We start from the raw sequence: 56,099 nt of genomic DNA, 5'->3' as shown, positions 1-56,099 counted from the left end.
TCTGCCGGCTTACATTTCGGCTTTCGGAGACGAAGAACTGGCGTTCAAAAAAGCGTTTCAGGCCCTTCTGAACAATTCGGATCATGACTCGCTGGATTTGGGTGGTCGCAAGATTTGCGTCACCGCGCCGATCGACATGGCCGCAGCGGTTCCCAACAAGCAGAGTGGTTTTTCAACCCGCCGCGTGATCCGGAATGGTCAGTTTGACGTCAAAAGCAGTTCGGCTTGGGATACGGAAACGTTCACCTCGACTGCGACCTATGATCCGTCGGACAAAACGCGTCTGACCAATGTCGCGAATGTCGCCAACATTCCCGTCGGGTCCTACGTTGCCGGCAGCGGAGTCGGGCGTGAAATCTATGTACGGTCAAAGAACGTCGGTGCGGGTGAGATCACACTGAGCGCGCCTCTTGTGGGGGCGTCGGGGACCCAGTCCTTTTCGTTCTATTCATTCAAGTACCTGCTGGATTTCAGCGGCTTCAGCACGCTTCGAAAATTCGGCATGGAGCAGATCGAATTTCAATGCAACAGCCGATGCAGCGGAATTCGTTTGGCGGCCGCCGGCAGTACATTTTCGTTGAACGACTGTTTTGTCAGCCGCCCGAAAGACCGGGGGATCACGTCGACCGGAACGGGGTGCAAGGGCATGCTGATCGACAATTGCCAGTTCCTGTCAGCAGAAGAAGCCCTTGTCGTTACGGACCGGTATTCCATTGCGTTGAATACCAATTCAAACGATGTGAAGCTGCGCCACAACCGAGCCGTGCGTTTCAGACATTTCGCTGTTCTGGGCGGTGACAACAACATGATTCTGGGCAACCATGTCTTTCAGGGCGATAGCATCCCGCAAGGTGTGCGTACGGCCGGTTTGATCATGATTGGCACCTACAACAGTTCCACTATCGCCGAGAATTATGTCGACAACTGTTTCATCGAATGGACGAATGAACGCGACCCGTCGCCGACATACACGAGTGGTTTTTCGTTCAGTGCGATGAGCATCACGGACAACATCTTTTATTCTAGTCAGGCCCCGTCCTGGTTTAGTTTCATCGTCATTCGCCCCTATGGGCCCGGGCATTTTCTCAATGGCCTGGTCGTGACCGGCAACAAGTTTCGTGCCACGAGCGGTGGGATCTTTCGAGCGGAACGTGTAGATACAACCTTCGCCGACTTGAACAAAGACAGGCACACGAACGTGACTTTCCAGAACAATACGTATCATGGCGTAACCAGGAAATCCGCAAACCCGTTGAGGGTTCGCTATACGCAGCACTCGGTGTCCAATCTTTGGCCTGTTTCGGCAAACGGGCAGTTGCCTTTCGACGGCAAGGCACGAGGCTGCGATGGGGTTGCGACGATCGGTGTGCTTTCAGGGGTGTTCAACAACCATGTCTTCAGTGCGCCTCATGTTGAGGTCGAACAGGGGGCGACAGGCGACATTTTTCTGTTGCGTTGGCCAGAGCATGTGAAAGGTACGGCCTCGGTTCTGATGCGCATGGAACGTTAAAAGGCTGTCTGGCCACCCCGAAAAGGGTGGCCATTTCACTCTGATCTGACCGTAAATGACTGACCCGGTTTGCAAGGTCGGCAGGAAATAGGCTACGTTTCATTTTCATGTGTTAGGCTTGGGACAGAAAGTGGAGAATCCCGATGCTGAAAATCGCCAAAAACGCCAGTGTTCAAACAGTTATCACGACCTTTGAAATGACGCCTGGCACCTGCCAGGACCTTCTGGAAGCTCTGACGGATGCCTATGCCGAGTTCATTTCGAAGCAGCCAGGTTTCGTTTCCGCCGGGCTGCACGTCAATGACGCACAAACCCGAATAGCAAACTATTCGCAATGGGAACGCCGCGAAGATTTCCTTGCCATGCTGCGCACGCCGGAGATGCGCGATCGCAACCGCAAGATCAACGAACTCTGCAAAAGCTTTGAGCCGGTCATGTATGACGTCGCTGAGACATTCGGCAGTTCCTGACCTGAATCAAAGCCTGCAATTCATATCTGTTTCAAAGTTAGCCTGCAAAAATGGAGGCTCACATCATGTATCACAACATTCTGGTCCCCATCTCGTTCGATGCTGAAAGAGATACATCTGGGCCTTTGAAGCTGGCCCAGATTCTGGCCACGCCAGACGCGCAGGTGACATTGTTGCATGTGGTCGAGCATATTCCCAACTATGCAATCTCGTATATGCCGTCCGAATATCTGACAGAGGCGCGTAAGGCGATTCAGACAGAACTGGATGAACTGGCATCGCAGCTGCGGAATGCCAAGGGTTTGGTGATCGAGGGACATTCCGGCCGGACCATTCTGGATTGGGCCGAGGCGAACAAGCCCGATCTGATCATAATTGCGTCCCACCGGCCGGGGATGCAGGACCTGCTTCTGGGCTCTACCGCGTCTCATGTCGTTCGTCATGCGGGATGTGCCGTGCATGTGGTCCGCTGATGGCTAGAAATCCTGTGCGGTAAGGCGATAAGCCTTACCAAATCCGGCGTTCAAAAGGCCGTCCTGAATGGCGAACCGGACCAGTCCGAAATCGGCGAAATCGATATAGAGTTTCGCTTTGGGCCGTCGCGCCAAGTACCGGTCGCGCAAGTCACCATAGCCTGCCAAGTCCCGGTGAACTGGCTGAGCGATCACGTGCAATGTCAAGCGCGGATGAGTCAGCGGGTCGCCCTTGTCTGCGGGCTCTCCGATCAGAAGGGCGCAGTTGGGGCAAGTGCTCAGGGCGCGCGTATGTTCCGCAAGGGTTGAAATCAGCGAGACAGGGCAACCTGCTTCATCCGTGGCCAACGCGATCCGTGAGACAGACGGCAACCCGGTGTCAGGGCGCAGAAAGGCCAGTGCGGCAAATTTGGCCTGAAAGAGAAAGTCCTGTGCTTGCAAGCGCGCCGCTGCGTCAGGCGTGTGATAAGGATCGGATTGGGTCACGATATCGGTTCGGCAGCAAAAAATCGGGCAGATGACAGGTTCCCTGCCACCTTAAGTGTCTGAAGTGGATTGTGCCATTTGTTTTACCTCAGCGATATCGGATTGCCTCGGCTTTGCCACAAATCGACGTTACAGATCAGACGATGCTGTTCAAGAAACCCTCGCAGGATACGCCTGATCCGAAGCCGCGGCCGTCCAGACGACACCGGCGCGCAGAGGCGACGCGCAGGCATGCGCTGTCTCCGCTACGCATACTGGTCATGGTTCTGTTGTTGCCGCTGACCACCGTGCTGATCGCCACGGGTGTTTTTCTGCGCCTGTCCGAATTTGAGCGGGAAGAGGCGGTGATCCACCTGATCGCATTGGCAGGTTGTGATGCAACGCAGTCGCTGGGGGTGGGGCCGTTTTACGAGGGGCAGGCGGGTTATCACAAGCGCAATGACCCGGATGGCGACGGGGTCGCCTGTGGCGCTGCCAGCCCGCCCCGGGCAACTGCGCCGCCAGTTCACAACAGTCCAGAACCGCAACAGCGGTCTCTTGGAACGGCAAAGTTCGTGCGCCCCTGACGGTTGTAATCGCGAAGTCCAGAAAATCTGCTCGGGCCGGGGCCGGTTGCTTGTGTCATCCAGCTTGACCCAAGCGAACGGGCGTCATGTCACAGAGGGATGGCAATGCAGCGGATCAACCCCATCTCATATAGATTAGATGGCAAAACAGGAGATCGTATGATGCAATGCCCGATTGACGGAACTCAACTGGTCATCACGGACAGAAACGGGGTTGAAATCGACTATTGTCCGCAATGCCGAGGTGTCTGGTTGGATCGGGGCGAACTGGACAAGATCATTGAGCGGTCGACAGCTTATGCTCCACCGCCTCCGCCACAATCCGGCTATGATGACCGGGCGGATCACGGCTATCGCAAGAAAAAGAAACGAGGCGGTTTTCTGGAAGATCTGTTCGATTTCTGACCCGGTCAGGACAGCTGGGCCCCGGCGCATTCGCGAAAAATGCGAACCTGGGGCGCAGCACCGTTCAAGGGAAATTCAGTCACCCTGTCCTGCGTGAATGCATAGGCGGTCAGGTTGTATTCCAGCCCGTCCAGCACGTTTCCAAATCCTGTATCAGTGACCGTCAACGATGATGCACCGTCAGACAGGACATGATGCGGAGTGGCGATTTCGATGGGGTTTGGCCCCTCGAACCGCATCGCGAACCATGGGGTGTTTGTCCAGCCTTCGGTCTTGCGGGTAACGGACAGGGTATAGAGCGGCTTTGCCGGGTCATAGGTCAGGAATATCTCTGCCGTATCCGTCACGTGTGACAGGGTGCAGATCTGGCCCACCGTTGCTTCCCACGCGGCGGCGGGTGTGCCGAGGATCAGTGATAACAAGACAACGCGCATGTCCCGGAGTCTAGCGGCCGAAAGGTCCGGGGCAAGGGCTGCGTCAGCCTTTCATCGCATTCAGCAGGTCCAGCAACCCCTTGCGGTCATCATCATCGGCATAATCGCCGGCGGCCAACCGTTCAGCGATGCGCAGGCGCAGACGCTCGTGCTGGGTGCGCACCTCTTCGCCTGCGGTTTCCGCCAACGTCTTCATGATCACGGCCACGGCCTGCTGGCGCTTGGTGGTGGGGTTGGCGATATAATCGACAAGGCTTTGCTGCCCGGAATCGAGGATGTTTTCGGCCAGCGCCCGCAACTGATCGCCATTGGGCAGCAGCGGGGCAGGGGTGCCTTCGGGCGGCAGGATCTCGGGCGCGCTGCGCGGGGTCTCAGTCAGGGCGTTGGCGCCGTCGACGAAGGCCTCGGTGATCATCCGGGTGATCTTGATCGCGCGCGGGTCCTTGAACAGGGTCGAGGCGATGGCCACGCCGTAATCGGTATAGACCCACGGATTGACCCGCCGCCCACCGCGGCCCTTGGGTTTTGAGATCACATTCTGTGATATCAAATCGGCCACCTCGTCGTCGGTCAGCTGAAAGCGGTAGCCCTCGAACAGATCCTTGTTGCGCGCCACCGCCTGATTGAAGGCGCTGACGGATTTTCCGTAGAACCGCGCCAGATCCTCGGCCAGCACCACGCGGGTGCCCCGCACCCGGTGAATGGCGCTTTGGACCTCATGCGTGGAGGGCAGGGTGTTCGTCATGGCAACCGTTTGGAATCACAATTTGTGATTTCAAACGTGGAGGAGGGGGAGGTGGGTGGCAAGGGTGGAGTGTGGGGCGATGCGAAAGAGATGAGCTAGAAAAGTCATTCTATGATCGCTCTGAAACAGCAGTCTGGACAAATTCTGACAAAGAATACAGCGCCTCCACCAACTCAAACTGAAAGTTATCTTTTTCTTCTTCTTTAATTAGGGCAGCGCATTTGTCATGTTTCCCGTGGGCTATTAGGCCTCTCAACTCCCAGCACTTCTTAATTGTGTAGTGCGTTTTTGGATCGCTAGCCAACAGAGATATACCAGTGATATCCTTGAGGACTTCGCTGAAATACCTATGAATTTTCTTGGTGTCATTGTTTGCGGACTTTTGGTCCTTTGCTTCGCAACGATGAGAAGCGTAGAGGGTGTCCCAAAGGTGATACTTTAATACTTCGATCGCGATAGCGGCTCTTAACACAAAATCACTAAAGTTACCCATATACATGGAAAAATGAGCATCTTGGACGAAGTCAAAAGGCACAGGCGCATATGAGGTTTCGGCGTTTTTCCAAGCTTCTTCCCAATGTTGAAAACTTGCACGGTATATCCCGCTGAAGCCGAACTTTACCTCGATACTTCTAACCGGTGACTCAGCGTTTCTTTCAACATCAAGCCCATAGCGGATCGTGTCTGGCAACTCCAAAACGTTCCCGATGCGGTTTAACCAAACTTGGCGAGTAGCGCGCCGAAAATTTCGCACGAAACCAGCAAACACATTGGTCTCATCTGTATGTGACCGAGTTTCAAAAACTATAGTGTTAGCTGGGAATATACTCGCAGTTCCGTCAAAGATTTCTGATGAAAAAAATGTAGCTGTTGGCTGCTCCCCTTCTGCGTCTAAATTCGGAAGAAATCTTAGCCCACTTATATTCGTTGTGTTCCCATTGGAGTTCGTGATGCTAAAAATCGTTTGCAGATCGATTGTAGGGTTTGTGGACCTATTTACCGGGCCACTGATTATTGGTTGATAAACTCGAACTAACTGTTTCGCATTGATTTCTAGTGTGGGCCAGTTCGCTGCATCCGCTTCTAGAATAATCGGTGCAGCTAAGTTCTTTATTGTGACGTAAGAGTGGTGTTTCATAAATGTAGTCTCTAAACATAATCCGGAGGTGCGCTCACCGCTTCCGCCGCTTCACATTCCCACCTCGTTGCCCCGGCCTCCCAGCCGTTGACCGGCCGCGCGATTTCACCGCGTCTTCCGAGGCTTTCTCGACCGCCCATTGGCGCGCCATGGGGTCGTCGGCGACGGCCAGATCGACCGCTTCCAAACGTTTGATCTCATCCCGGATATTGGCGGCCTCTTCGAATTCCAGGTTCTCGGCAGCTTTGCGCATCTTGTCGCGCAGACCATCCAGATGCGCCTCGAGGTTCGCGCCGTGCATCGGTTTGTCGATGGTGGCGGTGACGCGGTTCATGTCCACGTCGCCCTGATAGAGACCGGCCAGAACGTCATCGACATTCTTCTTCACCGTCTCGGGCGTGATGCCGTGTTCTTCGTTATAGGCGATCTGCTTGGCGCGGCGGCGGTTGGTTTCCTCCAGCGCGCGTTCCATGCTGCCGGTGATGCGGTCGGCATACATGATCACGCGGCCTTCGGCGTTCCGCGCGGCGCGGCCGATGGTCTGGATCAGCGAGGTTTCCGAGCGCAGGAAGCCCTCTTTATCCGCATCCAGAATGGCGACCAGCCCGCATTCGGGGATGTCCAACCCTTCGCGCAGCAGGTTGATGCCGACCAGCACGTCGAATGCGCCCAGCCGCAGGTCGCGCAGGATCTCGATTCGTTCCAGCGTGTCGATGTCCGAGTGCATGTAGCGGACTTTTATGCCCTGTTCGTGCAGATATTCGGTCAGGTCCTCGGCCATGCGTTTGGTCAGCGTGGTGACCAGCGTGCGGAAGCCATTGGCCGCGACCTTGCGCACCTCGTCCAGCAGGTCGTCGACCTGCATCTCGACGGGGCGGATTTCGACCTCGGGGTCCAAAAGGCCCGTGGGGCGGATCACCTGTTCGGTGAAGACGCCGCCGGTCTGTTCGATCTCCCACTTTGCCGGGGTGGCGCTGACGAAGACGGATTGCGGGCGCATGGCGTCCCATTCCTCGAACTTGAGGGGGCGGTTGTCCATGCAGGACGGCAGGCGGAAGCCGTGTTCAGCCAGCGTGAATTTCCGCCGATAATCGCCCCGATACATGCCGCCGATCTGCGGCACGCTGACGTGGGATTCATCGGCGAAAACGATGGCGTTGTCGGGGATGAATTCGAAGAGCGTCGGGGGCGGCTCACCCGGCGCGCGGCCGGTGAGGTAGCGCGAGTAGTTCTCGATCCCGTTGCAGACGCCGGTGGCCTCGAGCATCTCCAGATCGAAATTGGTGCGCTGTTCCAGCCGCTGCGCCTCGAGCAGCTTGCCCTCGCCCACCAGTTGATCCAGCCGCTGGCGCAGTTCCTTTTTGATGCCGATGATGGCCTGCTGCATCGTCGGTTTCGGCGTGACATAGTGCGAGTTCGCATAGACGCGCACCTGTTCCATTGTCGCGGCGCGCTCGCCGGTCAGCGGATCGAATTCGGTGATGCTTTCCAGTTCCTCACCGAAGAACGAGAATTTCCAGGCGCGATCCTCAAGGTGGGCGGGCCAGATTTCAAGGCTGTCGCCCCGCACCCGGAAGCTGCCGCGCTGGAAGGCTTGATCGTTGCGGCGGTATTGCTGGGCCACCAGATCGGCCATCACCTGCCGCTGGTCGTATCCGTGCCCGACCTTCAGATCCTGTGTCATCGCCCCGTAGGTCTCGACCGAGCCGATGCCATAGATGCACGAGACCGAAGCCACGATGATCACGTCGTCACGCTCCAGCAGCGCGCGGGTGGCCGAGTGGCGCATCCGGTCGATCTGTTCGTTGATCTGCGATTCCTTCTCGATATAGGTGTCCGATCGCGCGACATAGGCCTCGGGCTGGTAGTAGTCGTAGTAGGAGACGAAGTATTCGACCGCGTTTTCCGGGAAGAAGCCTTTGAACTCGCCATATAGCTGCGCCGCCAATGTCTTGTTGGGGGCCAGGATGATGGCGGGGCGTTGGGTTTCCTCGATCACCTTGGCCATGGTGAAGGTTTTGCCCGTACCGGTCGCCCCCAACAGAACCTGATCGCGCTCTCCATCCAGAATGCCGCCCGCAAGTTCCTTGATCGCGGTTGGCTGGTCTCCTGCGGGGGCGAACTCCGTATGCATGACAAACCGTTTGCCGCCTTCCAGTTTCAGGCGGGCCCGAACATCTTCGGTTGTCATTTGGGTCTTGTCGGAATGGGCGTATGGCATGGGCAGGCTCCGGATCAGGCCCTTACATTTGTTCTTATTTTGTCCAACTGCAAGGGCTGATCCGGTACAAATCTCCCAGTTTCGACACTGGGCAGATACGCATCCGGATCGTGATCCGAACCAACCTTGCCGGCCAACGCGGCAAGTTCGCCGTCGAGAGCTTTCGTCACCATCGGTTTGACGGCGATTACGGTATGGGCTTCGGTCGAGGGCATCGCCCGGTTGTTCCCGGGGTTCGCGTCGACGCCCAGAATGCATTCACTATGAATCATCTGCTTATCCTTCGGCTGATTTGTCGAAGATCATAGTTGGCCCTGATGACAGTTTCTGTCATTGGCTTGCTTCGACAATCCGCGACAATTGTTGTCTTGTCCCGGGCTGCGCTCTGACGCATAAACAGGTCCAGCCAAGTGAGTACGGAGAGGCGACATGCGCGCACGGATTTACCAGCCTGCAAGGAATGCGATGACTTCAGGGATGGCCAAGACCCGCAAGTGGGTTCTGGAATATGCCCCCGCTTCGGCACGTGAGGTTGATCCGCTGATGGGCTGGACATCATCCAATGACACGCAAACCCAGATACGCCTGAAATTCGACACCAAGAAAGAGGCGATGGATTATGCCAGGGACAATGGTATCGATGCGCAGGTCAGCGAGCCGCACAAGCGCAAACCCAACCTGCGCGCGCGTGGTTACGGAGAAAACTTCGCCACTGACCGCCGTGGCCCCTGGACACACTGAATGATCGAAATTCGCGAGGCCGACCCCACCTCGGACGTGTTGCGTCCGATTGTGGAAGCTCATTTCGCCCACAGCGAATCGGCCGGTCCTGCGGAAAGCAACCATACGATGAGCGCAGAATCACTGGCCGGACCGGGCATTCGATTCTGTGCGATTTACGACGATCAGCAGGCGTTGGGCTGCGGCGCCTTGAAGCTGTTGCCCGATGGCACGGCCGAGGTGAAGTCGGTGCATATCCTCGCACAGGCACGGGGGCGCGGACTTGCGCGTGTCATGATGACTCATCTGGCCGATCTGGCGCGCGCAGAAGGCGTAAAAGCTTTGGTTTTGGAAACCGGGGCAGAGCATCTTCCAGAGTATGATGCCGCCCGCAAGCTTTACGAAGCGTTGGGTTATTCCTATTGCGGACCGATCTTTGGGTACAATGACGATCCGAACAGCGCATTCATGCGCTTGGCTCTTGAACCCCGCTCGTAAAAACCGCAAGAAGGGTGCAGCGGTCCCTTAGCTCAACTGGATAGAGCAGCTGACTTCTAATCAGCAGGTTGAGGGTTCGAGTCCTTCAGGGATCGCCATTCTCGAATTTCGATTTCGATGAACACGTCAGGCCGCAATGCGGGCTGTTTCTTCGCGGTTGTTGGGTGAGGTATGAAGGGCTGGACGAGGGGGTCATGCCAGCCCTTCTAAGGGGTCACAGAGTGGTAGTGTGTGTTCCTTAACCAAACATTAACCTGATTCACCATGTTCCGAAATTGGGGGATTCCCGTAGGACGGCCAATGCGCGGATTTCAGCGTGTGAGTTGCAGCTGGCAGATCGGGATCCGGGGTCATAACGCGAATTCTTCAGGATGATTTGGGGCCTGAGCCGTAAAAGCGCCAAGGTTGTGAAAAAAATATTGCAACCGGTTGCAAATAGAATCATTGTTGCGCGCAACAACAAGATTCGGGAGATCTGTATGTTGAACGTCGGATTGTTGGGTGCCGGGCGCATCGGGCGTGTTCATGCGCAGGCGATTGCATCGCATCCGGGCAGCAAACTCATTGCTGTTTCCGATGCCTTGCCCGAGGCCGCGGCCAGCCTTGCCAGCGATCATGCGGCCGAGGCGCGCAGTTCCGAAGAGATCATTGCGGATCCGGAAATCGGCGCGGTTCTGATTGCAACTCCAACAGATACGCATTCTGACCTGATTGAAGCAACCACAGGTGCAGGAAAAGCCGTTCTGTGTGAAAAGCCCGTTGATTTGGACCTGAAGCGCGCCACGGAATGTCTCAATTCGGTCTCGGAACGCGGCAAGCCGGTCATGATAGGGTTCAATCGGCGATTTGATCCCAATTTTGCGACCTTGAAGGCGGGGTTGGATGCGGGTGAGATTGGCAAGGCAGAGCTCCTGTCGATCACATCTTTTGACCCGGCGCCACCACCGGTCAGCTACGTAAAGGTGTCTGGCGGCTTGTTTCGGGACATGATGATCCATGATTTTGACATGGCGAACTTCCTGATGGGGGGCGTTCCCGAAACAATCTCGGCGGTTGGGTCTTCGCTTGTGGATGCTGAAATCGGCGCCGCGGGGGATGTGGATACAGCGGCAGTTACAATGACTTACGCGGATGGCCGCATCGCGGTCATCAAGAATTCGCGGCGCGCGGCCTATGGCTATGACCAGCGGGTCGAACTGCTGGGGTCCGAGGGGTTGCTACAGGCTCAGAACATGCTGGAAAACACTGTCATAAAGTCAACGGCGGACGGTGTCGTGGGTGCCAAGCCGACCTATTTTTTCCTGGAACGCTACATGCCTGCATACCGCGTGGAATGGGCCGCATTTGTCGACGCTGTTGAAAGTGGATCCGAAGTTCCGGTCACGCTGAAGGACGGTGTTGCAGCGCTGGCGATGGCCGAGGCCGCAACCCTGTCGGCGCGGGCAGGAAAACCGGTTCGGATGGAAGAAATTTTGAAACCGGTTGCAAAATGATCGAAATTCTTCAAACTAACATCAGCTCGGCCCAGCGCCGCAGCCACTGAGATTCGGCACAGCCGGATGATCGGGGCTGGTACCCCGACAGAAGATCAGACTGAACCATTGGGAGGAAACTGAAATGAAGAAATTCGTTAAAGGCGCGCTTGCTGCGGGGGCACTGGCCTTGGCCACACCTGCATTTGCGCAGGAAATCGTGGTCGTGTCGCATGGCCAGGCCAATGACGCATTCTGGAACGTCGTGAAAAACGGCGTTGAGCAGGCCGGAAAAGATGTCGGTGTGAACGTGGAATATCGTGCACCTGAAACCTTTGACATGGTTGCCATGTCGCAGCTGATCGACGCCGCCGTGAACCAGGAGCCCGACGGGCTGATCGTCTCGATCCCGGATGCGGATGCGCTTGGCCCCTCGATCGAACGTGCGGTTGCCGCCGGTATCCCGGTGATCTCGATCAACTCGGGCGCGGAAGTGGCCAAGGAACTGGGCGCTCTGCTGCATGTGGGTCAGGACGAATATGATGCGGGCAAGGCGGCTGGTGAAAAGCTGGCCTCGATGGGTGGAACCAATGCGATCTGTGTCAACCACGAGGTCGGCAACGTGTCACTTGACCTGCGCTGTGAAGGCTTCACCGAAGGGTTTGGCGGTAAAGTAACCGTTCTGCCGACCTCGAACGATCCGTCCGAGATCGAGTCCAAGGTTGCTGCCGCTCTGGCCTCTGACGAAAGCGTCGATACCGTTATGGCGCTGGGCGCAAGCTCGGCTGGCGAGCCTTCGGTCGCCGCGGCCAAAGCCTCGGGGCGGGATTTGAATGTTGCCTCGTTCGACCTGTCGGCCAACTTCCTCCAGTCAATCGTGGATGGTGACGCGGCCTTTGCCATTGACCAGCAGCAGTATCTTCAGGGCTACCTGTCGGTGAACTTCATGGGTCTGCACGCCAAATACGGCCTGATGCCGGGCGGCGACGTGCCTTCGGGTCCGAACCTGATCACTCAGGACAAGGCCGCACAGGTCATCGAACTGTCCGCGCAAGGTATCCGCTGATTTCGGCGTGGCTCGACAAACAACAGGATCGGCGCCAACGCGCCGGTCTCACCGAATTGGGAGGAAACCATGAGTGAATCAGCGCCCGTCCTGTCGGACGAAAGGGTCAAGAAAGAACCATTCCTGACCAAACTGATGAAAAGACCCGAGCTGGGCGCCATTGCAGGTGCGGTTCTGGTATTCGTGTTCTTTGCGATCACCGCAGATGAATCGATGTTCACTCTGGCCGGTGTCATGAACTTCATGACTCCTGCGGCACAGTTGGGTATCCTGGCGATCGGTGCGGCACTGCTGATGATCGGTGGAGAGTTCGACCTGTCGATCGGATCGATGGTCGCGTTCTCGGGGCTGTTTTTCGGCGTCTGCGTCGTGACCTGGCAATTGCCGCTGATCTTTGCCATCCCGATGACATTCGTATTTGCGGCCTGTGTCGGTGCGGTCAACGGCAATATCGTGATCCGTTCGGGCCTGCCTTCGTTCATTGTAACGCTGGCATTTCTGTTCATCCTTCGTGGCCTGTCACTGGTAGGTCTGAAAATGGCGACAGGCGGTTCGACCCAGTTGCGCGGAGTACGCGACGCGGTCGAAAACGACTGGCTGGCCCCCTTCTTTTCGGGCGAAGCATTCGGCAGCCTGTTCGCATGGCTGGCCGCCAACGGCATGATCGATACATTCAAAAGCGGCGCGCCCAAGGTCCCGGGAATTCCCGTCGAAATCCTGTGGTTCATTGTCATTACACTGGCGGCAACCTACGTACTGCTGCGCACCCCGGTGGGGAACTGGATTTTCGCCTCGGGTGGGGACAGCACGGCTGCATCCAATTCAGGTGTTCCGGTGAATCGCGTCAAGGTTTCACTGTTCATGCTGACGGCGTGCTGTGCCGCCCTTGTGGCGATCATTACCGTCATGGACGCGGGCTCGACCGATGCGCGGCGGGGGTTCCAGAAGGAATTCGAGGCGATCATCGCCGCGGTGATCGGCGGTTGCCTGCTGACCGGCGGATACGGCTCGGCCATCGGGGCTTTCTTCGGCTCGATCATCTTTGGCATGGTCGTCATCGGCCTGACCTATACCGACTTTGATCAGGATTGGTTCCAGGTCTTCCTGGGTGCCATGCTGTTGATTGCCGTTCTGTTCAACAACGCGATCCGCAAGCGCGTAACCGGGGAGCGCTGATATGACCGAAGACACCAAGTTCCACCATGGCGATGCCGTCGGCGATCAGGCGCCCATCGTTCAGATGAAAGACATCGAAAAGCACTTTGGCAATATCATCGCGCTTGCTGGCGTCAGCTTTGACGTCAAGCCGGGGGAATGCCATTGCCTGCTGGGCGACAACGGCGCGGGTAAGTCCACCTTCATCAAGACCATGTCCGGGGTGCACAAACCGACCAAGGGCGAGATCATGTTCGAAGGTCAGCCGCTGCATTTCGACACGCCGCGCGATGCAATGGAAGCAGGTATCGCCACGGTGTTTCAGGATCTGGCGATGATCCCGCTGATGAGCGTGACGCGCAATTTCTTCATGGGGCGCGAACCCACCAAGGGCAAAGGTCTGCTCAAGCGGTTCGATGTGGATCATGCAAACGAAGTCTGCATGGAAGAGATGCGCAAGATGGGCATCAATCTGCGCGCGCCGGATCAGGCGGTTGGTACATTGTCAGGCGGCGAACGTCAGACGGTGGCCATCGCGCGGGCGGTGTATTTCGGTGCCAAGATCCTGATCCTGGACGAACCGACCTCGGCACTTGGGGTGCGTCAGACGTCGAATGTTCTGGCCACGATCGACCGGGTGCGCAGCCAGGGTGTCGGCGTGGTTTTCATCAGCCACAACGTGCGCCATGCGCTGGCGGTGGGTGATCGTTTTACCGTATTGAACCGCGGCAAAACTCTGGGCACTGCCAAACGCGGTGAAATCACACCCGAAGAGTTGCAGGACCTGATGGCCGGTGGTCAGGAAATGGCCGAGCTTGAGGGATCGCTGGGCGGTACTGTCTAAAGCAAAACACTCGGATGCCCTCACGGGGGCATCCATCGGGCGGTGGCACCTGACGCCACTCTGATTTCAGGCTCTGGCAAAAGGCCTGACACCTTCGAAAATGAGAAAACCAGCGGACCGCCGATGGGGGCTCCGAGTGGAAAGGGACCATGATGAGCAAAACAGTCCGATTGACCGCGGCGCAGGCTCTGGTGCGCTATCTCGGGGCGCAGATGAACGAGGCCGGAGAGCCGTTCATCGCAGGTGTTTGGGCGATCTTCGGCCATGGCAACGTGGCAGGTCTGGGCGAGGCGCTGCATGGGGTGAAAGACAGTCTTCCCACCTATCGCGGTCACAACGAACAGACCATGGCACACAGCGCGATTGCTTATGCCAAGCAGTTGGGTCGGCGGCGCGCCATGGCGGTGACATCGTCGATCGGACCGGGGGCCACCAACATGGTCACGGCCGCTGCTCTGGCCCACGTGAACCGTCTGCCTGTTTTGTTGCTGCCTGGCGATGTATTTGCGACGCGCGGCCCTGATCCGGTTTTGCAGCAACCCGAAGTGTTCTCGGATGGAACCATCAGTGCGAATGATTGTTTCAGACCGGTCAGCCGGTATTTCGACCGCATCACCCGCCCGGAACATCTGCTGACGGCTCTGCCGCGCGCCTTCCGCACGATGACGGACCCGGCGGATTGCGGCCCGGCGACGCTGGCCTTTTGTCAGGATGTGCAGGCCGAAGCATATGACTATCCCGAAAGCTTCTTTGAGGCGCGCGTCTGGTATCAGCGCCGCATTCGCCCGGATGAGGGGGAACTGGCGCGCGCCGTTGCCGCGATCAAGGCCGCCAAGCGTCCCGTTATCGTTGCCGGCGGAGGTGTGCATTATTCGGACGCAACCGCCACGTTGCAGCGTTTTGCCGAGGCACACAATGTCCCCGTGGCCGAGACACAGGCCGGCAAGTCCGCATTGCCCTGGGATCACCCGCTCAACCTTGGTCCCGTTGGTGTGACCGGTGGCGAACCCGCCAATGACATCTGCGCAAAGGCGGATCTTGTGCTGGGCGTCGGCACCCGGTTTCAGGATTTCACTACCGGGTCATGGGGTTTGTTCGCGAACCCCGAGCGAGAGTTGATCAGCCTGAACACCGCCGCCTACGACGCCGAAAAGCACGGAGCGATGCCGTTGCAGGCCGACGCTCGGGTTGGTCTGAGCGAACTCGGCGAAGCGCTGGGCGACCATCGCGCGCCGGATCTGCCTGCGACATTGAAATCTGATTGGTTCGGCAAAGTTGATGCGCTGACGGATGCCCCCACCGACAGCAATGCACTGCCCACGGATATGCAGGTGATCGGTGCCGTGCAGCGGGCCGCCAAGGAAAACACTGTTGCGATGTGCGCCGCCGGCACGATGCCGGGTGAGCTGCACAAGCTGTGGAAGGCGCCGCGCCCCGGTGCCTATCACATGGAATACGGCTTCAGTTGCATGGGGTATGAGATCGCCGGTGCTATGGGCATCAAGATGGCCCAGCCTGACCGCGACGTGATCTGCTTTACCGGTGACGGCACTTATATGATGGCCAACTCGGAAATGGCGACGGCGGCGATGATGGGGATTTCGTTCACTGTTGTCGTCACGGACAACCGCGGGTTTGGGTGCATCAACCGTCTGCAAATGGGGACAGGCGGGGCCGAGTTCAACAACCTTCTCGACCACACTGTGCATGAGACAAAATCAGCCATCGATTTTGCCGCCCATGCGGCAGCGATGGGGGCGACTTCGGTCAAAGTCAGTTCGATTGCCGAACTTGAAGACGCGCTGGCCAAACGCGATGAGGTCAAAGGCCCCTATGTCGTGGTGATCGACACCGATCCCTACCCATCGACCGAATATGGCGGAACCTGGTGGGAAGTGGCGGTGCCCGAGGTCAGCACCCGCCCCGAAGTGAATGAAAAGCGCGCGGCCTATGAAGCAGCCATCAAGGAAAGAAACACGAAATGAGCGTGAAGATCGGCATCTCTCCGATTGCCTGGCAGAATGACGACCTGCCGGACCTGACCGCAGCTTACACGATGGAGCAGGCGCTGAAAGAAGCGCGCGAGATCGGTTATACAGGTGTCGAACGGGGCCAGAGGATGCCCGCCGACACCGAAGGGTTGCGGGCCTATCTGGACGCAAATGACATCGCGCTGTGCGGGGGGTGGTGCTCGGGCAGCACGCTGGTCAACGACCTGCACGCCGAGATCGCCGTGGTGCGTGAACAGGTCGAACAATTCGTTGCGCTGAACAGCCCGTGCATCGTCTATGCCGAATGTTCCAATACCGTCCAGGGACAGATTGGAACGCCTGTCAATGATCGCCCCAAATTGTCGCGGGACGAGGTTCTGGCCTATGCGGGCAGGCTGACCGAACTTGCCAAGTGGATGGCAGATCAGGGCATGCCCATGGCCTATCACCATCACATGGGCACGATCATCGAAAGTGAAGATGAGGTGAACTGGCTGATGGAGGGGTCAGGCCCCGAATTGAGCCTGTGTTTCGATACGGGCCATCTGCTGTTTGGTGGCGGCGATGTGATGGCCACGCTGAACCGTTGGGGCGATCGGGTGCATCACGTGCATTTCAAGGATATCCGCCCTGAAATCGTACAGGACACGCGTGAGAACAATCGCAGTTTTCTGGATGCGGTGATCGCGGGCGCGTTCACCGTGCCGGGTGACGGTTGCATCGACTTTCAGGCCGTGGCCGATGCACTGAAAGCAATGGATTACAACGGCTGGATCGTGGTCGAGGCAGAGCAGGACCCGGCCAAGGCGCCGCCCTATGAGTACTCGAAAATGGGCTATGACCACATCGTCGAGGTCTGCGGCAAGGCCGGGCTGAAGATCACCTCATAGATCACCACCACAACGGGGCAACACCGAAGCCATCAGAGAGGAGCACGTCATGGTACAACAGGACCTTGGATATGTCGGCTATTTCGACCGGGAATCCTGTGATCTGGATGAATTCAAGGTGTTGACCTCTCAGACTCTTTCCGCCGAGACGGTGCCTTTTGCCGCCTCGGTCGAAAAGAACGTGCCCGTCTATGATATGCAGGCACTGAGCCCCGGTTTGGAACGGCCTGATACGCGCAGGGCCTTGCTGGCGGAATGGGGCCGGGTGCTGGGTAAATCCGCCGGTGTGATCGCCCTGAAAGGGGCGTATCCCGACACGTCGATCATTGATCGGGCGACGGATGTGTTTCGTGAAATCATCGAAGAAGAACGCCAGGGTGGCGCCGGTGAGGGCGATCATTTTGCCGCCTCGGGCGCGAATGACCGGGTGTGGAACGCGCTGCAAAAGCAATGCCTGCGCGACCCCGAGGGCTTTGCGCTCTATTTCGGGAACACGGCGATAGCGGCGGCATGTGAAGCGTGGCTTGGCCCGAACTATCAGGTGACTGCTCAGATCAATCAGGTGCGCCCCGGTGGCAAGGCGCAACAGGCGCATCGGGATTATCACCTTGGGTTTCAAAGCGCCGAAAGCGCGGCCAGGTATCCCGCACAGGCTCATCTGGTGACGGCCTCGCTGACCCTGCAAGGGGCGGTTGCGCATTGTGACATGCCGGTGGAAAGCGGGCCGACCAAGTTGTTGCCGTTCTCGCAGCTCTACCCGCCGGGCTATCTGGCGTTCCACGATGAAGCACACCGGGCGCATTTCGAAGACAGCTGTATCCAGTTGCCATTGGAAAAGGGGGACGCGGTGTTCTTCAATCCGGCGCTGTTCCATGCGGCGGGCGCGAACAGCAGCGCCGACATCAATCGCATGGCAAACCTGCTGCAAATCTCATCCGCCTTCGGGCGCGCGATGGAGTCGGTGGATCGGCGGGCGATGTCCGAGGCGGTATTCCCATCTTTGATTGCTCTGAAACAACGGGGCGATCTGACGGTAGCAGAACTGGACGCGGTCATAGCGGCCACGGCAGAGGGCTATCCCTTCCCGACCAATCTGGACACGGACCCCCCGGTCGGGGGCAATGCACCGGAAAGCCAGGCGGATATTCTGCGTCGCGCGGTTGCAGAAGGATGGACCCAGGCGCGGCTGGCCCAGTCCCTATCGGCCCGGAACCAAAGGCAAGCTGCCTGAATTCAACACAGGCGGGCACTCGGGGGCCGCCCAAGAAGGAGAACAAGAATGGCAGACCTGCTGAAGAAACCGATCGGAACCCACGGCAAGGTACATGACATCACTCCGTCAAGCGCTGGATGGAATTATGTGGGCTTTGGGCTTTATCATCTAAAGGCCGGGGATCGCGCAAACGAAGTGACCGCGGATCGCGAAGTCATCCTTGTGATGGTTGAAGGCAAGGCGCGGATCACCGGGGCCGGACAGGATTGGGGCATTTTGGGCGACCGGATGAGTGTATTCGAAAAAACACCGCCGCATTGCCTGTATCTGCCCAACGGAACCGAGTGGGAGGCCGTGGCGGAAACCGACTGCGTTGTGGCCATCTGTTCGGCGCCGGGTAAGGGCGGTCATACGGCGCGTCGGATTGGACCTGATGGCATAACCCTGACCGAACGCGGCAAAGGGGTAAATACGCGATACATCAACAATATCGCCATGGAGAATGAGGACTACGCAGACAGCCTGCTTGTGACCGAGGTGTTCACGCCGAACGGCCACTGGTCCTCCTATCCCAGCCACCGCCACGACGAGGATGACTATCCCCGCATCACCTATCTGGAAGAGACCTACTACCACCGCCTGAACCCGTCGAACGGATTTGGGATCCAGCGGGTTTACACCGATGACGGCCAGTTGGATGAGACGATGGCGGTATCCGATGGCGACGTTGTGATCGTCCCGCGCGGCCATCACCCTTGCGGTGCGCCCTATGGGTTTGAGATGTACTATCTGAACGTCATGGCCGGACCGCTGCGGAAATGGCGGTTCGTTCCGGCCCCCGAGGTCGAATGGATCATGGAGCGTGACGGATGAGCCATACTTTCGCCAATTACCCAAGCCTTGCAGGTAAGACGGTTTTCATCACCGGAGGCGCCGGCGGAATTGGCGCGGAAACCGTTCGGGCCTTTGCCGAACAGGGGGCAAAGGTTGGGTTTTTGGACCTCAACGCCGATGCCGGGCTTGCTTTGCTTTCCGAGCTGGACGGAGAGCATGCATTCGCCCAATGCGATCTGCGCAACATTGACGAGATGAACGCCGCAATAGGGCAATTGGTGGAAGAGCTAGGCGACGCGGATGTGCTGGTGAACAACGCGGCCCGGGATGACCGGCACGACTGGCGCGACGTCACGCCTGACTATTGGGATGAGCGTATGGCGACCAATATCCGCCACATGTTCTTTGCCCTTCAGTCGGTGGCACCCGGAATGATCGCCAAGGGTGCAGGTTCGATCATCAATATCGGGTCGAATTCGTGGTGGGAGGCCGGGGCGGGTTTCCCTGCCTATGCCACCGCCAAATCCGCTGTGCATGGACTGACCCGCACCATGGCGCGCGAGCTGGGCGATCACCGCATCCGCGTCAACACGGTCGTGCCCGGCTGGATCATGACCCAGCGCCAGAAAGATCTGTGGGTCACCCCCGAGGCTCTGGCAAAGCAAGTGGATCGTCAGTGCCTGCCCGACCCGATCGACCCGGTTCATGTGGCGCGGATGGTGCTGTTTCTGGCCTCGGACGACGCGGCCATGTGCAGTGCCGGGAACTTCATGGTCGAAGGCGGGTCGATCTAAGTCTTTCCATACCGAAAGAGAAATCAATGCCTCAACCGTTTCAACTTGCGGTCTGTGCCGAGATGCTGTGGCTGGACAGGCCGATGGATTGGCGTGCCGCCCGGCTGGCCGAGATGGGGTTCGGCGTCGGGCTGTGGAACTGGCCGGAGCTCGATATTCCCAGACTGGTCGCAACCGGCGCCAGTTTCACCATCATGAACGGCTATCTTCAGGGGCGGCTGGCCGACGATGACGGGGCCAAGATGCTGCTGGCCTCGGCCGCCGAAACAATTCAGGTCGGCAAGCGTCTGGGCGTTGCGCGTCTGAATCTGCACGGCACCGGGTTGGGTGATGGTGGCATACCGATCTGGCAGCATGACGAGGTCACAGGGCCGATGTGGCTCAAGGCCAGGGACACCCTGAACCGGATCTGTGATCTGGCCCAGGCCGAAGATGTGGTGTTCACGCTTGAAAACCTGAACCTGCTGGACCATCCTGGCTGTCCGTTCGGGTCAACGGCGGACGTGCTCGCCTTGGTTTCGTCGGTTGATCGTCCGCAGTTGCGGATCAATCTCGACCTCTACCATACCCAGATCGGCGAGGGGGATCTGATCCGCTGGTGTGAAAAATGCCTGCCCTGGATCGGAGAGGTGCAGGTGGCCGACAATCCCGGTCGGTGCGAGCCCGGAACTGGCGAGATCAACTATGCCGCCGTGGCGCGTGCGCTGAACGATCTGGGCTATCATGGCCCGGTCGGGATGGAAGCCTTCGCCGCAGGCGACCCGGAAGACGCGCTAAACGCCTTCCGGTCGGCATTCACGCTCTGAGCGTCACCGCTGCGGTGGCGCACCAAAGGCGCGGATCACGGTGCGGGCGGCAGCCATGACCGGATCATGGGTTTCCTTCAGGATCGTCACCCGGTCGAACCGGTCGGGGTCACGGTTCACGGCCTCACGCAGGGCCGCGCCGAAGGCCATGCGCAACTCGGTCCCGATGTTGAACTTGCAGATCGCGGTTTCACGCGCCAGCCGCGCGCGCTGTTCGACCGGCACACCCGATCCGCCATGGATGACCAGTGGAACCTCGGTCATGGAGTCGATCTGGCGTATGCGGTTTTCGTCCAGACCACCTTCCTTGTTCTGCTGAAGGTGGACGTTTCCGACCGAGATTGCCATCGCGTCCACGCCGCTGTCGCGGGCAAACTTCGCGGCTTCCTCGGGATCCGTGCCGTTTGAGCCTTCACCGCCGGAATACCCGACGAAGCCGATCTCGCCCTCGCACGAGATCCCGGCGGCATGGGCCATTTCGGCAATCGCGGCGGTTTCATCGATGTTCTGCTGCAAGGGCTTGCGCGACCCGTCGAACATCAGCGAGGTGAACCCGCTGTCCAGCGCGATCTTGCACTCCTCGAAGGTATAGCCGTGATCCAGATGCGCCACCACGGGCACCGAGGCGTTTTCGGCCAGATACCGGAACATCTTGCCCAGTATCGGCAGCGGGGTGTGCTCGCGGCAGCTGGGTCCGGCTTGCAGGATCACCGGGGCGTTCTCTGCTTCGGCGGCGGCGACATAGGCGCGCATGTCCTCCCAGCCCAGCGTCACCAGGCCGCCGACGGCATAGCCCTGTTCGTAGGCGGGTTGCAGGACGTCTTTGAGCGTAGCGAGGGTCATTTGAATTTGGCGATCATGTCTTTGATGCCCGGGATCGTTTCGATCTGATAGGCATGGGTGGGTTGGAAATACTGCACCAGCGACCGCTGGGTCAGCCCGCCGAGGATGGTGAAGTAATACATCTCGTATCCCGGCAGCACGCAGCAGGGGTGATAGCCCTTGTCGATGCAGATCGTGGAGCCATCGACGATGTGATAGGCATCGCCCGGTTCGTTGTCCTCGCGCTGCAGCATCTGCAGGCCCGCGCCCCAGTTGGGTTTGAAGCGGAAATTGTAGGTTTCGTCATGCCGGGTCTCGTCCGGCAGGCGGTTGGTGTCGTGCTTGTGGCTGGGAAAGCCCGACCAGCCGCCCTGACCCACGGTGAACAACTCGCTGACCAGCAGGCGGCCGACCTTGTCATGCTGCTTCTGGCCCAGGATATGCTTGATCTTGCGATGGGTCTTGGTGTCGTCGCTGCCATATTGCACCAGGTCATGCTCGCGCACGTCGAACGGATCCAGCACCTTGTCATACTTTGCGCCTGCCACGAACACCTCGGCCGTCTCTGAAACGCAGACCATCTGCGCCCGTGCCCCCGACGGGACATAGGCGCCTTCGGGTTCGCCATCCCAGACATCTTCGCCCCGGTTGCCCAGATGGGCAAAGCGCACGCCCTCGACCTCCACGTCGACGCTGCCGGTGGCGGGCACGATGCAGGTCTCGTATCCCGGGACCTGGTATTCAAAGGCTTCGCCCCGCTTCAACTTGACGATGTTGAAATAGTTCAGCGGAACCGTTGGATCATCGGCGTCAACGATGGGTTTGTTCTGATTGTCATAGGGCGCGATATGCATGGTACTCTCCTATGTGGTCGGGCCGGGATGCGAAGCGAGGAAGGCGTCCAGTTCTGGTGTCGTTGGCATAGCGGGTGCGCAACCGGGATGCGACACCACGATCGACGCGCAGGCCGAACCGCGCATGACCGCGTCTTTCAGATCGTGCCCCGCCGCGATCGAGGCCAGCAGCCCGGCCATGAAACTGTCGCCAGCCCCGTTGGGTTTGACAGCCGTAATCGGGTAAATACCGGTTCGCAGCTCTTGCCCGTCCACAAAGGTGACAGCACCTTTTTCGCCCATCTTGTAGATGACGATCCGACCCGGCTTTTTGGCAAGTTCCTGCGCTTTGGCAAAACCCTTTTCGATGCCGCCGGCCATGAATCCGAACTCTTCGTCGTTGCCGACGATCAGGTTGCTGGCTTCGCCAGCCCGCGACAGAACTTCGGCAGCCACCTCGGCCGAGGGCCAGCTGTATGGGCGGTAATCGATGTCGAAGATGATCGGCAGGCCTGCGCTCCGGGCGTTCTCGAAGGCCCGGAATGTGGCGCTGCGCGACGGTTCGGACGCAAAGACCGTTCCAGCCGAGATGATTGCCGAGAAAGATGAATAATCGACCCTGTCCATATCCTCTTTGGTGACCTGGAAATCAACGGCCCCGTTGCGATAGATCACATTCTGAAAGTCCTCGATCCGGCTTTCGTACACGGCCAGAGACATGCGGTATTCGCCGCCCAGAACGCGGATATAGGATGTGTCCACACCGTAATGCCGCAACCGGTTCAGACAGAACCGCCCAATCGCATCGTCCGAGACGGACGTAATCAGCGACGCCTCGCTGCCCAACTTGACCAGCCCGGCACAAATATTGGCAGAAGAACCACCAAGGTCGGCATGAAACGTGCTGGCATCCTCGCTTTTGACGCCAATTGGGTCAGCGTACAGGTCCATGCCTGCGCGACCCAGAACGGCGAAGCGGTTTCCTTTGATACCATCCATCAAAGCGCTCAAGTTTTGTCCTCCGGCAGAATGGGTCGGCAAAGTTTGGACCTTGCGTTGAATCGATTCACACGATACTGATTTTGCAACCGGTTGCAAATGATATGTTCGGAGCCGTTGCAGATGCCTGAAATCGGAATTGGAATCGTCGGCGGCGGCTATATGGGCAAGGCCCATTCCGTGGCTATGTCAGCGGTCGGCGCGGTGTTCAACACGGCATTGCGACCCCGGCTCGAGGTCATCTGTGCCTCCAGCCCCGAAAGCGCCCAACGTTACAGGACGGCCTACGGTTTTGACAAAGCGACCGATGATTGGCGGGTATTGGTTGAGGATTCCAGGGTTCAGGCAATCGTCATCGCCTCGCCTCAATCGACACATCGCCAGATTGCCGAAGCGGCGTTTGAATTGGGTAAACCGGTCTTGTGTGAAAAACCACTGGGCGCATCCCTTGACGACAGTCTGGCCATGGTTGCTGCTGCCGAAGCGTCTGGCGCGGTCAACATGGTGGGGTTCAACTATGTTCGCACACCTGCGACCCAATACGCCCGCCAGCTTATTGCCAATGGTGAAATCGGGGATATCACCTGGTTCCGGGGGGAGCACACCGAGGATTTCTATGCCGACCCGCACGCCCCTGCCTCCTGGCGTACGACGGGTATGGCCAATGGCACCATCGGAGATCTGGCACCGCATATGGTCAACGGTGCATTGGCGCTGGTTGGTTCGATCGCGCAGGTGATGGCGGATGTTGAAACGGTTCACAAAACCCGACCGGGTGGTGAGGTGACAAATGACGACCATGCCCAGATGATGTGCCGTTTTGAAAACGGGGTTATGGGCAACCTGTATTTCAGCCGCGTCGCGACGGGGCGAAAAATGGGCTATGCTTATGAAATATCGGGAACAAAGGGCGCCATCCGGTTCGATCAGGAGGACCAGAACGCGCTTTGGCTGTATAAGCGGGTAGGGCCCGAAGCGTCCCGTGGGTTCACAAAAATTCTGACCGGCCCGGCGCATCCGGATTACGAGCCCTTCTGCCAGGGTCCGGGCCACGGAACAGGCTATCAGGACCAGATCATTATCGAGGCCAAAGATTTTCTTCAGGCCATTCACACCGGAAGAGCCGCTTGGCCCACCTTTCGCGATGGGCACGAGGTCAACCGGGTGCTTGCCGCCGCCTTGGCATCGTCCGAGCAACGTCAATGGAAAGACATCCGCGATTTCTGATCGCTCAAACAAAAAAGTTCTAATGAGAGACAATGACCATGGCTAAGTTGAGATGGGGCATGATCGGTGGTGGTGAAGGCAGCCAGATTGGCCCCGCGCACCGCTTGGGGGCACAGGCTGACGGGCTGTTTGAATTTGCTGCTGGCGCGCTGGATCACCGGCCCGAAGCGGGCCGGGAATACGCGCAGCGATTGGGCGTTGCCGCCGATCGTGCCTATGGCGACTGGCAAGAAATGCTGGCGGGTGAGAAGGACCGTAAAGACCGGATCGATCTGGTGACAATCGCCACGCCGAATTCGACACATTTCGAGATCGCCAAGGCCTATCTTGAGGCGGGCTTCAATGTCTTGTGTGAAAAACCAATGACCATGACTGTGGAAGAGGGTGAGGAAATTGTCCGCGTCGCCGAAGCATCGGGAAAGATCTGCGCGGTGAACTACTGCTATTCCGCCTATCCGATGGTGCGGCAGGCCCGCGCTATGGTGCGCTCGGGCGAGATCGGACGGGTGCGTCTTGTGGTGACCAATTTCAGCCACGGCCATCATGGGGATGCCACCGATGCGGACAATCCGCGCGTGCGCTGGCGCTATGACCCTGCGATGGCAGGGGTTTCCGGGCAGTTCGCCGATTGCGGTATCCACGCCCTGCATATGGCCAGTTTTATCTGTGATGACGAGGTGAAGACGCTTTCGGCTGATATGGCCTCAACGATCGCAAGCCGGGAACTGGAAGACGATGCAATGATCAACTTCCGTATGGAAGGCGGCACGGTCGGGCGTCTTTGGACATCTTCTGTGGCGATCGGGCGCCAGCATGGCTTTGACATACAGGTCTTTGGTGAAACCGGCGGGTTGCGCTGGGCGTCAGAGCAACCCAACCAGTTGATCTACACCCCGGTAGGAGGGCGCACCCAGATCATCGAAAAGGGCGAGGGGGGGCTGCATGATGAAGTGCAACGCCTGTCTCGGGTCGCCATCGCGCACCCCGAAGGCTTCCCGCTGGCCGTTGCCAATATCTATTGCGATCTGGCGGATGCGATCCGCGGTGAAAGCCGGGATGGCCTGCCCAACGCAGCGGATGGCGTGCGATCGATCGCAGCGGTGCACGCGGCTGTTGCGTCGGGCAAAGCAGATGGTGCCTGGCAGGACGCCCGCCCGCCGATGTTCCGCTGATCAGGGGCGGGGCTGCAACGTGCCCCGCTCGACCACCCGGCAGGGGAATATCCGTGCCTCGGGGTAGCGGTCGGGTGTTTTCAGCATCTCTTCGACCAGATCGACCGACGAGGTGATGATCTGCTTGATCGGCTGATGGATGGTCGTCAGGTTGATATATTCCCAGCGCGACATTTCCATGTCGTTCAGGCCGATGATCCCGATATCGGTGCCCGGTTTCAGCCCGTGATCAGCCAGCGCCGACAGCGCCCCGATCGACAGGATGTCGTCGCCGCAGAAATAGGCCTGCGCCGGGTCACCGGCCAGCAGGCGCAGCATCTCGGCCCGGCCGGCCTCGAAGGAATAAGCCCCGGCGAAGGAGTGGTTGACGGGAATCTGCGGATGGTTGGCCATTTCCTCGAAAAAGCCCCGCTGCCGGTCCAGGGACGAGGTCGCATCCTGCGGCCCGCCCAGATAGCCCACGCTGGCATAACCCCGCGCGACCAGCTCGCGCGCGGCCATGCGCCCGCATTCCACATTGTCGATCCCGACCACATGCACCTCGGGCGAGGTGGCAGACCGGCCGAACGTGTGCACCACCGGTACGCCTGCATCGTGGAACGCCTTGGCAAAGCTGGGCGGCAAGGTCGACGAGGCGACGATCACCGCATCCACCGAATATTGCCGCAGCATGCGTACGGAATTGGCGGGCTCGGTCTCGTCCGTCAGGTTCACGATCAGCGGGCGCAGGCCGCGTTCCTGCAAGGCGCGTGTAAACTGGTCGAAGACTTCCAGAAAGATCGGGTTGTGAAAGTTGTTCGAAATCAACCCGATCAGTTTGGTGCGCCCGGTCGTCAGAGACGAAGCCAGAGCATTGGGGCTGTAGCCCAGCTCACGGGCCGCCTTTTCAACCTTGCTGCGCGTTTTCGCGGAAACCGAGGCACCTTCGGTAAAGGTGCGCGACACGGCAGAGCGTGAAACGCCGGCCAAGGCGGCCACGTCTTTCAGGGTTACACTCACGCTGCGGGACTCCGATAACAGCGAGGCAGGAAAGCAGGTAAGTTTGGCATTGCCCGAGCATTATGCATCATCGACCTGAACTTGCAACCGGTTGCAACGCCGCCACGTCGATTCAACCGTGTTTGAGCGTCGAAATTCAGAAGGTAAAAAGGTGGGTGAAGAGACACTCGAACTCCTGACATCTTCAGCATAACCGAAGCGCATTTTCCAATACGCAGATGCGCCCAAGCGCCGTCTTGCACTGCCGCCAAGCGCACAGGTTCCCAGAGATGCCTGGTGTTTTCAGCGATTTGAAGTTGCACAAACTGCGGATCGGTTCAAGGGCATATCCTTTCCTGCCGCTTTCAAGATCACATCCGATCGAGCCGCAACAGGCATGCGTGACGGCGCAAGCGTTGCCGAAAGGGTCTTCGGGCAATTGCTTTTTCAACCCTTGGTTTTGATCCATGAACGAGGCGCAAATCATGGCCATCCCTTGGTGGACACACATGAGAGAGGCAGTGGAACGCCAACCCGCCCATTCGCAGCGCAGGTGCTATCCAAGGCGGAATTTGGTTGGCGTCACACCGGTCTGGCTTCGAAAAAACCGAGTGAAGTGGGACTTGTCGGAATAGCCAAGCATGAGGCCGATCTCGGCAACTGTCATTTTGCTTTCTCTGAGGTGCTCCTTGGCGACATCGACCCGCAGACGCCTTACCTCTCGGGGAAGTGTTGTCTGATGTTTCTGAAGTGCTTTCAGGAACCGCTCGGGCTCGATACCCAGCAATCCGGCCACAACCTCCGGCCCCAGCTCTGACTCATCCAGTTTTCCACGCAAGACAGACCGCAAAGCGGCCACCACGGTGACGTCTTCATTGTGCCGAATCGTGGCTGGCGGCGCTTCGGACTCCTCTGCCGCATGGTGTAGAAACAACCATTCCACAGGAAAACTGATCTGCATTCCGGGGTTGGTTCCAAGGCCAACTTCGATACCTTTGTAACCGCGAGGCAAGCCAAGGACGTATCTGCTTTTCCATCGCACCCGGGACGGATCCCACGCGTTTCCGACCACGCTTTGCAACAGGCGCACATAGATGGCAGCTCCAAACCCGGTAACCTGAACGGGCGGAACGGTTGGTTCTTGTTGCCGCGCGATCCGATAGATCGCTTTGTCTGCTTCCACGACAAGACTGTGCCGGACGGCGTTGGACTCTTGTGGAACAAGCCTTACGAACCGGGCAAAAAACTCGAACAGAGTGTTCGAGGATTGCAGTGACCGGGCGAATGGCGGCCATCCTTGCAGGTCAAATGTCTCTCCTACATTCAGGCCAAGGTATCGATCCCCTGACAAATCTGAGAAGGCATTCAACAGACCATAGACCAGTTCTGAGTGGACATAGACAGATGGGTCGGACAGCAGGTCGGCCTTCAAGCCGACCTGATCCAAGGCCGGTTGCGGATTGATCTTGCGGTCGGTGAGATATTGCAGAAACGGGGCGGCCAGCGCGAGGCGGATAAAGCCTTCGCTATGCGCTTCAGAAGTGGAGTTGAGTGGCACGCCCGTCACCCTTGTTTGAACCAATGGTTTCGTTCAGTGGCCTTTTTTGCGGTCACATTCGCACATGTTAGTCCAAAAGTGGCAACCCGCCCAAGAGTTTTTGGGCTACACTTGGCAAAACGTGAATATGAAGGGAGACCCTATGACCAATATGCGAATGTCCCTTTGCCCGGCGGTCATTGTCGCGGCAAGTGTTGGTTTTTCGGCGGCTGCGCTGGCTCAGGATCAAGAAGATCCTCAAACGCTGTTTACCAATGTGCACGTCTTTGATGGCGTTAACGAAGCCCGCATCGAGAACGCAAGCGTGCTCGTCGAAGGCAACCTCATCAAAACGGTTTCAACCGAGGCGATCGATGCGCCGAACGCAACGATGATCGACGGCGGTGGACGTACACTTACGCCGGGCTTCATCGAGAACCACGCGCACCTGATGCTGATGGGTCCGAGCCTCGGCGCCATGGAAGCCAATACGACATGGGAAGATTTCGCCATTCACGGTGCCTTGATGGCGGAAATGTATCTCATGCAGGGCTTCACCACGGTCAGGGATGCAGGTGGGGCCAATGGCGGTTTGCGCCGCGCAATCGACGCTGGCCAGATCGTCGGACCGCGCCACTATGCTTCGGGGGCGTTCATCGGTACGCGGGGCGGTCACGCCGATTTCGGAAACTTTACAGCCCCGCCGGGGAGCGATACGAACTTCAGCCGTCTGAACATGGCGCAGGAAGTCAGCGGCGTAGACGACATTTACCTGTATGGCCGCAACAACTTCCGGATGGGTGCCACGCAACTAAAGTTTATGCAGTCGGGCGGTGTGGTGTCGGCCTTTGACCCCTGGCAACTGCTCGCGGGGTCAAAAGATGAGATCGAAGCCGCCGTGCAGGTCGCCAACGAATATGGCTCTTATGTCATGGCGCATTCCTATCGTAAGGAAGCCATCATGAACGCACTCAACGCAGGAGTGATGTCGATCGAGCATGGCTTTTCGTTCGATTGTGAGATCGCTGAAAAAATGAATGAAATGGGGGCGTACATCACCACGAACCTCACCGCTTTCGATCCCGGTTTGCTCGACATTCCTTCTGTCAAGAACCAACCCACGAGCCTTGCAAAGGCAATCTCCGCTTCGGCGACTTTCGCGAACTACATCCCGAACATGAAGGAGTGCCCGGTCAAGCGCGGTTTCCAGACGGACTGCGTCGGCTCGGTAGAGGCCTGCAACATCCAGATCGCCTATGAAAAGCATCTCAACAACGAGTTCTTCGGCCCCTACCAGTCGATGGTCACATTGACCTCGATCGGTGGCGAGATCGCAGCACTTTCCGGCGATTTCATGAACCCGTATACGGCCGGGAAACTGGGTGTGATCGAGGAAGGGGCCTATGCTGACATCCTGCTGATCGACGGAAACCCACTTGAAGACTTTTCCGTCGTTGGAACCGGGGATCAATGGTTTGGCGCCGACCCGAGGCCGGAAAGCCCGGAAACGATCCGACTGATTATGAAAGACGGTGTGATATACAAGAACACACTGGACTGACCCCAAAACCGGTTGGAGAGATTTGATGTTCCCTTGGTTTCGCGCCGCAGTTGTCGCAGGCTTTGTCCTGAGCGGTCATACCGCAATGGCAACGCCCAATGCGACGCTTGACTGGTCTGACCTACCGGACCCGTCGGTGCAGGTGTTCGATGACCCTTATCGTGATCTCAGCCCTGAACAGTTTGACGATGTCCTCTTTGTCGTGCGCTTGCGCGGCAGGTTGCAGCAGGATGTCGGCAGCGTTGAGGAAAGACAGAAATGGCAAGAGCTTCTGACCGAGACTGAAGACGCCTTGTCCGAGGGTGGCGTTGATGTCGACTGGCTGCTCGATCAGCGAGAGGATGTGAAAGAGCGGCGAAGAAAGGCAGGAACAAACGGAAATCCGCAACTCGATGGCCAGAGTGTTACGCTGACAGGCTTTGCCATTCCCGCGCCGAACGATCCGGACGGGCGAGCGGTTGCATATTTGGTGCCAGAACGCGGGATGTGCAGCCACATGCCCCCGCCTCCGCCCAACCAGATGATCCGGGTGCGGTTGAACGACGACTGGGCCCCCAGTTACTTCCATGAACCCGTTCGGCTCACAGGTAGGCTGACGATTGAACCCTCGGTTCAGAACATGATGGTCGTGGATGGGCTTGTGCCGATGAATGCAACCTTCAAATTGGAGACGGACAGCGTTGAAACGCTGGTAACGAAGGCCGACGGTCTGGAATGGCGGCAGCGTGCAGCCGATCGCGCCCGAGCCGCTGGCAATCGTAAAACTGGCGGCGCAAAGGCGTCGGAATGATAAGGCGCCTTGTTGCCGCATTGAGTATTGCCTGCGCGGGTACAGCGTCTGCCCAGGGGTTGTCCGGGCCTTCTTCGGTCGAGGCCGAGCTGAAACCTGGCGATGGCCTGACCGATCCGCAATACCGTTCCGGATTTCCGCGCAACATCGCGCCGGGTTGGTTTCGGTGGAAAGACCGGCTGGCCGAGAGCGGATTTCGGTTCAACGTGGATTACCTGGCGTTGGGTCAATCCACGAACGCCGATTTGGGAACTGGTGAAGCCGCTAGTGGAATCGCTCGCGTCTACGGCAGTTGGCAGGCAACCGAGCGGGGTTCATTGACATTCAAAATCGAAGATCGGCACGGATACACCGATGTTGCCCCGCAATTCCTTGGGCTGGACGGAGGCGCATTGTCGATCACCGGGACTGCCTTCAACGACAATGGTTTGTTGCTGACCAACCTGTTCTGGACCCAAAGGGCCGAGAACGGCGCGTGGACGCTGCAAGTCGGCCAGATTGATGTGACGGACTTTGTGGATATCTATGGATTGGTCAGCCCCTACAGCGGGTTCCAAAACCTGTCGTTCAACACCAACCCGACAATCAACACACCCAACCAGGGAATTGGCATTGCCGTTGGGATAAAGCTGAGCGAAAACTTCTACGCCGTTGCCAGCGTTGCTGACGCAAACGCCGATCCGTCTGATCCAAGTCTTGACGTGTTCAGCGACGGCAATCTCTTCAAATCGTTTGAGATTGGTTACACTTCGGGCTTTGATCGCATCTATTTCGACAATGTCCATTTGACCCTCTGGCATGCAGATGCGGCCGACGATGGCAGCCGTGCAGAAGATTATGGGGCCGTGTTTTCCGCGGCTTGGTTTGTCGACAACAAATGGATGCCATTCGTTCGGGCAGGGGCGTCGAAAGGCACTGCAGCGCTGTATGATCGTTCGGTTTCTGCCGGGCTGGGCTATTACGGTCGAAACACCGATCTGGCCGGTTTGGGTTTGAACTGGGCCGAAGCAAGAAAAATCGATGGCGATCAGTTCACGCTGGAAGCATTCTATCGCTTTTCGATCTCACCCGGTCTGCAAATCACGCCGTCACTGCAGTTCATCTCCAATCCGCTGCTGAACCCCAATCAGGATAGTATCACATTGTTCAGCCTGCGAACCCGGATCGTTTTTTGATGCGGCTCGAAAGCAGCAACTCACCCGAAGCCAATTTGGGAGGCTCAGTCATGAAAACTTTGTTGGCCGCAAGCGCCATTGCAATCGTATCCGGTGCCGCGCTGCACGCGAGCGAGGAAAGCAAGACATGGGATGCGTCGGATGAAGCAAAGCAATTTGTGAAGGACACAATCGTGCTTGGCATGTTGGCCAGCCCCTACGGCACCGGCTGGACTGAAGACGAACAGCTGCACACTTACTTCGCGCGGGCTCGGGACAACGGAATAACAGGTCATGAGATGACGCTGGCCGCAGCGGATATGTCTTTTGAAACCTTTCTTGATCAGCACTACCACTTCCGGTCGGCGATGGCGCAACAGCCAGAGAATTACCTGATCGTGAATGAAACCCGCGATATCGAAGCCGCCCAATTACAAGGCAAGACGGCGGTCATCTGGAACAGCCAGACGGCGACGATTCTGGATGGCGACCTGAGGAAGATGGCGTTGCTCAAGGATATGGGGATCAAGAGTATGATCCTGGCCTACAACGATATCTTCCGCACCGGGTCGGGGCAGTTGGCGGCCTATAACGGGCGCGATATCGGTCTGACCCCTTGGGGCAAGTCGGTGATCGATGAAATGGTGCGTTTCGGCATCCTTCTGGACCTGAGCCACACGGGTTCCAAAACGGCCAACGACGCCATGGACTACATGGACGAAAACTATCCCGGCGTGCCTTATGTTTACACGCATTCGGTTCCTGCCGGCCTTTACGCAAACGAACCCGGTGCGACGCCACGCGGGTGTTATCGGGCCATTCCCGATGACGAGGCCCTGCGTGCGGCCAAATCGGGTGGCTATGTGTCTCCGACATTCACTGAATGGATGATGGACGGCGTTTGGCCTGAAGATATCTCACCCAAGCAAGCCGCCGACATGATCGACTACTATGTCCAACTTGTTGGGGTCGACCACGTTGGGATCGCAACCGACGACATGTTCTCGACTGAATTGGTTGTGCAGTTCGCGACTGCAAACGCAAGCATGTATGATGATGGCGGCTACATGATCGACGCGTTCAACAAAGGGGCGACCGGCAACGGTGAGCTGGCCAAAATCCTTGCGGCAATCACCGATGATCTCTGGGCAAGGGGGTATTCCGATGAAGACCTCGAAAAGATCTATGGCGGCAACAAGATGCGGGTTTACGCGCAAGTCTGGGAGGGCAAGCCCCCCGAACAATTTCTGAAAGAATACCCCGAGCGTCTGCGTCTCAGACAGGAACTGCGAGAAGGGTTTTATTCGCGATAGACGTTCAAGACCGGCATCAATGATGATTGGCCCCGGATGCGGAACAGCGCAGGAATTTTTGGGGAAAGGCTGGTGGGTGATGAGAGACTCGCACTCCCATGCCTACCCAACAAAGAACCTATTTTATAGCGCTTTTTAGCCGCTGCCTTGATTGTGATGTACTCCTCCAATGTACCGAAGGTCAACACTCGTCGGCTGGCCAGCATCAACAATCAAAAGCGCGTAACCTGACTAGATGAGGCGCTTAGGTGCATTGTGTGGAAAGGAATACAGTTCCGAACCTGCCTAAAAGTGACTTAAATGAGGGTATTTCCAAGTGTCTTTGTGGCTCGATATTTGCTACCAAGTGTCCATTGCGACAAGTTGCTACTTGGCTCTACTCATCAACAATTGTTAGTCTCATTTCGAAACCGTTTGAGAGTTTTCGCGTCAGTGCTTACTTTCAGGTTTCAAAAAGCAAAAAACAAAAAATTGGATAGTGGAAAATGTTCAAGCGACTAGTTTTCGCCGGGGCATTTCTCGTGCTTTCAGGCTGCGCTGAGTCAATAATGCAATCATATGTCGGGCGAGATATTACAGACGTAATACTCGACTACGGTCAGCCAGATAACGTGGTCAAGCTCCCAGATGGACGTTTTGCGTTTCAGTGGAGCAACACGACGTCCTATACGGCACCAACGACAACAAATGTCTATGGCTATGGAAACAGCGCTACCGCCTACACGTACGGTGGTGGAACGACTTATTCGGAGTGCCTGTACACCTTATTCGCGAAACCAAATCCACAAGATAGCTTTACAGTGATCGGCTATAAAAAACCGACTTTGATGTGTGCATAGTTTAACCTGTATCGCTAGAGCGGGACTGCCAAAGTTAGAGACGGTCCCTTTTAGCTTTGTGGCACTCCCAAATGAAAAATGTGTAGATATGACGGGTCGCTTGTGTGGCTGACGCTTGAAGCGCGTTGGGCGGACGCAAGCCGGTGCTACGGCCAATCAAGTATCGGAAGTATCGGTGCAAAGGACAGTTTCTAGGCTCCAATCTCAGTGATTTACAGCCAGAATGGGACTGTAGCAGCGAGAGCGATGCCCGAAGATCTCCCTCTCAGCAAGCGCTCTCGCGGCAACCGTTCTGTCTTAGCTGCAAATCGATGAGCCGTGAGCCTAAGAAATTGCGCCTGTGCTTGCGTTCGGCCCAACTTGCGCACCGCCTTCAAACGATTTGCCAACTTTGACCAAAGCCAGACCAAAGGCTGTTTTGGGCAGGCTGTGTTCTTAACGCCAGACTTGGGTCAGGCGTCAGTCACGTACAAGATGGCCGCCATCCACATCCAGAACGGAGCCGGTTAAAAACCTGTTCGTCATCGCCATGATCACGGCTTGCGCGATGTCCTCGGCCTCTCCGACGCGTCCCACAGGCAGGCTGCCACCAACCTGCGCATACATGCCTTCACGTGCCTCTTCCGACATTGCGGCATAGGCTTCGGTTGCGACCATGCCGGGGCTGATGCAATTCACCCGCGCCCGTCCGGACAGCTCCAGCGCCAACCCCTTCGCCAACGCCTCGACCGCGGCATTTACGGCGCCGAGGCCCGTTGCCACGGCGGATGGGCGGCGGCTGAGCACACCGGAAAAGAATGTTATGGAGCCGCCTTTGACCAACACAGGCAACACTTCGCGCGCAGCCAAATAGGGGCCGATAAACTTGGCCTCGAACATGGCACGCAGATCGTCTGTGGGCAGATCGGCGAACGCACCATGCGCAGCGCTTGAGGCTGAGATCACCAGGTGATCCACCGGGCCCAGTACACCAGCCCATGATCTCACGCCGGTCTCATCGGTTGTATCGACCTGTGCGATCTGCAACCCGCCGCCGATCTCGTCTGCCGCCGCATGCAGCTTGGCAGCACTGCGGCTTGCGATTGTGATCTTTGCCCCGAGGGCGGTGGCCATCTTTGCAGTTGCCTTCCCCATACCGCTGCTACCGCCGACAATGACAATGTGCTTGCCTTTCAGGGCGGTTTCGAAAACCGCGCTCATTTCTATGGCTCCTTTTTTGTTGGATTGATCAGTCGATACCCAGCACCAGCTTGCCGGTGGTTTCACCGGCTTCCAGTCGGTGGTGCGCCTCGGCGGCTTGGGCGATGGGCAGGGCGGTGACCTGCGGGCGCAGAATTTCCGTCTCAAGCAGATCAAACACTGTGGCCATATCCGCGCTAAACTGATCGGGGCGATTGACGAAATAGGTGTATATATCGCTGACACGGACCGAGACGGATTTCTAGAAGTGCTTCGCCAAGTCCTTGGCAAAACTGCCTGCGGGCGGACCGGCAAGAAACCCGAACAGAACGGCGGTACCCAGAGGCGCCAGCACATCGAGATCTGATTTCAGAGACTCTCCGGAAATCGGGTTCAGTGTCAGGTCCACGCCGCACCCGCCGGTGATTTCCATCACCCGCTCGGTGACGTTCTCAGTGCGATAATCAATGACGTGATCGGCACCTTGATCTTTGGCATACCCAACCTTGTCGGTGCTGGTCGAGGCGATCACCGTCATGCCCAGATGTTTCGCGATCTATAGGGCCATAGTCCCTACGCCCCCGGCTGCCGCGTGAACCAGCACGGATTTGCCTGCCATTGCGCCACCCAAATTGACCAGCATGTGATAGGCGGTCATCCCGTTGACAGGGATAGCGGCCGAGGTTTAGAAGTCCACGGTTTCGGCCAGCCGGGTGACATAGGGCGCTGCGATCACCGAATGGGTCCCGTACCCACCGGCACCAATCGGCCCCATCCACGCCACTCGGTCTCCGACAGAGAAGCCTTCGACCCCCTCACCCAGCACCTCGACCAATCCGGCCCCTTCAACTCCGGGTGTATGAGGCAGATCGGGCATCATTCCCTCGGGCATCTCACCGCGACGGATGATCGTGTCGATAAAGTTGACCGCCCCGGCCTTGTTGCGGATCAGGATTTCTCCGGCATCGGGGGTCGGGGTCGCCTTGTCAGTTTCGCGCAAAACGTCCGGTTTGCCGGTCTGGGTGATTTCAACGGCGAAAGGCATGAGCTGTCTCCTTCTGTTGCGCAGAAGGTAGAGGTCACGTCATCGGAAGATAATAGTTGATATCGGAAGATATAATCCCAAAATTAGAATAATGATCTACAACGACCTCGCCCTGTTTACTGTCGTCGCCAACCATCTCAGCTTTTCCAGGGCTGCGGACCGCCTGGGTATACCCCTCAGCCGGGTCAGCCGAAGGATTGCAGAGTTGGAAGGCCATCTTGGCACCAAACTGTTCGAGCGGACAACCCGCCAGGTTCGCCTGACGGAAGAGGGCCGCCGCCTTCTGGATCGATGCCAGGACCCGATTGAGTCGTTGCAGGGTGTCGCGGGTTTTACCGACGATACCAGACGCCAGAGCATCCGCATCACGGCGCCTCCGTTGGCCGCGCGCACGACCATTGGCCCTCGGCTGTTGGATTTTGCGGAGCAGAATCCGGATGTGGCACTTGAGGTGACCACGACCAACATCATGTTGGATTTCTTTCGCGACAATATCGACGTGGCCTTTCGGGTCGGCCCGTTGACAGATTCCAGCCTTGTCGCGAAACGGCTCTGGTCGGTTCCCTATTGCTTTTGTGCGGGACAGGGCTTCATTCGGGAGCGTGCGTTGGACGGGCCGATATACAGACCGGACTTTCTTGCTTTGCCCGCCCTGACAGCTGGTCAGCCCTGGGTGCTTGAGAGCGGGGAAACTCTGCAACTGAAGCACACCGCGCACAGTTTAACGGACCTTGATGTCATTGCTCAGGCGGCCCGCCGCAACCTGGGTGTCGCGATGCTGCCTTTGGATATGGTGGACGGAGACCTGCAACGGCTTGAGGTCACGGACACTATCCCTTTGACGCGGGATATGTTCGCAGTCTATCCCAGTCGTCGCCTTTTGCCCGCGCGGGTCAGGAAGCTGATTGATTTTATGGCACCCGGATAAACCTACCAATCAATCGCAACGCCGTCGCGAAAGAACCCTCCGGTCGGGCCGCCTTTCGGCAAGGTCGCGGCCCAGACAACGCCCTTGGCACCCTCAGAAATCGGACGTCCTCCGCCGCCCATATCTGTTGCGACCCAACCGGGGCACACGGCGTTAACGAGAATGCCCTGAGGTTTCAACGCGGCAGCGGTCTTGAGGGTTAGCGCGTTCAAAGCCGCTTTGGAAACGCCGTAACCGGGTGTGCCGGCGGACATGCTGTTCAGCGACCCCGCGCCAGATGAGACGTTGACGATCCGAGCATCCGTGCCGCGTTGCAACAGTGGCACCGCCGCAATCGTGGTATCCCAAGGGCCGAAAAGGTTCGTATCAAAAGCGCGGCGAACCCGATCCAGATCGGCGAGGTGGACCTGTTGGTCGGTATCATAGTCCACACCCGCATTGTTCACCAGAACATCGAGACGACCGTAGATAGGTTCAACCATCAAAAAGAAGGCGGCAGCGACAGAGTCCGGACTTGAGACATCCAATTCCAAGGCTTCCACCCCATATCCGATTTCATCCGCAGCAGCCTGCCCTTTTGCCAGATCGCGTGCACCCATCAAAACCTTCATCCCGTGGTCTCGGGCCAATTGCCGGGACACTTCTTTACCAATGCCGCGATTGGCTCCCGTCACGAGTGCGATGCGCTGACTGGTCATGTTGCTTCCCTCAATTCGCCTCGGCAGCGCGCTGGCCGGCAAGAGCCACAAGCCCACGATCTCCGGTTTCCCAAAGTGCCGTCATTGTCATCGCAGTAACGACCCAACGGTCGTCTGATGTCTCCAAGATATAGTCATAGCGACCAACCAGCACCCACAAGTCTTTATCAAGGCGATGGGTTGCTGTGAAATCAGCCTGTGCCATGGCGGATGTATCGGACAGAGAGGTGATCGTGTGATTGGTCACCATATGATGCGTCGCGTCGAAACCGGGCAGAAAGGCGGACCATCCCGCCACAAGCTCATCAGCGGGTTGTGTAACCGGGTCTCCGCCCCAGAGGCTGGTGTAATCCGTCGTGACGGTATCGGCAAACGCGTCGCGCACGCGGGCCCAGTCGTGGCGGTCTGCGCCTGCCGCGATATCGGTGATTGCGGTCGAGATGCCTGCCTGTGGTTCGGCGAAAGCTGCGGTTCCGATCATGGAGACGGCAGCAAGAGTCGATGTGAGTTTTCTACGCATGGGGATGCTCCGAATAGATGAGGGTGGACGCCGAACGACTGCTCGGTGTCCAGACAGGGCTTAGTTGCTCGAACCGGCGCGGAAGTGGTCAGCGACGGTATCGGCCGCGCGGGTGACATCCTCGGGGTTGTCGTAGAAATCGAACTGCGTGACATCCTCCAGCCATTGCGCGGTCGCATCGCCTGCGAAACCGGCAAGAAAGGTCTGTACGCCTTGTGGGATCGCCGCGCTTTCCGAGTGCACAATGGCCAGTGGCTTGTCCAAACGCTGCGGATTGTCGGCGGGGTGATAGGTCAGCCAGCCCTCCAAGCCCGCATTGTTCCACTTGTTGTCATATTCCGGGATCGCGCCACGGTCAGCCTCGTAATAGTACCCGCCGATTGGCATCAGCACGCCCTCGGCACCTTCGGGGCCTGCGGCAGGAATGATCTGACCCCCTGCGGCCTCGGCAGCGTGGGACACCTCGATCAGCACAGCAACACCGTCTGCGCCGCCATAAACCGCCTCGACGATCTCTTCATTCTGCAACCATGGTGCAACCAAGCCCAGCCGCTGAACCAGCGGGTTGCCGGAAACCGCATCGACCATGTAGCCAGCCGAAGCGCAGATCCACAGGCCGTTGATGTGATCGGCGTCCACTTCGGGCAGGGTCGCGACGAATGCGAGGGCAGCTTTGATGTCCGATGTCTTGGCCTCGGGGCTTTCGATGAAGCGCACGTTCTTCGGCAGATCGCCCGATTTGCCCCAACCGCGGAAATCAAAGGTGAAGGCAGCAAAGCCGCGCTCGGCCATCTCGCGGGCATAGTTGGCGGGCATCTGTTCCTGAACCGAGGTCCAGGCCCCGGTCACGACGACCGTCGGCAGCGGTTCAGATCCGCGCTCTTCCGGCAGGTACAGCGTGCCGGACAGGGTGGCGCCTTCGTTCTCGAATGTGACGGTGCGGGTTTCAACCTGCGCGACGGCGGCCGTCGACGCCATAAGTGCTGCGGCGGTGTTCAAAGCGAGGGTGTTCATAGCGATATCTCCCAAAGTCTTTCTGGATGGGCACAAGCCCGATGACACCTGAGATACGCTGTCGACGGCAGGCATACTTGTACCGGACTGCCGCGTTTTTGAAAGATTCTGCTTCAGACAGCATTTGCCGCACGAAATGCGCGGGGGGTCTGCCCTACTACCTGTTTGAAACTGTGCGTGAAATGCGCCTGATCTGAGAACCCACAGGCCATGGCGATATCCCCCAGAGGGCGCGCCGGGTCTTCCATCATCTTCATCGCCTGCTCGACCCGGTAGGCCATGACATATTGCATGGGAGTCGAGCCCAGCGTCTCCTTGAAAACCCGCGCGAAATGCGAGGGGCTCATGCCCGCCTCGGACGCCATCTGATCGACGGTGATCGTCTGATCCAAACGGTCCTGAACGTAGGCCAGCACCCGTTGATAGTGCTGAGAGGTAAAGCGCGCGGACAGCTCGACCTCTTCAGCGCGGCGTTTGCCGTATTTCTGCAGCAGCTTGACCAGAAATACCCGGCTCATGGCTTCGAACATTACCGCAGATGACATATCGTCCGTTGCCAGCGCATCGCGCAAAATGACGCCTGCAGCACATAGGTCAGGGTCGTAAAACTGCGGCTGGTCGTGAAACTGCTCCGGCGCCAACAGCATACCGAGTTCCGACTGTGCAAAGCGCTGGACTTTGTCCGGATGCAAGGTGATCACGATCACGTCAGACTGTCCGTACCACCGCCAACCTGACCGCATGCCTGCCGGGGTCACGATGACTTCGTCCTTGCGAAAGGTGAAATCACGCAGTGTCCCATCTCGCCAGTTTTGACCACGATGCCCATTTTCCTGAAGGTTCAGAAGGACATGATGTTCTGCAAAAACTTCCTCGGGCATCCGATCAGGTTCGGCCCGAAAATACCGCACTGACATCAAACCCGCCGCCGAAGGGCGCTGCATCGCATCGCTGTTCAACAGCGGTTCTGACGGATAGATATCAGCGTATCTCAAAGGCAATGAATGGCTCCGGCTGGCAACATAGATAGATTTGCAGGTATCCGCATCGCGGACAACATTCGATAAGTTGGGCCAACTGGTACAGGATCAAACACCTTGCTGGCGTTATATGTGGTCGTTGAACAGCCTAAGCGACATCATTGATCTGCACTGCCGGGGGAAATACATGAAATAAACGGGTGTGAGACTCAAGTGGTCGTCAGGAACGGCTTTATGTCGGAAAGCAGAACACAGGCGTCTCAGAAGAGCGCTTGCTTTGTTCCGCTAGGCAGTCTCTCGTACGCGCTCCACCGAACGGCCACAACTCAACCATAGATCGCTTGACCCAACATCGGTTTTATCGACGTTGGCGGTTTGTTATGACGCGGAAAATTAGCCGACGGTTGCGAGGCCAGCCGTTCAGAACATAGTCCGGCAACAACCGCAATGCGCAACGAAGCACCAGTTCGCTGCAGCTGCAAAGAATACCCTTTGATTTTAAAGGGTTTCGGCCTCCCAAAAGCTGGAAACGACTTAAAGGGCTATGGGAAGCTCCAATGTAACGCTCGCTCCTTTTTCCACTTGGTTGATTGCAACCACTCCTCCATGGCGTTTTGCCACCGCTGAGACAATTGACAATCCAAGGCCGCTGCCTTCCGAGTACTCTAGCTGCGAAAACCGACTGAATGCTGCTTCGCTTTGGGCGGGTGAAAGACCAGTTCCGTCATCGGCCACAGTAAGTTTGACATTTCCTCCGTCACAGAGCAGCACAATTGATATTCGGCTCAACTTAGCGCCACCATGTTTAACTGCATTGTCCAGCAGGTTTTTGATGGCCTCAGTCAAAAATACCCGATCCCCTGTTACCATGATTGCAGACTCAGGCATCGTGACCTCAAAATCGATCCCATTTGCCAGAATGTGTACGCCCATCTCTGCACAAGCCTCTTCCACGACCAAGCGGAAATCAATCTTTTCCATCTGATCCTGATGCGTAGGTTGCCGCAGCCGTTCCAGTGATAACAGCTGTTCCGCCACAGTGGCCGAGTTCTTTGCTGCTGCCACAAGCTCGACAATGCGTTTGTCCCTGTCTTCATCCGTTTTTGCATCTCGCAGCGCCTCGGCCATGGACTGGACTGCGGCTGCTGGATTTCGCAGTTGATGCGCGGCTTCTGAGATAAACACTTGATGGGCGTTTATATTGTCTTCGACCTGCCCGAACAGCCGGTTCAGGGTCTGAACAATGCCACGGACTTCGGTCGGGACCGGGCGTTTTATCTTGCTGAGGTCGTCGGGCGAACGCAGGTCAATGGCGTCCTGCAAGTCCAGCAACGGTCGTAGGCCGCGCGCAACGCCGAACCAGACGACAAAGCCAAGGGTGGCCATTAGGATGCCCATCAGTATAGCTGCTCGGATCGACAATTCGTTGGCAAACGCGTTGCGATCCGCGATGCGTTGCCATGCGGTGACCGTCGCATCTCCTACCAGGTTATCCAGTGTGACCCGTTCGGTCATTTTCAATACGCGCACCGGCTCGTTACGATAGACCGCTTCGAAAAACTGGGGTTGGTAAACGTCCTGTTCTGTCGGGTTTGCCGATGCAGGTGGATATGCGTAACCGGTCACGTAGATACCGCCGGGTCCGGTCACGTGGTAAAAAATCTCTCCCCCCGATGCATCGCGGATTAAGCTGCGGGTGGTGGGCGATAAAGCATCGCCGTCTGACACCGCCACATCGCGCGAGATCGCCAGACCAGCAGATAACAGGCTGTCGTCAAAAAGCTCTTGCGCCGTTTCCCGGGCAACCGTGTAGCGCCAATATCCAAGCAGGATCGCGAGCAACACCAAGGGCGTCAGGATCAGAATGAACAGCCTAAGCCGGAGCGAACCATGCCTGATCACTTCTGCACCTCAAGCAGATACCCAAGACCGCGGGCTGTCTTGATCCTAATACCAAGGTTCTGAAGGCGTTTGCGCAATCGCGATACATGAGGTTCAACGGCAGAGTCTTCGACATCCGCACCAACGCCGTAGACATAGTCAGTCAGCTGGCCCTTGGGGACAATTCTGCCGCGCCGTTCCAGCAGGCATTCAAGCACAGCCATTTCTCGGCGTGGCACGTCAAGCACCTGTCCCTTTACGCTGACCTGCCGCGCGGTGCGGTCAAATTCCAGTTCTCCGATGGTCTCTTGCGAGCCGTAATCCAGTTGCTTGCGACGAGACAGGGCGCGGATGCGCGCCTCGAGCTCGTCCATCTCGAAAGGTTTGACCAGGTAGTCGTCAGCGCCCATATCCAGACCAGACACTCGGTCACTGGTCTCGGTGCGCGCGGTCAGCAGAATAACCGGGGCGCTGTCACCCCGATTGCGCAACGACCGCAAGATTTCAAGCCCTGACCGACCCGGAAGGTTGATGTCCAGAACGATCAGGTCCGCGCCTTCCTGCTCTAGATACAGATCGGCTGCATCGCCGTCTGTCAGTACATCAGCAGCATGGCCCCGATCCCGCAGGCGATAGGCAATGGCGTTGGCGAGGGTCTCATTATCCTCGACGATGACGATCCGCATTCGGGCTCCTGCAAGTTTCGCGCAAGGTTGGCGCTCCATGATTGCCAGATGGGAGGGGGAATCAACCCCACAGTTCTATTTGCAATCACTGTGGTGCCAAGGGCGCCGACGTGGTTGTCTGGTCAACAGGGAGGAACCAATGGCCATTTCCAACTTCACCCGTCGCGCCGTCGTGGGGCTGATCGCCGCCGCCGGTATCGCAGCACCCGCCGCAGCCGAGGTCGATTTCTCGGGCAAGACCATTGAATGGGTCATCCCGTTCTCGGAAACCGGCGGGTCTGCCAAATGGGCCAACTTCTTTGCGCCGCTTCTGTCCGAGGCGCTGCCGGGTCAACCGACCGTGGTGGTGAAATTTATGCCGGGCGCGGGTTCGACCAAGGGTGCGAACTGGTTTCAGGAGCAAAGCCATGATGACGGTACGCTGCTGTTCGGCACCTCGGGTTCAACTCAATTCCCGTATCTGCTGAACGATCCGCGCGTGCGTTATGAATATAACGACTGGATTCCGGTTATGGCATCGGGAACCGGTGGCGTCGCCTATCTGAACGCTGAGGATGGCGCAAAGTTTGATGGCTCCGCAAACGCGCTGAAAGACACCAACTTCATCTACGGCTCGCAGGGCGCGACCCGGCTGGATCTGGTCCCGCTGCTGGCGTGGCAGATGTTGGGTATGAATGTTGAGCCTGTCTTTGGCATCAAAGGCCGTGGAGACGGACGCCTGATGTTCGAACGTGGAGAGGCCAACATCGATTATCAAACCTCCTCGGGCTATCTGGGCGGTTCGGCGCCGCTGGTCGAGGCTGGTCAGGCCGTGCCGATGATGACATGGGGTGCCTTGGATGCAGACGGCAACATCGTGCGCGATCCGACTTTCCCGGATATCCCGACTTTCAAAGAGGTCTGCGAGGCGACCGATGGCTGTGAAACCAGCGGTGAAGCATGGGACGCATGGAAAGCCTTCTTCGTGGCGGGCTTCCCGGTTCAGAAACTGGCCTTCCTGCCCGGTGACACGCCACAAGAGGTCGTCGATGCCTACACTGCGGCGTTCCAAGCTGTAACCGAGCGTGGTGACTTTGCAGATATTTCGTCCAAACGCGTAGGCAAGTATCCGGTGTTCGTCGGCGACGGCTCAAAAGCTGCGCTGCAAACCGCGACCAATGTGGATGACAATGCCAAGCAATATGTCCTGAACTGGCTGAAGGAAGCCTATGGTGTCGAGTTGAACTAAGCCGACACGTCGTCGCGCGCCCAACGAAGGGCGCGCGCTTTTCTACATACAAGACAATTTATGAAAGGCGGCCGCTATGGAGGTTTTCGCCACCGCTCTACCTGCGCTTGGTGATGCGTGGGGTCTGATCCTGCAACCCATCGTTCTGGGCTATCTCGTGCTCGGCGTCGTTATGGGGCTGGCCGTGGGTGTTTTCCCGGGGCTTGGAGGAATTGCTGGCCTGTCGCTCTTGCTCCCTTTCATGTTCGGCATGGACCCGATCCTGGGTCTGGCCCTGATGATCGGGATGGTGGCGGTGGTTCCGACCTCTGACACTTTCGCATCGGTCCTGATGGGCATCCCCGGCAGTTCGGCATCGCAGGCCACAGTGCTGGATGGCTTCCCCATGGCCAAAAAGGGCGAGGCCGCGCGGGCGCTGTCGGCGGCCTTTTCCTCGTCCCTGTTCGGAGGGCTGGTCGGCGCGACCTTTCTGACAATGTTCATTCTGATCGCGCGCCCAATCGTTCTGGCCTTTGGACTGCCCGAGATGCTGATGATCACCATTCTTGGCCTGTCGATGGTCGCCATTTTGGCAGGACGCATCCCACTGAAGGGCGTCGCTGCCGCTGGATTAGGCCTGATGGTCGGCACAATTGGCGAGGCCGATGCCGGTGGATCGCTTCGGATGGCGACCTATGACATTCCCTATCTTACCGATGGCTTGAAACTTGTCATTGTCGGTTTGGGTATTTTTGCGGTGCCCGAAATCGTCTCGCTGCTGCGGCAGGATCGGTCGATTGCGAAAGGCGCCTCGATAGGTGCTGGATGGCTGGACGGCGTCAAAGACTGGTTTGCGAATATCTGGCTGTCGGTCCGCTGTTCGATCATCGGGGTCGTCGTCGGCGTCATTCCGGGCCTCGGCGGTTCGGTCGTTGACTGGATCGCTTATGGTCATTCGGTTCAAACCACCAAGGACAAAAGTAATTTCGGCAAAGGCGAAGTGCGCGGGGTCATCGGCCCGGAAAGCTCGAACAACGCTAAGGAAGGCGGCGGTCTGGTGCCGACGCTTCTGTTCGGAATTCCAGGCTCGGGCTCGATGGCAATCTTCATTGGTGCGGTTGCGTTGCTGGGGTCGGGGGATATCGAAGTCGGTCCGAGCATGCTTCAGGAAAATCTCGACATCACCTATTCGATCGTCTGGCTGTTGGCGCTGGCCAACGTGGTGGGCACCATCCTGTGCATCGCGGCCTCGGGCGGGATCGCCAAGCTGACCACGATCCGCTTTACCTATCTGGCGCCGTTCCTGTTCATGTTGATCAGCTTTGCAGCCTTCCAATCCGGTCAGAACTTCGAAGACCTGCTGGCCTTGTTTGTGATTGGTTTGATCGGCATCTTCCTGCGACGGTTCGACTGGTCGCGCCCGGCTTTCCTGATCGGCTTTGTTCTGTCGAACCCGGTTGAAAAGTTCACCAATCAGGCCTTCCAGATTGCATCGTTCCGTTTCCGAAAGAGCTTTGGCGAAGGGATGGAATATGTCTTCAGCCCCATCGTCATTGTCTTGATCGTCGTCACGGTTGCCTCGGTTATTCTGGGCATCCGGCAAGCCAAGATGATCATGGCCGAGGGTGAGGTCCAGGCAGGTACAAAGCGTGCGCCATTGGTCTTTCTACTGGTGATCATGGCCTATCTGATCGTGGCTTTGGTCAATGCTAACATGATCCCTGACTACAACATGACCGACAAAATCATCCCCCTGGTGATCGGCTGCATCTCTTTGTTCTGCTGCGTGATCCTGCTGATCCAGATGATGCGGCGGCCCGAGGGCGACGCGATCTTTGCAGACAAGGAAATTGCGGGTGAGGACGCCAGTGCCCCCCATGGTTTGTGGTCCACGCTGGCGTGGTTCGCCGGTCTCATCGCGGCGACATGGGTGGTGGGGTTCATCCTTGCATTGCTGGGTTTCCTGATCGCGTTTTTCCGCATTCGGGCGGGGGCCAGCTGGCAGATGGCGCTGATCCTGACCGCCTGCGGTATCGGCTTTATGTGCCTGATGGCGGGTGCTCTGAACCGCGATTTCCCACCTGGACTGTTGCAGGACATTGTCAGCTTGCCCTGGCCATTGAAATGAGCAGCCCGATGACATCGCTCGGCCTGTGTACCGGGCCGGGCAGGAGAAACACCACTCAGTCTTGGCCAGGGGGGACCCGATGACCCAAACAGCAATCCCATATGTATTCATGCGGGGCGGAACCTCTCGGGGCCCGTATTTCCGCCGCTCGGATTTGCCCGAGGATCTGGACACTTTGACCAAAGTGCTGATCGCTGCCCTCGGGGCCGGGCAGTCGCTGAACATTGATGGTATCGGCGGTGGCGCGGCGGTCACGACCAAGGTCGCGATGCTGTCGGTCAGCGAGGATGACTGGGCCGATATCGACTATTTCTTCGCGCAGGTTGCGGTCGAGGATAAGTTGGTCGACTTCAAACCAACTTGCGGCAACATCCTGTCAGGTGTCGCCCCCGCTGCAATCGAAATGGGGTTGTTTGAGCCCCAAGGCGATGAAACCGAAATCCGTATCCGGGCGGTCAACACCGGGGCCCGTGTAGTGGCCCGGATTCAGACACCCGGGGGAAGGCTGACCTATGAGGGTGATACAGGCATTGCCGGGGTGCCCGGCCAATCTGCACCGGTGCAGCTGAGTTTCATGGGGGTGGTTGGGTCAGCAACCGGTGCATTCCTGCCCACCGGCAACCTGCGTGACACAGTACAGGGGATCGAACTGACTTGCATGGACGTCGCTATGCCAATGGCCATTGCCTGCGCCGCCGACTTCGGACTGACGGGTTATGAAAAAGCCGAGGATCTCGACGCCAACCGCGCCTTTTTTGACCGGATGGAAGCCGTTCGGATCGAAGCCGGGGAACGGATGGGGATGGGGGATGTGTCCAAATCCGTGACCCCCAAATTCGGCCTTGTAGCTCCTGCCAAAGCGGGCGGAACGCTTGCGGTGCGGTATTTTATGCCGTGGAAGACCCACCCGACCATGGCGGTTACCGGTGCGCAGTGCATGGCGTCCTGCGCTTTGACGCCCGGCACGGTCGTGGACGGTTTGCTGGATCGCCCGACGACAAGCCCGGCTGAAGTCATATTGGAACATGCCTCGGGCACGATCGACGTATTGGTGGATTTCACCACTGAGAATGGGTTCACTGTAAACGCAGCAGGCTTGGTTCGTACCGCGCGCAAGTTGGCAGACGGCCATGTTTACGTTCCACAATCCGTGTGGAAAGGGAGTTGATTGGGCACCTTCAAGTTGGTATACCTTTGTATACAAATAGGAGAGGTTATGATGGACGACTACTCGGAATGCCTCGATATCGCGCGTCAGGAGCTCCGGTTGGCGCAAGCTGCCTTGCGGCGGGATATGGCCGAATACCCCACGCCAATCGCGGGATGCGACGAGCAATTTAATCATCTGTTGGACCAAAGCGAACGCGTCCGAAATGCGCTGGCAGCACTTGACGTGCAGCATTTTGTGCCGACACCCAGAAAACTGACCACCGGGCAGAGTATAGCAAGCCGATGAAAGTACACATTCTGGACGATTGGTTCGAAACGCTGCGTGGTCTGCCATGTTTTGAGAGGCTCAACGGTCATGAAGTGACGGTGTGGACGGATCATGTCGAGGATCTTGACATCTTGGCCAAGCGTTTGCAGGAGGCTCAAGTGCTGGTGCTGTTCCGAGAGCGGACCAAAGTCACTCACGCCTTGCTGGAAAAGTTGCCGAATTTGCAGCTGATCAGCCAGCGCAGCGTCTATCCCCATGTTGATGTGCCGGCCTGTACAGATCAGGGTGTTTTACTGTGTTCGAATATGCATAGCGGCACGCCGTCTTATGCTGCGGCGGAACTCACATGGGCGCTGATCATGGCTGGGATGCGGGATTTGCCCGCTCAGATGGCCTCGGTCAAGGCAGGGCACTGGCAGGCAGGGGTAGGCAAGACGCTACGCGGTCGTCAATTGGGGCTCTATGGTTACGGCCGTATCGCGCGTGCGGTTGCGGGTTATGCCGAGGCGTTCGGAATGAAAGTCGTTTGGTGGTCGTCCGATGAAGGTCGGTCGCGTGCGCAAGCGGATGGCGCTAGGGTCGCGCCGAGCCGCGAGGCGTTTTTTGCCGATAGTGATGTTGTTTCGATCCATGTGCGCCTGAAACCGGACACGCGTGCGATCATTACCGCATCGGATTTTGCGCAGATGCAGCCCGGGGCGATCTTCGTGAACACTTCACGGGCCGGGCTGATTGCTCCGGGCGCTTTGCTTGAAGCGCTCAACGCCGGTCGCCCCGGCAAAGCCGCGATTGATGTATTCGATTCCGAGCCACTGACTGACGCGACCGATCCTTTGCTGGCACATCCCAACCTGATCGCGACGCCGCATATTGGTTTTGTGACCGAGGATGAGTTCGACCTGCAATTTGCCGATATCTTCGATCAGGTAAATGCGTACGCTGACGGTGCGCCGATCCACATGATCAACCCCGAGGTTTGGACCACCGTAGAATAAGATTGGCGGCGATGGGCGCGCCGATGATCACCAGCACAATCCTTGTCAGATGGTGAGTGATCACAAAGCCCAGGTCCGCGCCTGAAACGATGGCCAGAACTGTCATCTCGGCCTGCCCGCCGGGCGCGAAGGCCAGAAACGCCTCGACCGGCTTGCCAAGCCCTAACGTGGTGACAACAGCAGTGAAGGCCGCAGCCAACACGGCCAGAACAACCACATAGGCGCAACCCGCCGCCACGACCTTGCGCAATTCCACCCAGGTGACACCGACAAACTTCACTCCGATTCCGCAACCGATGAAGAATTGCGCGGCCAGGATGGCCTCGCGCGGGGGGCGGGTATGGATGAAGTCCCCGAGTGACAAAGCAGCTGTCAGGATCATCGGTCCCAGGATCGACGCGCCGAAGAGACCGAAGCGCTCGCCGCCCTTCCAGCCGATAAAGGCGGCCAACACCATCAGGACCAGTTCGTGAACCGGCAGGGCGTGTGCGGGTTCACCGATTGGGTTGGTCAGTTCAGCGCCATAGAAAACAGTCAGAAATAGCGGGGCTAACGTCACTATGATCAGCACGCGTGTGCCGTGGATCAGCGACAACGTGCGCGGATTGGCACCCGCCTCGGATCCGAAGATGATCATGTCCTGCAACCCGCCGGGCATGGCCGCATAAAAAGCGGTTGTAGTATCGAAGCCCCAAACCTTGCGGAAGAATGGCACTCCGACCAGTGCGATCAGCAGGATAAAGAACGGCACCAGCGCAATCGACGCGGCCATTTTCGGCAATTCGGCAAACAGGGCCGGAGTGATCGATGCTCCCACGGCAACGCCCAGGATAGTGCGCGCCGCCACCGAGACCTGCCCGAATCCCTCCATCGGCGCATGCGCCAGGGCTGCAATCAGACAGGCGCTCATTGGGCCGAACAGGAAGGGCAGGGGCAAATTCATTAACCAGAATGCTCCGGTGCCCAACACTGCAAGCGCGAAGGTCACTGCACGTTTTTTCGCTGAGGAGGGTGCGTTGATCTGGGTGGACAAAATGTAGATTCCGGTGCGGTTGACTTAGTGTGTATCCAAATGTATACAAGTGGACGCAATAACACAAGTGAGCGCGTGATGACCCTGCAGGACGACCCGTTACAGCCTGGCCCACAAGGCAATTCCGCCTATCAGCGCCTGCTGGATGAGATTCGCGAAGGTAGCCTGCCGCCCGGCGAACGCCTGCGCGAAATAGAGTTGTCCGAGAGGTTGGGAGTTAGCCGCACGCCTGTGCGCGAAGCGATCCGACAGCTGGAAGCGGATGGCTTGGTAACACATATCCCCCGTCAAGGCGCGACGGTACGCAGCCTGGATTACGCCGAAGTGATGGAGCTCTATGAGATGCGCGCTGTGCTCGAGGGAACTGCGGCCCGTCTGGCGGCAAGGGCGGCGTCCGATGTCGAACTGGATGAGCTGGATGTGCTGAATGACCGGCTGGCCGAGGCAGGCACCGGTCCGGAGGCCGCGCGGATCAATCGGATTTTCCATGCGACGCTTCTGGATGCGGCCAAAAACCGGTTTCTGGCTAAATCCATGTTGTCTTTACAAAAGGCGTTGCTGATCCTGGGTCCGTCGCAATTGCTGGACGGCGACCGAGCCGAGGCCGCAGTAGCCGAACACCGCCTTATCATGGCCGCCTTGAAAGCCCGGGATGGCGCGGCGGCTGAGAAAGAGATGCGCGCTCATATCCACGCAGCACAACGCATGCGCATTCGCGCCTTGCAGGAGCGCGACCGAACAACGGACCAAACTCAATAGGCGGAAACCACATGGCCACCCAAAAGGAAGCCTACGATATCGCTGTGATTGGCGGAGGTAACGCCGCCCTGTGCGCTGCGATGACCGCCGCCGAAGCAGGCGCGCGCGTTCTTATCCTCGAAGCGGCGCCCAAACCCTATCGTGGCGGAAACTCTCGCCACACCCGAAACTTCCGCTGTATGCATTCCAGCCCCTCAGGCCCGCTGGTCGAGGAATACAGCGAAGACGAATACCTGTCAGATCTGCTCAAGGTTACCGGGGGCAAAACCGACAAAGATCTGGCGCGCCTCGCAATTCGCACGTCTGAGGAATGTCTTCCCTGGATGGAGGAGCACGGGGTTCGGTTCCAGCCCTCTTTGTCGGGGACGCTATCGCTGGCGCGGACGAATGCGTTCTTTATGGGCGGCGGTAAATCGCTGGTAAATGCCTATTACCGGACAGCAGCGAAGCTGGGCGTCGAAGTCCTGTACGAAGCCGCCGTCACGCATCTTGAATTGAACGGAGACCGGATTGAATGGGTAGACTTCACCTGCGAAGGCCAATCCCATCGCATAACGCCCAAAGCGGTCATCGTCGCTTCGGGCGGCTTTCAGGCTGACACCGATTGGCTGACGCGTGCGTGGGGACCTGCGGCACGCAACTTCCTGATCCGGGGCACGCCCTATAACCGGGGTGTCGTGCTGGCCGATCTTCTGGATCAAGGCGTTGAGAGCGTTGGAGACCCGACCCAATGCCACGCCGTTGCCGTCGACGGGCGTGCTCCGAAATTCGATGGCGGCATCGTCACCCGTCTGGACTGCGTTCCATTCTCAATTGTTGTCAACAAAGATGCCGAGCGGTTCTATGACGAGGGCGAGGACGTCTGGCCAAAGCGTTACGCGATCTGGGGTCGCCTAGTCGCAGCCCAGCCGGATCAGGTGGGCTATGTGATCATTGATGCCAAATCGCTGAATCTGTTCATGCCGTCGGTTTTTCCGCCGTTAAAGGCGGACACGCTCGAGGAACTGGCCAAAGCGATGGGCCTGCCCGCCGATAAGCTGACCACGACCGTCGCAGAATTCAATGCCGCCTGCGGTGACACAAGTGGCTTTCATCCAACAGAATTGGACGGAGTTTCAACTACCGGCCTGACCCCACCCAAAACCAATTGGGCGCGCCCGATCACCGAACCTCCTTACTATGGCTACTCACTGCGCACCGGTGTGACCTTCACCTATCTGGGGCTCAAGGTGGATGAATCTGCGCAATGTTCAATGGCAAACGGCAAAATCCAGAACCTCTGGGCGGCAGGCGAAACCATGGCTGGGTCGATTTTGGGGCAGGGTTATCTGGCCGGGTTCGGCATGACCATCGGAACCGTCTTCGGACGCATTGCAGGACGAGAGGCCGCTTCTTATGCGAACTGAACTGATACAGGAAGCCCGCCGTCAGGCTGAGATCTGCAATGCCTGCCGGTATTGCGAAGGCTACTGCTCGGTCTTTCCGTCGCTTCACGCTGAACGCGCATTCTCGGACGGCGATATCACGCAATTGGCCAATCTCTGCCATAACTGCAGAGGATGTTACTATGCCTGCCAATATACGGCGCCGCATGAGTTCGACCTCAACCTGCCGAAGGCTCTGGCCGAGGTCCGGCGCGACAGTTGGGAAAGCTTCGCCTGGCCGCAACCTCTGGCGCGCTGCTTCCATAGCCATGGTGGGGCGATCGCTCTGGCTCTGGTCGTTGGCTTCGCGCTTATTTTTTGGGCCATTCGCGCGATCGGCTCGACCGGAGGCGAAGGCTTCTACTCTGTCCTCTCTCACAACGCGATGGTAGTGATTTTTGCTCCGGCATTCCTTCTGCCTTTGTTCAGCATTGGCATCAGCTTGCGGCGCTATTGGCACGCAGTTGGAGGCCAGCCGATCCAACTGGGCGACTTGAAAGCCGCGCTAAGTCGAACGGCCAAAATGCAGGACCTGGCTGCTGGCCACGGGGAGGGTTGCAATTTCGAGGACGAAGACCGTTTTAGCCAGGCCCGCCGCCACGTGCATCATGCGATAATGTACGGGTTTCTGCTGTGTTTTGCTTCGACTTCGGTGGCGACGATCATGCATTACGGGTTCGATCTGCACGCACCTTACGGGTTCTGGTCATTGCCGAAGCTGTTTGGAGTCACAGGGGGCGTTTTGCTCACTGTTGGCTGCTACATGATGGTCCGGCTGAAACAGAAGTCAGACCGCAATCTCGGCGATGTTTCAGCTTGGGGCGGAGAAATCGGATTTATATTACTGCTTGGGTTTGTAGCGTTGAGCGGGCTTGTTCTTTACGCTTTCGGTTCATCCGCAGTAATGCCTGCGCTGCTTGCCGTCCATCTGGGGTCGGTCCTCGCGTTCTTCCTTCTTACGCCTTACACAAAAATGGCGCACGGTTTCTATCGGCTTGCTGCCCTTGTCAGGGATGCGCAACGAAAAAGAGATGTGTCGGTGGTCCGCTAGCAGCCCGCATTTTCTGAGTGAGGCAAAGGAAAACGCATTTATTATCGAAGGACGCGGTGTCGCGGGTGGCAGCCAACGTCCCGAAGGGTTCGCGTGAATATTTCTCAGCGGCACTGAAAGATACCCCCACGAAAGGTGCGGAATTGATGGAAAAGCTTGGAGTCGCGCGTGGTAAAATCTGTGCGCCAATCGAAAACAGAATGACGAAGAATCTATGAATTAGGTGCCTCTGAACGGCAGAGCCGATGACAGGTGTCGACAGATTGGCATCTTCGTTCTGAGCGTTAATTCCTTTCTGGAATCATTAACCCCCCCTTCTTCACTAAAAGGTCGACAATTGCGCCGACCCCTTTTTTGTGACGAAGGGACGTGAACAAAAAGGGCCGCCCATTGCGCATTCTGGCTGCATCTCTATCCATGACCTCCAGTGAAGCGCCAACATGCGGCGCCAGATCGGTCTTGTTTATGACCAGGATGTCGGATTTCGTTATTGCCGGTCCGCCTTTTCGCGGGATTTCCTCTCCTGCTGCGACGTCGATCACATAGATTGTAAGGTCTGCGAGTTCTGGACTGAATGTAGCCGACAGGTTGTCGCCGCCACTTTCGATCAGAACGATGTCAAGATCGGGATGCCGGTTTCGCATTTCAGCAACCGCTGCAAGGTTTATCGATGCATCCTCACGGATAGCTGTATGTGGGCAACCGCCCGTTTCGACGCCGATGATCCTGTCTCTTGGCAAGACCTGCAAGCGCATCAGCGCCTCGGCGTCTTCCTGAGTGTAAATATCATTGGTGATAACGCCCACTGAACAAACATCGCGCAGGGTTTCAGATAGGGCAGCCGTCAAGGTGGTCTTTCCGGCTCCAACCGGACCACCGATGCCGACGCGAAGAGGGCCGTTCATACTGCTCATGTTCGGAATATCCTTGAATACTGTGTTTCGTGTCTCATCGACGCGATGTCCGTCAGGAACGCAGTCGAACTCAATTCGTCCAAGCCTGCCATTTGCGCTTGTTCAGCGATATGAGCACATAGCGGTGTTAAATTACGGATCAGCTTTTGAGCGTCGGTTTGCCCCAGCGGTACAAGGCGCGTTGCGCACGCGACCAAGTTGCTTGCAAATGCTTGTAGATACAGCTTTGTCGTTAACAGTATGGGAAGGCTCTGCAGATGCGCGGCATAGCCCACCGACACTGGATAGGAAAGCAGTTGGATGTCTAAATCCCAGACGTCTCCTGTGACGGTCCCGAATGCCTGCCCCAGCAATTCGGTTTCCATTTTTCTTTCCGATGATGCGCAGATCGCCCGTGCCTTGGTATCAACGCTGATAAGCTCATCACTATCCTGCGCGTCGTAAGCGGACACTACGAACAGAGCGTCATTCCATCCCGACCCATGTTCCAGCACATCAGAAATCCAGGCTTCGGCGTCTTGTGAACTGGCGACAGCCCCTTCGTCAATTGCTGCTTCCAGCCCGTGGGAATAAGCAAAGCCTCCCACAGGATATGCCGGAGACAACCACTGGGTCAGCGTCAGGATATCAGCTTCAGTGGGCGTGGCCATGTGTCCTGCCGTGGCCGTAGGCTCCGCCTTCAGGGGTGAACGGTTCGTGCACCTCACGTACTGTGGCCCCGATTTTCAAAAGCATGTCTCGGATCACATGATCGACCTGGATCAACAGACGATCCTTTTCGATCTGGCAGGGCGTGTGGCGATTGCCGATATGCCATGCGATACGTGCCAGATCCGGAGCCGAGACCTCCAGCAAGGCTTCGGGCGCGGCCTGGATTTCAACCGCGCGCCCGTCGTCCAAGATCAGCGCGCCGCCGTGATCCAGTGAGGTTGTCTGAGCCAGGTCGACCAGAATCTGTTCGCCGCTTTCGCATGTTAAAACCTTTCGGCGCAAAAACCGATCGTCATAGGTCAACGACAGGCAATCGGCAGTGTCGTCGTGCATGTGATCCGAGTAACGGCGTGCGGTGCAGAGCAGGGCGGTCATACCGTCGCCTCCTCTGGAGCAGAAATGGTCAGAGCCAGATCGAATCCGAAAACACCCGATGCACGATCCGTTCGCGTGATAGGCCGCGTTTTTTCAACTCTTCGTCGCTGAGCGATTGCAGGAATTCGACTTGCCGCACGCGCGATTGAGCTTCGGCCACACTGATCAGAGCCCCGTAGATTGATGATCCGATGGACGCGATCAGACCGGGCAGCGAAAAGCCTGCGTGTGATTGTGTTGCTGAGTGTGCCATTTGGACCCTCGTAAACGTTGGTCCTCCCTTGAGCATTAATATCTGTCATATCGGCCTCACGTTGAAGTGGGTGTTTGGTCATTTCTGCCTTGCGCACGGTGCAACGCAGCATAATTTTTAGTCAGAACATAAAGTATCGCTGTGCCATCGGCAGCACTTCGGCCGGTTGGCAGGTCAGCAATTCACCGTCTGCTCGGACCTCATAGGTTTCCGGATCAACTTCGACATGCGGCGTCGCGTTGTTGAGCAAAAGATCCTGTTTGCCAATCTCTCGTGTGTTTTGGACAGCGACGGTCTGCTTCGCCAAGCCCAGTGTATCGCCAATCCTGTCGGCCTGTGCGGCCTCAGAGACAAATGTGATTGCCGAATGCTCGACCGAGCGGCCATAGGCCCCGAACATCGGGCGGCTATAGACTGGTTGCGGTGTGGGGATCGACGCGTTTGGGTCACCCATTTGGGCACAAGCAATCGTACCGCCCAGCAAAACCATCTCGGGTTTCACACCAAAAAAGGCAGGGTTCCATAGAACAAGATCAGCACGTTTGCCTTCTTCGATACTGCCAATCTCGCGGCTCAGGCCATGAGCAATGGCCGGGTTGATCGTGTATTTGGCGATATAGCGTCTGACGCGCAGGTTGTCGTTTTCGCCTGTTTCCTCGGGAAGGCGCCCGCGCTGTTTCTTCATTTTGTCGGCGGTTTGCCACGTCCGGATCAACACTTCGCCCACGCGGCCCATAGCCTGACTGTCGGACGCAATGATGCTGAACGCGCCCATGTCGTGCAGGATATCTTCAGCCGCGATGGTCTCACGCCGGATGCGGCTTTCAGCAAAAGCCACGTCCTCGGGGATGGATTTGTCGAGGTGATGGCAGACCATCAGCATGTCCAGATGTTCCTCGACCGTGTTTACCGTAAAAGGCCGCG

The 56,099-nt window shown here is 57.8% G+C and carries 58 protein-coding genes, 1 tRNA gene and 1 pseudogene (2 of these 60 cut by a window edge); 34 read left to right on the top strand and 26 right to left on the bottom strand.

Annotated elements, in window-relative coordinates; translation table 11 throughout:
• The 3 genes from GOW56_RS18670 to GOW56_RS18660 form a co-directional block, all read left to right on the top strand.
• Window positions 1–1,510, top strand: partial view of a glycosyl hydrolase family 28-related protein gene (locus GOW56_RS18670; protein WP_171206833.1) — the 3' portion only. The gene continues 779 nt to the left of window position 1, outside the view; only the last 1,510 of its 2,289 coding nucleotides appear in the window; its start codon lies beyond the left edge, outside the window; the stop codon is at window positions 1,508–1,510.
• Window positions 1,511–1,653: 143 nt separating this feature from the next.
• A complete protein-coding gene (locus GOW56_RS18665; RefSeq protein ID WP_152459145.1) occupies window positions 1,654–1,980 on the top strand; it encodes an antibiotic biosynthesis monooxygenase in 327 nt (108 codons plus the stop codon).
• A 65-nt stretch (window positions 1,981–2,045) separates the two neighbouring features.
• Window positions 2,046–2,453, top strand: a complete 408-nt coding sequence (locus GOW56_RS18660) for a universal stress protein (RefSeq protein WP_171206832.1) — start codon at window positions 2,046–2,048, stop codon at window positions 2,451–2,453.
• Between the two features lie 3 nt (window positions 2,454–2,456).
• On the opposite strand, the gene GOW56_RS18655 is transcribed toward GOW56_RS18660, so the two are convergent.
• Window positions 2,457–2,939, bottom strand: a complete 483-nt coding sequence (locus tag GOW56_RS18655; RefSeq protein ID WP_171206831.1) for a pyridoxamine 5-phosphate oxidase — start codon at window positions 2,937–2,939, stop codon at window positions 2,457–2,459.
• A gap of 113 nt (window positions 2,940–3,052) precedes the next feature.
• Here GOW56_RS18655 and GOW56_RS18650 point away from each other — a divergent pair, with 113 nt between their 5' ends.
• Window positions 3,053–3,505, top strand: coding sequence for an excalibur calcium-binding domain-containing protein (locus GOW56_RS18650; protein ID WP_254447257.1), 453 nt, complete (start codon window positions 3,053–3,055; stop codon window positions 3,503–3,505).
• A 162-nt stretch (window positions 3,506–3,667) separates the two neighbouring features.
• On the top strand, window positions 3,668–3,910 hold the full coding sequence (locus GOW56_RS18645; RefSeq protein ID WP_170347365.1) for a zf-TFIIB domain-containing protein: 243 nt from the start codon (window positions 3,668–3,670) through the stop codon (window positions 3,908–3,910).
• A 5-nt stretch (window positions 3,911–3,915) separates the two neighbouring features.
• On the opposite strand, the gene GOW56_RS18640 is transcribed toward GOW56_RS18645, so the two are convergent.
• From GOW56_RS18640 to GOW56_RS18620, 5 genes are all read right to left on the bottom strand, one after another.
• Window positions 3,916–4,344, bottom strand: coding sequence for an excinuclease ABC subunit B (locus tag GOW56_RS18640; RefSeq protein ID WP_170347321.1), 429 nt, complete (start codon window positions 4,342–4,344; stop codon window positions 3,916–3,918).
• Window positions 4,345–4,387: 43 nt separating this feature from the next.
• Window positions 4,388–5,089: an ORF6N domain-containing protein gene (locus tag GOW56_RS18635; protein WP_171206829.1), complete on the bottom strand. Its 702-nt coding sequence runs from the start codon at window positions 5,087–5,089 to the stop codon at window positions 4,388–4,390.
• Between the two features lie 109 nt (window positions 5,090–5,198).
• Window positions 5,199–6,227 (bottom strand): hypothetical protein, encoded by a 1,029-nt coding sequence (locus tag GOW56_RS18630; protein ID WP_171206828.1) that lies wholly within the window; start codon window positions 6,225–6,227, stop codon window positions 5,199–5,201.
• A 34-nt stretch (window positions 6,228–6,261) separates the two neighbouring features.
• Window positions 6,262–8,448, bottom strand: a complete 2,187-nt coding sequence (gene uvrB, locus GOW56_RS18625; RefSeq protein ID WP_305849506.1) for an excinuclease ABC subunit UvrB — start codon at window positions 8,446–8,448, stop codon at window positions 6,262–6,264.
• A 14-nt stretch (window positions 8,449–8,462) separates the two neighbouring features.
• Window positions 8,463–8,720: a hypothetical protein gene (locus GOW56_RS18620; RefSeq protein WP_171206827.1), complete on the bottom strand. Its 258-nt coding sequence runs from the start codon at window positions 8,718–8,720 to the stop codon at window positions 8,463–8,465.
• Between the two features lie 157 nt (window positions 8,721–8,877).
• Between GOW56_RS18620 and GOW56_RS18615 the strand changes: the two genes are divergently transcribed.
• The 13 genes from GOW56_RS18615 (at window position 8,878) to GOW56_RS18555 (ending at window position 20,731) form a co-directional block, all read left to right on the top strand.
• Window positions 8,878–9,189, top strand: coding sequence for an ETC complex I subunit (locus tag GOW56_RS18615; protein WP_152459136.1), 312 nt, complete (start codon window positions 8,878–8,880; stop codon window positions 9,187–9,189).
• On the top strand, window positions 9,190–9,666 hold the full coding sequence (locus tag GOW56_RS18610; protein WP_171206826.1) for a GNAT family N-acetyltransferase: 477 nt from the start codon (window positions 9,190–9,192) through the stop codon (window positions 9,664–9,666).
• Window positions 9,667–9,687: 21 nt separating this feature from the next.
• A tRNA-Arg gene (locus GOW56_RS18605) sits at window positions 9,688–9,764 on the top strand.
• A 381-nt stretch (window positions 9,765–10,145) separates the two neighbouring features.
• A complete protein-coding gene (gene iolG, locus GOW56_RS18600; RefSeq protein WP_171206825.1) occupies window positions 10,146–11,159 on the top strand; it encodes an inositol 2-dehydrogenase in 1,014 nt (337 codons plus the stop codon).
• A gap of 124 nt (window positions 11,160–11,283) precedes the next feature.
• Entirely contained in the window at window positions 11,284–12,204 is a 921-nt protein-coding gene (locus GOW56_RS18595) for a sugar ABC transporter substrate-binding protein (protein ID WP_170347329.1), read from the top strand.
• 69 nt (window positions 12,205–12,273) lie between these two features.
• Window positions 12,274–13,380, top strand: coding sequence for an ABC transporter permease (locus GOW56_RS18590; RefSeq protein ID WP_171118992.1), 1,107 nt, complete (start codon window positions 12,274–12,276; stop codon window positions 13,378–13,380).
• 1 nt (window position 13,381) lies between these two features.
• Window positions 13,382–14,203 carry an ATP-binding cassette domain-containing protein gene (locus GOW56_RS18585; RefSeq protein WP_170347331.1) on the top strand — a complete coding sequence of 274 codons (822 nt, stop codon included), beginning with the start codon at window positions 13,382–13,384 and terminating at the stop codon, window positions 14,201–14,203.
• 152 nt (window positions 14,204–14,355) lie between these two features.
• On the top strand, window positions 14,356–16,188 hold the full coding sequence (gene iolD, locus GOW56_RS18580; protein ID WP_171206824.1) for a 3D-(3,5/4)-trihydroxycyclohexane-1,2-dione acylhydrolase (decyclizing): 1,833 nt from the start codon (window positions 14,356–14,358) through the stop codon (window positions 16,186–16,188).
• Entirely contained in the window at window positions 16,185–17,084 is a 900-nt protein-coding gene (gene iolE / locus GOW56_RS18575; protein WP_171206823.1) for a myo-inosose-2 dehydratase, read from the top strand. The genes iolD and iolE overlap by 4 nt, the downstream gene beginning before the upstream one ends.
• Before the next feature lie 49 nt (window positions 17,085–17,133).
• Window positions 17,134–18,315: a phytanoyl-CoA dioxygenase family protein gene (locus GOW56_RS18570; protein ID WP_171206822.1), complete on the top strand. Its 1,182-nt coding sequence runs from the start codon at window positions 17,134–17,136 to the stop codon at window positions 18,313–18,315.
• A gap of 48 nt (window positions 18,316–18,363) precedes the next feature.
• Window positions 18,364–19,170: a 5-deoxy-glucuronate isomerase gene (iolB, locus tag GOW56_RS18565; protein ID WP_171206821.1), complete on the top strand. Its 807-nt coding sequence runs from the start codon at window positions 18,364–18,366 to the stop codon at window positions 19,168–19,170.
• Window positions 19,167–19,925 carry an SDR family NAD(P)-dependent oxidoreductase gene (locus tag GOW56_RS18560; protein WP_171206820.1) on the top strand — a complete coding sequence of 253 codons (759 nt, stop codon included), beginning with the start codon at window positions 19,167–19,169 and terminating at the stop codon, window positions 19,923–19,925. Before iolB ends, GOW56_RS18560 begins: the two co-directional genes overlap by 4 nt.
• Window positions 19,926–19,951: 26 nt before the next feature.
• Window positions 19,952–20,731, top strand: a complete 780-nt coding sequence (locus GOW56_RS18555; RefSeq protein WP_171206819.1) for a TIM barrel protein — start codon at window positions 19,952–19,954, stop codon at window positions 20,729–20,731.
• Between the two features lie 3 nt (window positions 20,732–20,734).
• Here GOW56_RS18555 and GOW56_RS18550 read toward each other — a convergent pair whose 3' ends face one another.
• Genes GOW56_RS18550 through iolC form a run of 3 tightly spaced genes read right to left on the bottom strand, consistent with a single transcriptional unit; the run spans window position 20,735 to window position 23,385 of the window.
• A complete protein-coding gene (locus GOW56_RS18550; protein ID WP_171206818.1) occupies window positions 20,735–21,574 on the bottom strand; it encodes a class II fructose-bisphosphate aldolase in 840 nt (279 codons plus the stop codon).
• Window positions 21,571–22,407 (bottom strand): 5-deoxy-glucuronate isomerase, encoded by an 837-nt coding sequence (locus GOW56_RS18545; protein WP_171206817.1) that lies wholly within the window; start codon window positions 22,405–22,407, stop codon window positions 21,571–21,573. The genes GOW56_RS18550 and GOW56_RS18545 overlap by 4 nt, the downstream gene beginning before the upstream one ends.
• A gap of 9 nt (window positions 22,408–22,416) precedes the next feature.
• Window positions 22,417–23,385: a 5-dehydro-2-deoxygluconokinase gene (iolC, locus tag GOW56_RS18540; protein WP_171206846.1), complete on the bottom strand. Its 969-nt coding sequence runs from the start codon at window positions 23,383–23,385 to the stop codon at window positions 22,417–22,419.
• 123 nt (window positions 23,386–23,508) lie between these two features.
• Between iolC and GOW56_RS18535 the strand changes: the two genes are divergently transcribed.
• Both GOW56_RS18535 and GOW56_RS18530 read left to right on the top strand, forming a co-directional pair.
• Window positions 23,509–24,612: a Gfo/Idh/MocA family protein gene (locus GOW56_RS18535; protein WP_171206816.1), complete on the top strand. Its 1,104-nt coding sequence runs from the start codon at window positions 23,509–23,511 to the stop codon at window positions 24,610–24,612.
• A 38-nt stretch (window positions 24,613–24,650) separates the two neighbouring features.
• Window positions 24,651–25,784 carry a Gfo/Idh/MocA family protein gene (locus GOW56_RS18530; protein WP_171206815.1) on the top strand — a complete coding sequence of 378 codons (1,134 nt, stop codon included), beginning with the start codon at window positions 24,651–24,653 and terminating at the stop codon, window positions 25,782–25,784.
• Here GOW56_RS18530 and GOW56_RS18525 read toward each other — a convergent pair whose 3' ends face one another.
• Together GOW56_RS18525 and GOW56_RS18520 are read right to left on the bottom strand one after the other, a co-directional pair.
• A complete protein-coding gene (locus GOW56_RS18525) occupies window positions 25,785–26,783 on the bottom strand; it encodes a LacI family DNA-binding transcriptional regulator (protein WP_171206814.1) in 999 nt (332 codons plus the stop codon).
• A 535-nt stretch (window positions 26,784–27,318) separates the two neighbouring features.
• On the bottom strand, window positions 27,319–28,320 hold the full coding sequence (locus GOW56_RS18520; protein ID WP_171206813.1) for an AraC family transcriptional regulator: 1,002 nt from the start codon (window positions 28,318–28,320) through the stop codon (window positions 27,319–27,321).
• A gap of 142 nt (window positions 28,321–28,462) precedes the next feature.
• Here GOW56_RS18520 and GOW56_RS18515 point away from each other — a divergent pair, with 142 nt between their 5' ends.
• From GOW56_RS18515 to GOW56_RS18495, 5 genes are all read left to right on the top strand, one after another.
• Window positions 28,463–29,860: an amidohydrolase family protein gene (locus tag GOW56_RS18515; protein WP_171206812.1), complete on the top strand. Its 1,398-nt coding sequence runs from the start codon at window positions 28,463–28,465 to the stop codon at window positions 29,858–29,860.
• Between the two features lie 25 nt (window positions 29,861–29,885).
• Complete coding sequence (locus tag GOW56_RS18510; protein WP_171206811.1) at window positions 29,886–30,650, top strand: DUF3299 domain-containing protein; 765 nt, start codon at window positions 29,886–29,888, stop codon at window positions 30,648–30,650.
• Complete coding sequence (locus GOW56_RS18505; protein WP_171206810.1) at window positions 30,647–31,825, top strand: carbohydrate porin; 1,179 nt, start codon at window positions 30,647–30,649, stop codon at window positions 31,823–31,825. The genes GOW56_RS18510 and GOW56_RS18505 overlap by 4 nt, the downstream gene beginning before the upstream one ends.
• A 50-nt stretch (window positions 31,826–31,875) precedes the next feature.
• Complete coding sequence (locus GOW56_RS18500) at window positions 31,876–33,117, top strand: dipeptidase (protein ID WP_171206809.1); 1,242 nt, start codon at window positions 31,876–31,878, stop codon at window positions 33,115–33,117.
• Between the two features lie 485 nt (window positions 33,118–33,602).
• Window positions 33,603–33,956: a hypothetical protein gene (locus tag GOW56_RS18495; protein WP_171615414.1), complete on the top strand. Its 354-nt coding sequence runs from the start codon at window positions 33,603–33,605 to the stop codon at window positions 33,954–33,956.
• Window positions 33,957–34,415: 459 nt separating this feature from the next.
• Here the strand turns inward: GOW56_RS18495 and GOW56_RS18490 are convergent, their stop codons facing one another.
• The 3 genes and pseudogenes from GOW56_RS18490 to GOW56_RS18475 all read right to left on the bottom strand — a co-directional run bounded on the left by GOW56_RS18490 (window position 34,416) and on the right by GOW56_RS18475 (window position 36,180).
• Window positions 34,416–35,156, bottom strand: a complete 741-nt coding sequence (locus GOW56_RS18490; protein WP_171206808.1) for an SDR family oxidoreductase — start codon at window positions 35,154–35,156, stop codon at window positions 34,416–34,418.
• 28 nt (window positions 35,157–35,184) lie between these two features.
• Window positions 35,185–35,679: pseudogene (locus GOW56_RS21890) on the bottom strand (zinc-binding alcohol dehydrogenase family protein).
• Window positions 35,680–35,820: 141 nt separating this feature from the next.
• On the bottom strand, window positions 35,821–36,180 hold the full coding sequence (locus tag GOW56_RS18475; protein WP_171206805.1) for an alcohol dehydrogenase catalytic domain-containing protein: 360 nt from the start codon (window positions 36,178–36,180) through the stop codon (window positions 35,821–35,823).
• 91 nt (window positions 36,181–36,271) lie between these two features.
• On the opposite strand from GOW56_RS18475, the gene GOW56_RS18470 reads away from it, so the two are divergent.
• Complete coding sequence (locus GOW56_RS18470) at window positions 36,272–37,108, top strand: LysR family transcriptional regulator (protein ID WP_171206804.1); 837 nt, start codon at window positions 36,272–36,274, stop codon at window positions 37,106–37,108.
• A 2-nt stretch (window positions 37,109–37,110) separates the two neighbouring features.
• Here GOW56_RS18470 and GOW56_RS18465 read toward each other — a convergent pair whose 3' ends face one another.
• From GOW56_RS18465 to GOW56_RS18440, 6 genes are all read right to left on the bottom strand, one after another.
• Window positions 37,111–37,806: an SDR family oxidoreductase gene (locus tag GOW56_RS18465; protein ID WP_171206803.1), complete on the bottom strand. Its 696-nt coding sequence runs from the start codon at window positions 37,804–37,806 to the stop codon at window positions 37,111–37,113.
• Between the two features lie 10 nt (window positions 37,807–37,816).
• Complete coding sequence (locus tag GOW56_RS18460) at window positions 37,817–38,326, bottom strand: nuclear transport factor 2 family protein (RefSeq protein ID WP_171206802.1); 510 nt, start codon at window positions 38,324–38,326, stop codon at window positions 37,817–37,819.
• A gap of 60 nt (window positions 38,327–38,386) precedes the next feature.
• Complete coding sequence (locus GOW56_RS18455; RefSeq protein ID WP_171169045.1) at window positions 38,387–39,340, bottom strand: alpha/beta hydrolase; 954 nt, start codon at window positions 39,338–39,340, stop codon at window positions 38,387–38,389.
• A 113-nt stretch (window positions 39,341–39,453) separates the two neighbouring features.
• Window positions 39,454–40,341: an AraC family transcriptional regulator gene (locus GOW56_RS18450; protein WP_171206801.1), complete on the bottom strand. Its 888-nt coding sequence runs from the start codon at window positions 40,339–40,341 to the stop codon at window positions 39,454–39,456.
• A gap of 513 nt (window positions 40,342–40,854) precedes the next feature.
• Window positions 40,855–42,165: a sensor histidine kinase gene (locus GOW56_RS18445; RefSeq protein WP_371807920.1), complete on the bottom strand. Its 1,311-nt coding sequence runs from the start codon at window positions 42,163–42,165 to the stop codon at window positions 40,855–40,857.
• Between the two features lie 53 nt (window positions 42,166–42,218).
• Entirely contained in the window at window positions 42,219–42,887 is a 669-nt protein-coding gene (locus tag GOW56_RS18440) for a response regulator transcription factor (protein ID WP_171118947.1), read from the bottom strand.
• Between the two features lie 139 nt (window positions 42,888–43,026).
• Between GOW56_RS18440 and GOW56_RS18435 the strand changes: the two genes are divergently transcribed.
• The 5 genes from GOW56_RS18435 (at window position 43,027) to GOW56_RS18415 (ending at window position 48,655) form a co-directional block, all read left to right on the top strand.
• Window positions 43,027–44,115 carry a tricarboxylate transporter gene (locus GOW56_RS18435; RefSeq protein WP_171118945.1) on the top strand — a complete coding sequence of 363 codons (1,089 nt, stop codon included), beginning with the start codon at window positions 43,027–43,029 and terminating at the stop codon, window positions 44,113–44,115.
• A 76-nt stretch (window positions 44,116–44,191) separates the two neighbouring features.
• On the top strand, window positions 44,192–46,222 hold the full coding sequence (locus GOW56_RS18430; RefSeq protein WP_171206800.1) for a tripartite tricarboxylate transporter permease: 2,031 nt from the start codon (window positions 44,192–44,194) through the stop codon (window positions 46,220–46,222).
• Window positions 46,223–46,301: 79 nt separating this feature from the next.
• A complete protein-coding gene (locus GOW56_RS18425) occupies window positions 46,302–47,390 on the top strand; it encodes a 4-oxalomesaconate tautomerase (protein ID WP_171206799.1) in 1,089 nt (362 codons plus the stop codon).
• 51 nt (window positions 47,391–47,441) lie between these two features.
• Window positions 47,442–47,678 (top strand): hypothetical protein, encoded by a 237-nt coding sequence (locus tag GOW56_RS18420; RefSeq protein ID WP_171206798.1) that lies wholly within the window; start codon window positions 47,442–47,444, stop codon window positions 47,676–47,678.
• A complete protein-coding gene (locus GOW56_RS18415) occupies window positions 47,675–48,655 on the top strand; it encodes a D-2-hydroxyacid dehydrogenase family protein (protein WP_171206797.1) in 981 nt (326 codons plus the stop codon). The genes GOW56_RS18420 and GOW56_RS18415 overlap by 4 nt, the downstream gene beginning before the upstream one ends.
• Here GOW56_RS18415 and GOW56_RS18410 read toward each other — a convergent pair.
• Complete coding sequence (locus tag GOW56_RS18410) at window positions 48,624–49,598, bottom strand: AbrB family transcriptional regulator (RefSeq protein WP_254447255.1); 975 nt, start codon at window positions 49,596–49,598, stop codon at window positions 48,624–48,626. The two genes, GOW56_RS18415 and GOW56_RS18410, sit on opposite strands and share 32 nt — an antisense overlap.
• Window positions 49,599–49,766: 168 nt before the next feature.
• Between GOW56_RS18410 and GOW56_RS18405 the strand changes: the two genes are divergently transcribed.
• From GOW56_RS18405 to tcuB, 3 genes are read left to right on the top strand one after another with little or no spacing between them, the layout of a single operon-like run.
• Entirely contained in the window at window positions 49,767–50,447 is a 681-nt protein-coding gene (locus GOW56_RS18405; RefSeq protein WP_171206796.1) for a GntR family transcriptional regulator, read from the top strand.
• An 11-nt stretch (window positions 50,448–50,458) separates the two neighbouring features.
• On the top strand, window positions 50,459–51,853 hold the full coding sequence (gene tcuA / locus GOW56_RS18400) for an FAD-dependent tricarballylate dehydrogenase TcuA (protein ID WP_171206795.1): 1,395 nt from the start codon (window positions 50,459–50,461) through the stop codon (window positions 51,851–51,853).
• Window positions 51,843–52,922: a tricarballylate utilization 4Fe-4S protein TcuB gene (gene tcuB / locus GOW56_RS18395; RefSeq protein ID WP_171206794.1), complete on the top strand. Its 1,080-nt coding sequence runs from the start codon at window positions 51,843–51,845 to the stop codon at window positions 52,920–52,922. The genes tcuA and tcuB overlap by 11 nt, the downstream gene beginning before the upstream one ends.
• Before the next feature lie 284 nt (window positions 52,923–53,206).
• On the opposite strand, the gene ureG is transcribed toward tcuB, so the two are convergent.
• From ureG to ureC, 5 genes are all read right to left on the bottom strand, one after another.
• Window positions 53,207–53,836, bottom strand: coding sequence for an urease accessory protein UreG (gene ureG, locus GOW56_RS18390; RefSeq protein ID WP_171206793.1), 630 nt, complete (start codon window positions 53,834–53,836; stop codon window positions 53,207–53,209).
• Window positions 53,833–54,486 (bottom strand): urease accessory protein UreF, encoded by a 654-nt coding sequence (locus tag GOW56_RS18385; RefSeq protein ID WP_171206792.1) that lies wholly within the window; start codon window positions 54,484–54,486, stop codon window positions 53,833–53,835. The genes ureG and GOW56_RS18385 overlap by 4 nt, the downstream gene beginning before the upstream one ends.
• Window positions 54,470–54,922 carry an urease accessory protein UreE gene (gene ureE / locus GOW56_RS18380; protein ID WP_152459094.1) on the bottom strand — a complete coding sequence of 151 codons (453 nt, stop codon included), beginning with the start codon at window positions 54,920–54,922 and terminating at the stop codon, window positions 54,470–54,472. Before ureE ends, GOW56_RS18385 begins: the two co-directional genes overlap by 17 nt.
• A gap of 28 nt (window positions 54,923–54,950) precedes the next feature.
• A complete protein-coding gene (locus tag GOW56_RS18375) occupies window positions 54,951–55,175 on the bottom strand; it encodes a DUF1127 domain-containing protein (RefSeq protein ID WP_171118922.1) in 225 nt (74 codons plus the stop codon).
• 121 nt (window positions 55,176–55,296) lie between these two features.
• Window positions 55,297–56,099 carry the 3' end of an urease subunit alpha gene (gene ureC, locus GOW56_RS18370; RefSeq protein ID WP_171206791.1) on the bottom strand. The gene runs 958 nt beyond the window's last position, so 803 of the gene's 1,761 nt are visible here — the last part of the coding sequence; its start codon lies beyond the right edge, outside the window — the gene reads right to left on this strand; its stop codon occupies window positions 55,297–55,299.

It is taken from the genome of Ruegeria sp. HKCCA0235A (genome assembly GCF_013033235.1).
Lineage (GTDB): Bacteria > Pseudomonadota > Alphaproteobacteria > Rhodobacterales > Rhodobacteraceae > Ruegeria.
Note: the sequence above shows the minus strand (reverse complement) of the source record. Positions and strands in the feature narration are given on the sequence as shown.

Coding starts and splice junctions, on each gene's coding strand:
- GOW56_RS18665 (WP_152459145.1), top strand. CDS start 1,654: ATGCTGAAAATCGCCAAAAACGCCAGTGTTCAAACAGTTATCACGACC.
- GOW56_RS18660 (WP_171206832.1), top strand. CDS start 2,046: ATGTATCACAACATTCTGGTCCCCATCTCGTTCGATGCTGAAAGAGAT.
- GOW56_RS18645 (WP_170347365.1), top strand. CDS start 3,668: ATGCAATGCCCGATTGACGGAACTCAACTGGTCATCACGGACAGAAAC.
- GOW56_RS18640 (WP_170347321.1), bottom strand. CDS start 4,344: ATGCGCGTTGTCTTGTTATCACTGATCCTCGGCACACCCGCCGCCGCG.
- GOW56_RS18635 (WP_171206829.1), bottom strand. CDS start 5,089: ATGACGAACACCCTGCCCTCCACGCATGAGGTCCAAAGCGCCATTCAC.
- GOW56_RS18630 (WP_171206828.1), bottom strand. CDS start 6,227: ATGAAACACCACTCTTACGTCACAATAAAGAACTTAGCTGCACCGATT.
- uvrB (WP_305849506.1), bottom strand. CDS start 8,448: ATGCCATACGCCCATTCCGACAAGACCCAAATGACAACCGAAGATGTT.
- GOW56_RS18620 (WP_171206827.1), bottom strand. CDS start 8,720: ATGATTCATAGTGAATGCATTCTGGGCGTCGACGCGAACCCCGGGAAC.
- GOW56_RS18615 (WP_152459136.1), top strand. CDS start 8,878: ATGCGCGCACGGATTTACCAGCCTGCAAGGAATGCGATGACTTCAGGG.
- GOW56_RS18610 (WP_171206826.1), top strand. CDS start 9,190: ATGATCGAAATTCGCGAGGCCGACCCCACCTCGGACGTGTTGCGTCCG.
- iolG (WP_171206825.1), top strand. CDS start 10,146: ATGTTGAACGTCGGATTGTTGGGTGCCGGGCGCATCGGGCGTGTTCAT.
- GOW56_RS18595 (WP_170347329.1), top strand. CDS start 11,284: ATGAAGAAATTCGTTAAAGGCGCGCTTGCTGCGGGGGCACTGGCCTTG.
- GOW56_RS18590 (WP_171118992.1), top strand. CDS start 12,274: ATGAGTGAATCAGCGCCCGTCCTGTCGGACGAAAGGGTCAAGAAAGAA.
- GOW56_RS18585 (WP_170347331.1), top strand. CDS start 13,382: ATGACCGAAGACACCAAGTTCCACCATGGCGATGCCGTCGGCGATCAG.
- iolD (WP_171206824.1), top strand. CDS start 14,356: ATGAGCAAAACAGTCCGATTGACCGCGGCGCAGGCTCTGGTGCGCTAT.
- iolE (WP_171206823.1), top strand. CDS start 16,185: ATGAGCGTGAAGATCGGCATCTCTCCGATTGCCTGGCAGAATGACGAC.
- GOW56_RS18570 (WP_171206822.1), top strand. CDS start 17,134: ATGGTACAACAGGACCTTGGATATGTCGGCTATTTCGACCGGGAATCC.
- iolB (WP_171206821.1), top strand. CDS start 18,364: ATGGCAGACCTGCTGAAGAAACCGATCGGAACCCACGGCAAGGTACAT.
- GOW56_RS18560 (WP_171206820.1), top strand. CDS start 19,167: ATGAGCCATACTTTCGCCAATTACCCAAGCCTTGCAGGTAAGACGGTT.
- GOW56_RS18555 (WP_171206819.1), top strand. CDS start 19,952: ATGCCTCAACCGTTTCAACTTGCGGTCTGTGCCGAGATGCTGTGGCTG.
- GOW56_RS18550 (WP_171206818.1), bottom strand. CDS start 21,574: ATGACCCTCGCTACGCTCAAAGACGTCCTGCAACCCGCCTACGAACAG.
- GOW56_RS18545 (WP_171206817.1), bottom strand. CDS start 22,407: ATGCATATCGCGCCCTATGACAATCAGAACAAACCCATCGTTGACGCC.
- iolC (WP_171206846.1), bottom strand. CDS start 23,385: ATGGATGGTATCAAAGGAAACCGCTTCGCCGTTCTGGGTCGCGCAGGC.
- GOW56_RS18535 (WP_171206816.1), top strand. CDS start 23,509: ATGCCTGAAATCGGAATTGGAATCGTCGGCGGCGGCTATATGGGCAAG.
- GOW56_RS18530 (WP_171206815.1), top strand. CDS start 24,651: ATGGCTAAGTTGAGATGGGGCATGATCGGTGGTGGTGAAGGCAGCCAG.
- GOW56_RS18515 (WP_171206812.1), top strand. CDS start 28,463: ATGACCAATATGCGAATGTCCCTTTGCCCGGCGGTCATTGTCGCGGCA.
- GOW56_RS18510 (WP_171206811.1), top strand. CDS start 29,886: ATGTTCCCTTGGTTTCGCGCCGCAGTTGTCGCAGGCTTTGTCCTGAGC.
- GOW56_RS18505 (WP_171206810.1), top strand. CDS start 30,647: ATGATAAGGCGCCTTGTTGCCGCATTGAGTATTGCCTGCGCGGGTACA.
- GOW56_RS18500 (WP_171206809.1), top strand. CDS start 31,876: ATGAAAACTTTGTTGGCCGCAAGCGCCATTGCAATCGTATCCGGTGCC.
- GOW56_RS18495 (WP_171615414.1), top strand. CDS start 33,603: ATGTTCAAGCGACTAGTTTTCGCCGGGGCATTTCTCGTGCTTTCAGGC.
- GOW56_RS18490 (WP_171206808.1), bottom strand. CDS start 35,156: ATGAGCGCGGTTTTCGAAACCGCCCTGAAAGGCAAGCACATTGTCATT.
- GOW56_RS18475 (WP_171206805.1), bottom strand. CDS start 36,180: ATGCCTTTCGCCGTTGAAATCACCCAGACCGGCAAACCGGACGTTTTG.
- GOW56_RS18470 (WP_171206804.1), top strand. CDS start 36,272: ATGATCTACAACGACCTCGCCCTGTTTACTGTCGTCGCCAACCATCTC.
- GOW56_RS18465 (WP_171206803.1), bottom strand. CDS start 37,806: ATGACCAGTCAGCGCATCGCACTCGTGACGGGAGCCAATCGCGGCATT.
- GOW56_RS18460 (WP_171206802.1), bottom strand. CDS start 38,326: ATGCGTAGAAAACTCACATCGACTCTTGCTGCCGTCTCCATGATCGGA.
- GOW56_RS18455 (WP_171169045.1), bottom strand. CDS start 39,340: ATGAACACCCTCGCTTTGAACACCGCCGCAGCACTTATGGCGTCGACG.
- GOW56_RS18440 (WP_171118947.1), bottom strand. CDS start 42,887: ATGCGGATCGTCATCGTCGAGGATAATGAGACCCTCGCCAACGCCATT.
- GOW56_RS18435 (WP_171118945.1), top strand. CDS start 43,027: ATGGCCATTTCCAACTTCACCCGTCGCGCCGTCGTGGGGCTGATCGCC.
- GOW56_RS18430 (WP_171206800.1), top strand. CDS start 44,192: ATGGAGGTTTTCGCCACCGCTCTACCTGCGCTTGGTGATGCGTGGGGT.
- GOW56_RS18425 (WP_171206799.1), top strand. CDS start 46,302: ATGACCCAAACAGCAATCCCATATGTATTCATGCGGGGCGGAACCTCT.
- GOW56_RS18420 (WP_171206798.1), top strand. CDS start 47,442: ATGGACGACTACTCGGAATGCCTCGATATCGCGCGTCAGGAGCTCCGG.
- GOW56_RS18415 (WP_171206797.1), top strand. CDS start 47,675: ATGAAAGTACACATTCTGGACGATTGGTTCGAAACGCTGCGTGGTCTG.
- GOW56_RS18410 (WP_254447255.1), bottom strand. CDS start 49,598: ATGAATTTGCCCCTGCCCTTCCTGTTCGGCCCAATGAGCGCCTGTCTG.
- GOW56_RS18405 (WP_171206796.1), top strand. CDS start 49,767: ATGACCCTGCAGGACGACCCGTTACAGCCTGGCCCACAAGGCAATTCC.
- tcuA (WP_171206795.1), top strand. CDS start 50,459: ATGGCCACCCAAAAGGAAGCCTACGATATCGCTGTGATTGGCGGAGGT.
- tcuB (WP_171206794.1), top strand. CDS start 51,843: ATGCGAACTGAACTGATACAGGAAGCCCGCCGTCAGGCTGAGATCTGC.
- ureG (WP_171206793.1), bottom strand. CDS start 53,836: ATGAGCAGTATGAACGGCCCTCTTCGCGTCGGCATCGGTGGTCCGGTT.
- GOW56_RS18385 (WP_171206792.1), bottom strand. CDS start 54,486: ATGGCCACGCCCACTGAAGCTGATATCCTGACGCTGACCCAGTGGTTG.
- ureE (WP_152459094.1), bottom strand. CDS start 54,922: ATGACCGCCCTGCTCTGCACCGCACGCCGTTACTCGGATCACATGCAC.
- GOW56_RS18375 (WP_171118922.1), bottom strand. CDS start 55,175: ATGGCACACTCAGCAACACAATCACACGCAGGCTTTTCGCTGCCCGGT.